At 62.5% G+C, this 55,475-nt stretch carries 47 protein-coding genes and 3 pseudogenes (1 of these 50 only partly in view); 25 read left to right on the forward strand and 25 right to left on the reverse strand.

The window, feature by feature from the left end:
- The 5 genes in view from SB772_RS13090 to tssJ are tightly spaced (at most 38 nt apart) and all read left to right on the forward strand, a layout consistent with a single transcriptional unit that may run on beyond the window.
- Positions 1-377: the final stretch of an ImcF-related family protein gene (locus SB772_RS13090; RefSeq protein WP_410833658.1), read on the forward strand. Its footprint begins 3,193 nt before the window's first position; only the last 377 of its 3,570 coding nucleotides appear in the window; the start codon falls outside the window, past its left edge; the stop codon is at positions 375-377.
- Entirely contained in the window at positions 377-1,975 is a 1,599-nt protein-coding gene (gene tssA / locus SB772_RS13095) for a type VI secretion system protein TssA (RefSeq protein WP_410833721.1), read from the forward strand. Before SB772_RS13090 ends, tssA begins: the two co-directional genes overlap by 1 nt.
- A gap of 38 nt (positions 1,976-2,013) precedes the next feature.
- Positions 2,014-3,792 (forward strand): type VI secretion system baseplate subunit TssF, encoded by a 1,779-nt coding sequence (tssF, locus tag SB772_RS13100; RefSeq protein ID WP_410833659.1) that lies wholly within the window; start codon positions 2,014-2,016, stop codon positions 3,790-3,792.
- Positions 3,756-4,892 carry a type VI secretion system baseplate subunit TssG gene (gene tssG / locus SB772_RS13105; protein WP_410833660.1) on the forward strand — a complete coding sequence of 379 codons (1,137 nt, stop codon included), beginning with the start codon at positions 3,756-3,758 and terminating at the stop codon, positions 4,890-4,892. The genes tssF and tssG overlap by 37 nt, the downstream gene beginning before the upstream one ends.
- Positions 4,893-4,906: 14 nt before the next feature.
- Positions 4,907-5,440, forward strand: coding sequence for a type VI secretion system lipoprotein TssJ (gene tssJ / locus SB772_RS13110; RefSeq protein ID WP_410833661.1), 534 nt, complete (start codon positions 4,907-4,909; stop codon positions 5,438-5,440).
- Between the two features lie 135 nt (positions 5,441-5,575).
- On the opposite strand, the pseudogene SB772_RS13115 reads toward tssJ, so the two are convergent.
- From SB772_RS13115 to SB772_RS13130, 4 genes and pseudogenes are all read right to left on the reverse strand, one after another.
- A pseudogene (locus SB772_RS13115) lies at positions 5,576-5,764 on the reverse strand (IS3 family transposase); the annotation flags it as partial.
- Positions 5,765-5,955: 191 nt separating this feature from the next.
- Entirely contained in the window at positions 5,956-6,906 is a 951-nt protein-coding gene (locus SB772_RS13120) for an electron transfer flavoprotein subunit alpha/FixB family protein (protein WP_410833662.1), read from the reverse strand.
- Entirely contained in the window at positions 6,903-7,676 is a 774-nt protein-coding gene (locus tag SB772_RS13125) for an electron transfer flavoprotein subunit beta/FixA family protein (RefSeq protein WP_410833722.1), read from the reverse strand. Before SB772_RS13125 ends, SB772_RS13120 begins: the two co-directional genes overlap by 4 nt.
- Positions 7,677-7,707: 31 nt before the next feature.
- Complete coding sequence (locus tag SB772_RS13130; protein WP_410833663.1) at positions 7,708-8,895, reverse strand: NAD(P)/FAD-dependent oxidoreductase; 1,188 nt, start codon at positions 8,893-8,895, stop codon at positions 7,708-7,710.
- Positions 8,896-9,080: 185 nt separating this feature from the next.
- Between SB772_RS13130 and SB772_RS13135 the strand changes: the two genes are divergently transcribed.
- Complete coding sequence (locus SB772_RS13135; protein ID WP_410833664.1) at positions 9,081-10,046, forward strand: LysR family transcriptional regulator; 966 nt, start codon at positions 9,081-9,083, stop codon at positions 10,044-10,046.
- Between the two features lie 358 nt (positions 10,047-10,404).
- Here the strand turns inward: SB772_RS13135 and SB772_RS13140 are convergent, their stop codons facing one another.
- Positions 10,405-11,007 carry a helix-turn-helix domain-containing protein gene (locus tag SB772_RS13140; RefSeq protein WP_410833665.1) on the reverse strand — a complete coding sequence of 201 codons (603 nt, stop codon included), beginning with the start codon at positions 11,005-11,007 and terminating at the stop codon, positions 10,405-10,407.
- 224 nt (positions 11,008-11,231) lie between these two features.
- Between SB772_RS13140 and glnT the strand changes: the two genes are divergently transcribed.
- The 6 genes from glnT (at position 11,232) to SB772_RS13170 (ending at position 18,944) form a co-directional block, all read left to right on the forward strand.
- Positions 11,232-12,620: a type III glutamate--ammonia ligase gene (glnT, locus tag SB772_RS13145; RefSeq protein WP_410833666.1), complete on the forward strand. Its 1,389-nt coding sequence runs from the start codon at positions 11,232-11,234 to the stop codon at positions 12,618-12,620.
- 11 nt (positions 12,621-12,631) lie between these two features.
- A complete protein-coding gene (locus SB772_RS13150; RefSeq protein WP_410833667.1) occupies positions 12,632-13,540 on the forward strand; it encodes a class II glutamine amidotransferase in 909 nt (302 codons plus the stop codon).
- Positions 13,528-14,217, forward strand: coding sequence for a protein glxC (locus SB772_RS13155; RefSeq protein WP_410833668.1), 690 nt, complete (start codon positions 13,528-13,530; stop codon positions 14,215-14,217). The genes SB772_RS13150 and SB772_RS13155 overlap by 13 nt, the downstream gene beginning before the upstream one ends.
- Positions 14,218-14,247: 30 nt before the next feature.
- On the forward strand, positions 14,248-15,609 hold the full coding sequence (locus SB772_RS13160; RefSeq protein ID WP_410833669.1) for an FMN-binding glutamate synthase family protein: 1,362 nt from the start codon (positions 14,248-14,250) through the stop codon (positions 15,607-15,609).
- Positions 15,610-15,689: 80 nt separating this feature from the next.
- Complete coding sequence (locus SB772_RS13165) at positions 15,690-17,126, forward strand: APC family permease (protein WP_410833670.1); 1,437 nt, start codon at positions 15,690-15,692, stop codon at positions 17,124-17,126.
- Entirely contained in the window at positions 17,127-18,944 is a 1,818-nt protein-coding gene (locus SB772_RS13170; protein ID WP_410833671.1) for a bifunctional protein-serine/threonine kinase/phosphatase, read from the forward strand.
- 71 nt (positions 18,945-19,015) lie between these two features.
- Here SB772_RS13170 and SB772_RS13175 read toward each other — a convergent pair whose 3' ends face one another.
- The 7 genes from SB772_RS13175 to SB772_RS13205 all read right to left on the reverse strand — a co-directional run bounded on the left by SB772_RS13175 (position 19,016) and on the right by SB772_RS13205 (position 27,542).
- Positions 19,016-21,358, reverse strand: a complete 2,343-nt coding sequence (locus tag SB772_RS13175; protein WP_410833672.1) for a DUF1989 domain-containing protein — start codon at positions 21,356-21,358, stop codon at positions 19,016-19,018.
- 22 nt (positions 21,359-21,380) lie between these two features.
- The gene (locus SB772_RS13180; protein ID WP_410833673.1) at positions 21,381-22,748 is read right to left on the reverse strand and encodes an NAD(P)-binding domain-containing protein; all 1,368 of its coding nucleotides are present in this window, start codon (positions 22,746-22,748) and stop codon (positions 21,381-21,383) included.
- 97 nt (positions 22,749-22,845) lie between these two features.
- Entirely contained in the window at positions 22,846-23,703 is an 858-nt protein-coding gene (gene purU / locus SB772_RS13185) for a formyltetrahydrofolate deformylase (RefSeq protein WP_410833674.1), read from the reverse strand.
- A gap of 63 nt (positions 23,704-23,766) precedes the next feature.
- Positions 23,767-24,897 carry an aminomethyltransferase family protein gene (locus SB772_RS13190; protein WP_410833675.1) on the reverse strand — a complete coding sequence of 377 codons (1,131 nt, stop codon included), beginning with the start codon at positions 24,895-24,897 and terminating at the stop codon, positions 23,767-23,769.
- Positions 24,898-24,944: 47 nt separating this feature from the next.
- Positions 24,945-25,961 (reverse strand): heme-dependent oxidative N-demethylase family protein, encoded by a 1,017-nt coding sequence (locus tag SB772_RS13195; RefSeq protein WP_410833676.1) that lies wholly within the window; start codon positions 25,959-25,961, stop codon positions 24,945-24,947.
- A 10-nt stretch (positions 25,962-25,971) separates the two neighbouring features.
- Positions 25,972-26,907 carry a PDR/VanB family oxidoreductase gene (locus SB772_RS13200; RefSeq protein WP_410833677.1) on the reverse strand — a complete coding sequence of 312 codons (936 nt, stop codon included), beginning with the start codon at positions 26,905-26,907 and terminating at the stop codon, positions 25,972-25,974.
- A complete protein-coding gene (locus SB772_RS13205) occupies positions 26,904-27,542 on the reverse strand; it encodes a dimethylamine monooxygenase subunit DmmA family protein (protein ID WP_410833678.1) in 639 nt (212 codons plus the stop codon). The genes SB772_RS13200 and SB772_RS13205 overlap by 4 nt, the downstream gene beginning before the upstream one ends.
- 239 nt (positions 27,543-27,781) lie before the next feature.
- On the opposite strand from SB772_RS13205, the gene SB772_RS13210 reads away from it, so the two are divergent.
- From SB772_RS13210 to SB772_RS13220, 3 genes are read left to right on the forward strand one after another with little or no spacing between them, the layout of a single operon-like run.
- Positions 27,782-28,909, forward strand: a complete 1,128-nt coding sequence (locus tag SB772_RS13210; protein WP_410833679.1) for a sensor histidine kinase — start codon at positions 27,782-27,784, stop codon at positions 28,907-28,909.
- Entirely contained in the window at positions 28,881-29,528 is a 648-nt protein-coding gene (locus SB772_RS13215; protein ID WP_341316468.1) for a response regulator, read from the forward strand. The genes SB772_RS13210 and SB772_RS13215 overlap by 29 nt, the downstream gene beginning before the upstream one ends.
- 15 nt (positions 29,529-29,543) lie before the next feature.
- On the forward strand, positions 29,544-30,284 hold the full coding sequence (locus SB772_RS13220; RefSeq protein ID WP_410833680.1) for a PAS domain-containing protein: 741 nt from the start codon (positions 29,544-29,546) through the stop codon (positions 30,282-30,284).
- A 66-nt stretch (positions 30,285-30,350) separates the two neighbouring features.
- On the opposite strand, the gene SB772_RS13225 is transcribed toward SB772_RS13220, so the two are convergent.
- Positions 30,351-32,039, reverse strand: coding sequence for an APC family permease (locus SB772_RS13225; RefSeq protein WP_410833681.1), 1,689 nt, complete (start codon positions 32,037-32,039; stop codon positions 30,351-30,353).
- Between the two features lie 285 nt (positions 32,040-32,324).
- Here SB772_RS13225 and SB772_RS13230 point away from each other — a divergent pair, with 285 nt between their 5' ends.
- Positions 32,325-32,939 (forward strand): HAD family hydrolase, encoded by a 615-nt coding sequence (locus tag SB772_RS13230; protein WP_410833682.1) that lies wholly within the window; start codon positions 32,325-32,327, stop codon positions 32,937-32,939.
- Positions 32,940-32,970: 31 nt separating this feature from the next.
- On the opposite strand, the gene SB772_RS13235 is transcribed toward SB772_RS13230, so the two are convergent.
- A complete protein-coding gene (locus SB772_RS13235) occupies positions 32,971-33,372 on the reverse strand; it encodes an OsmC family protein (protein WP_410833683.1) in 402 nt (133 codons plus the stop codon).
- A 300-nt stretch (positions 33,373-33,672) separates the two neighbouring features.
- Here SB772_RS13235 and SB772_RS13240 point away from each other — a divergent pair, with 300 nt between their 5' ends.
- From SB772_RS13240 to SB772_RS13250, 3 genes are all read left to right on the forward strand, one after another.
- Positions 33,673-34,686: an ABC transporter substrate-binding protein gene (locus tag SB772_RS13240; protein ID WP_410833684.1), complete on the forward strand. Its 1,014-nt coding sequence runs from the start codon at positions 33,673-33,675 to the stop codon at positions 34,684-34,686.
- A 267-nt stretch (positions 34,687-34,953) separates the two neighbouring features.
- Positions 34,954-36,081 carry a porin gene (locus tag SB772_RS13245; RefSeq protein ID WP_410833685.1) on the forward strand — a complete coding sequence of 376 codons (1,128 nt, stop codon included), beginning with the start codon at positions 34,954-34,956 and terminating at the stop codon, positions 36,079-36,081.
- Positions 36,082-36,191: 110 nt separating this feature from the next.
- Positions 36,192-36,545 carry a HAMP domain-containing protein gene (locus SB772_RS13250; protein ID WP_410833686.1) on the forward strand — a complete coding sequence of 118 codons (354 nt, stop codon included), beginning with the start codon at positions 36,192-36,194 and terminating at the stop codon, positions 36,543-36,545.
- Here SB772_RS13250 and SB772_RS13255 read toward each other — a convergent pair.
- Complete coding sequence (locus SB772_RS13255; protein WP_410833687.1) at positions 36,542-37,393, reverse strand: LysR substrate-binding domain-containing protein; 852 nt, start codon at positions 37,391-37,393, stop codon at positions 36,542-36,544. The two genes, SB772_RS13250 and SB772_RS13255, sit on opposite strands and share 4 nt — an antisense overlap.
- A gap of 89 nt (positions 37,394-37,482) precedes the next feature.
- On the opposite strand from SB772_RS13255, the gene SB772_RS13260 reads away from it, so the two are divergent.
- Positions 37,483-38,337, forward strand: coding sequence for an alpha/beta fold hydrolase (locus tag SB772_RS13260; protein WP_410833688.1), 855 nt, complete (start codon positions 37,483-37,485; stop codon positions 38,335-38,337).
- 160 nt (positions 38,338-38,497) lie between these two features.
- Positions 38,498-39,823, forward strand: coding sequence for a DUF3422 family protein (locus SB772_RS13265; protein ID WP_410833689.1), 1,326 nt, complete (start codon positions 38,498-38,500; stop codon positions 39,821-39,823).
- Here SB772_RS13265 and SB772_RS13270 read toward each other — a convergent pair.
- The 4 genes from SB772_RS13270 to SB772_RS13285 all read right to left on the reverse strand — a co-directional run bounded on the left by SB772_RS13270 (position 39,820) and on the right by SB772_RS13285 (position 43,865).
- The gene (locus SB772_RS13270) at positions 39,820-40,338 is read right to left on the reverse strand and encodes a hypothetical protein (protein ID WP_410833690.1); all 519 of its coding nucleotides are present in this window, start codon (positions 40,336-40,338) and stop codon (positions 39,820-39,822) included. The genes SB772_RS13265 and SB772_RS13270 overlap by 4 nt on opposite strands.
- A gap of 569 nt (positions 40,339-40,907) precedes the next feature.
- Positions 40,908-41,753, reverse strand: a complete 846-nt coding sequence (locus SB772_RS13275) for an alpha/beta hydrolase (protein WP_410833691.1) — start codon at positions 41,751-41,753, stop codon at positions 40,908-40,910.
- A 447-nt stretch (positions 41,754-42,200) separates the two neighbouring features.
- Positions 42,201-42,326, reverse strand: coding sequence for a hypothetical protein (locus SB772_RS13280; RefSeq protein ID WP_410833692.1), 126 nt, complete (start codon positions 42,324-42,326; stop codon positions 42,201-42,203).
- A gap of 30 nt (positions 42,327-42,356) precedes the next feature.
- Entirely contained in the window at positions 42,357-43,865 is a 1,509-nt protein-coding gene (locus SB772_RS13285) for an MFS transporter (RefSeq protein ID WP_410833723.1), read from the reverse strand.
- A 475-nt stretch (positions 43,866-44,340) separates the two neighbouring features.
- On the opposite strand from SB772_RS13285, the gene SB772_RS13290 reads away from it, so the two are divergent.
- On the forward strand, positions 44,341-45,831 hold the full coding sequence (locus SB772_RS13290) for an MEDS domain-containing protein (RefSeq protein WP_410833693.1): 1,491 nt from the start codon (positions 44,341-44,343) through the stop codon (positions 45,829-45,831).
- 106 nt (positions 45,832-45,937) lie between these two features.
- Here SB772_RS13290 and SB772_RS13295 read toward each other — a convergent pair.
- The 3 genes and pseudogenes from SB772_RS13295 to SB772_RS13305 all read right to left on the reverse strand — a co-directional run.
- Positions 45,938-46,279, reverse strand: a pseudogene (locus SB772_RS13295) (fasciclin domain-containing protein); the annotation flags it as partial.
- A 60-nt stretch (positions 46,280-46,339) separates the two neighbouring features.
- Complete coding sequence (locus SB772_RS13300) at positions 46,340-46,501, reverse strand: anti-sigma factor domain-containing protein (RefSeq protein WP_410833724.1); 162 nt, start codon at positions 46,499-46,501, stop codon at positions 46,340-46,342.
- Between the two features lie 88 nt (positions 46,502-46,589).
- Positions 46,590-47,027, reverse strand: a complete 438-nt coding sequence (locus tag SB772_RS13305) for an SRPBCC family protein (RefSeq protein WP_410833694.1) — start codon at positions 47,025-47,027, stop codon at positions 46,590-46,592.
- Between the two features lie 233 nt (positions 47,028-47,260).
- Here SB772_RS13305 and SB772_RS13310 point away from each other — a divergent pair, with 233 nt between their 5' ends.
- Positions 47,261-50,032, forward strand: coding sequence for a UPF0182 family protein (locus SB772_RS13310; protein WP_410833695.1), 2,772 nt, complete (start codon positions 47,261-47,263; stop codon positions 50,030-50,032).
- Between the two features lie 161 nt (positions 50,033-50,193).
- On the opposite strand, the gene SB772_RS13315 is transcribed toward SB772_RS13310, so the two are convergent.
- Complete coding sequence (locus SB772_RS13315; protein WP_410833696.1) at positions 50,194-50,940, reverse strand: SDR family NAD(P)-dependent oxidoreductase; 747 nt, start codon at positions 50,938-50,940, stop codon at positions 50,194-50,196.
- 32 nt (positions 50,941-50,972) lie between these two features.
- Positions 50,973-51,719 carry an SDR family NAD(P)-dependent oxidoreductase gene (locus tag SB772_RS13320; protein ID WP_410833697.1) on the reverse strand — a complete coding sequence of 249 codons (747 nt, stop codon included), beginning with the start codon at positions 51,717-51,719 and terminating at the stop codon, positions 50,973-50,975.
- Positions 51,720-51,901: 182 nt separating this feature from the next.
- On the opposite strand from SB772_RS13320, the pseudogene SB772_RS13325 reads away from it, so the two are divergent.
- Positions 51,902-52,504 (forward strand): annotated as a pseudogene (locus SB772_RS13325) (LysR family transcriptional regulator).
- A 199-nt stretch (positions 52,505-52,703) separates the two neighbouring features.
- Here SB772_RS13325 and prpR read toward each other — a convergent pair.
- A complete protein-coding gene (gene prpR / locus SB772_RS13330; RefSeq protein ID WP_410833698.1) occupies positions 52,704-54,659 on the reverse strand; it encodes a propionate catabolism operon regulatory protein PrpR in 1,956 nt (651 codons plus the stop codon).
- Between the two features lie 337 nt (positions 54,660-54,996).
- Between prpR and SB772_RS13335 the strand changes: the two genes are divergently transcribed.
- On the forward strand, positions 54,997-55,475 hold a 479-nt coding region (locus SB772_RS13335), incomplete at its 3' end, for a citrate/2-methylcitrate synthase (protein ID WP_410833699.1).

Raw genomic sequence — 55,475 nt, forward strand, 5'->3', positions numbered from 1 at the left:
TGTCGGACGCGCGCTTCAGGCTCACGTGGTCGGCGACGCCTGGCTCTTCGGGCGCGGCGCCTCCTTCAGCGGGCACCGCCGCGGTGCCGGTGCCCGCGAGTGATCCGGACAGCCTGTTGCCGGGTACGCCATTGGCGCCGCTCCCGAAAACCTTCACCCATCCGATCACCTATGTGATGCGTACAGACGCAGGCAAGGGGCCGCTCGAACTGCTGGCGCTGCGCGGCTTCACGATGCCGCCGCGAATTTTCGCACCGGCGCCGGCTCCAGCCGCGATGAAGAGCGCCGGGCCGCCGCCGCTGCCTGCGTCAGCCGTTGCAGCCGCCCGGCACGCGTCCGTGCCGCTGCCGCACGGCACCATCCCGTATGTCGAGTGATCATGTTCGCAAATTTTATCAAGCAGCTTTTTGGTGCGCGCGATCCGGACGAACTCGTGCGCGAACGCATTGATACGTGGAGCGACTGGCTGCGACCGTTGCCGACGGTCGACGGCAACGGGGTCGGCCGCGACCCCGGCTACGATGATGCGTTCATGGTGGTCAAGGAAGAGATCGGCAAGCTCTCCGAGATCGACAACGCCCTGATCGCGAGTTCGTGCGAGCAGCTCATCAAGGAGGTCGGCAAGGATCTGCGCCTCGCCGGTTACTACGTGTTCGCCCGGGTGCGGCAGGATGGCGCGGCCGGCTTCGCCGATGGACTGGAACTGACCGCAGCGCTTGTCGACCGGTTCGGCCCGGCATTGCAGCCCGCACGCGATGAAGCGAAGCGCGCCGCGCTCGAATGGGTTGCAACCGCACGTGTGCTGGATCAGCTTGACCGGCACGATGCGTTCGCGCCTGCCGACCTCGAACGCGCGATGGCGGCCCTGAATCTCATCATGGGTCGTACGGGCGAATGGCCCGAGGCGGCCAGACCGAACCTCCAGCCACTGGCTTCCCGTTTCGAAGGCAAGGAAGAGCCGGCGCGGGCAGACACCGACGCGACTGCTACGCGCCCGGGTGCATCTGCGCTGTCGTCGGGCGGAACGGCGATCGCCGGCATCGCATCGGTACGCGACGCGCTTGAGCAGGCCCGTGTGGTCGCCCAGTTTCTACGCAACCAGGAAAACGGCTACCTGCCATCGGTGCGCCTGATCCGGTGCGTGCGATGGGACACGCTTCACGACGTGCCGCCGGCCAATGGACAGGGGCGCACACGGCTTGCGCCACCACGCTCCGAACTGCGTCAGCAGTTCAAACGCCTCGTGCTGCAGAAGCAGTGGCACGAGCTGCTGGAGCGCGTCGAAGGCGCGTACATGGAGGGCGTCAATCACCTCTGGCTCGACCTGCAGTACTTCCAGCACGTCGCGCTCGACCATGCCGGCGCACCTTGCACAGAATGGCGTGACATCTTGCGGGCCGACTTCGCGCTGTTCCTGGAGCGTCTGAACGGAATCGAACGGCTCGCTTTCAGCGACGGTACCGCATTCGCCGACGACGCGACGCTGGAATGGATTGCAAGCCATGCGGTCGTGCGCAATCTTGACGAGGGCGAGGCGCTTGCCGCGCTGCCCGTCTCGGCCGACGACGAAAGCGGCGCTGCGGGCAACTGGCAGGAGATGGAGCGACAGGCGCGCGATCTCACGCAGTCGCAAGGCCTTGAAGGCGCGCTCGCCTGGCTCGCAGGGTTGCCCGGCATCCGGTCCGAACGTCAGCGCTATCTGCAACGCTGGGTGATGGCGCGTGTGGCCGACCACGCGGGCAGGGCGGACACGGCACTGCACCTGCTGGGTGAGCTGGACGAAGGCGCTCAGGCATATCAGCTTGCCCGATGGGAGCCGTCACTGACGTTCGAGGTCAAGCACCACCTGCTCACCACGCTCAAGGCGCTGCTGACCCGCAAGGACGCGGACAAACCCATGCTCGCGCAGCGCATCGAGAAGCTGCGCGGCGAACTGACCGTACTCGACCCGGCTCGCGCTGTCGCACTGCTATAGCTGATGCAGCCATTAGCCCAATACAACAGGACATATTCATGGACGACGACTCCACGCTGAACTACTACGAAGCCGAGATGCGCTATCTGCGCGAAGCCGGCCGGGAGTTCGCGGAAGCACATCCCGATCGCGCACGCATGCTCAATCTCGATCGCGTCGGCGACCGGGACCCGTACGTGGAACGGCTTTTTGAGGGTTTCGCATTCCTGATCGGGCGGCTGCGCAAGAAGCTCGACGACGAACTGCCGGAAATCACCGAGTCGCTGGTGAGCCTGCTGTGGCCGCACTACCTGCGCACGTTGCCGTCGCTCTCTGTGCTCGAATTCGAACCGGATTTCGGCACGCTTCAGAAGCTCGAATCGGTTCCTGCCGGCATTGAGGTCAGCTCTGACCCGATCGGTGCCGAAGGCACGCGCTGCACCTACCGTACCACCCAGCCGGTGGACCTGCTGCCGTTGCAACTGAAAGCAGCAGGAGCGGCGTCGCGGTCCGATGGTCGCTCGACCATCCGCCTGTCATTCCATATCGAGGCGCAGTCGCGCCAGAACACGCTCAGTGCGCCTTTCCTGCGGCTCTATCTAAACGCCGACCGGCCGGTTGCGATGGCGCTGCACCTTGCGCTCACGCGCCATGTCGACGATGTCCTGCTGCGCATTCCCGGCGCGCATGACGGCGAACCCCGATCGCTTCGCGATGCGTATTTTGCGCCCGCCGGTTTCGGGGCGGAGGAACGGCTGTGGCCCAAGCCGGACAACGCGTTTGGTGGCTATCAACTGCTCCTCGAATATTTCAGCTTCCCGGAGAAGTTCCTCTTCGTGGATCTGTTCGGCATCGATCTGGCCGCGCTGGCTCTGAGCGTCACCGATTTCGAGGTCGAAGTCGTACTCAACCGGACATTCCCGGCGGATCTGCGATTTTCAGAAAGGAACATCCGGCTGTTCTGCACGCCGATCATCAACCTGTTCAGGCTCGACGCGGAGCCGGTCCGCGTGGATCACCACCAGACCGAATACGCGGTGCGACCGCGTCAGCGTCACGGGGGCAACGTCGAAACGTATTCGGTCGACGCCGTGGACGCGCACGATCACGACTCAGGTGCGCGTGTCGAGTACGTGCCGTTCTCCAGTTTCAAGCATCGCGGCGGCATGCTGCGGCACGATGCACCGGAGCGCTACTATCACACGCGCGTGCAGCAGGGGCCGAAGGGCCTTTACGAAACGTGGGTGGTGGTCGGTGGCCACGCATGGGAGGACGCGGAAGGCCTGCCGCGTGAAACGCTCTCACTGCGCGTCACCGGCACAAACGGGATGCTGCCGCGCAAGGGACTGCGCGAGGCCGGTATCAACGAACTGATGGGCGGTGTGCCGAACGTCGCGCGCGTTCGCAATCTCGTGTCGCCGACCCTGCCGTTGCACCCGCCGACGGGCGACCGCTTCCAGTGGCGCGTACTCTCGCATCTGGCACCGAACTACCTGTCGCTCATCGATGCCGAAGTGCTGCGCGGCACGCTCGCGCTCTACGACTGGACGGACGGCGAGATGAACCGCCGGCGTCTGGACGGCATCCAGAAGGTGACCCGCAAGGGTCTGCGCAAGGTAATGGGCGGTGCAGTGGAACGCGGCCTGCAGATCGAGGTGACGCTTGACAGCCGGGCGTTCGCAGGCGTTGGCGACCTGATGCTCTTTGGCGAGCTGCTGCACCGCTTCTTCGAACTGTATGCCGACATGAATCTGTTCACGCAACTGGTGATCGTCAGCCTGCCGACCCAGGAACGTATCGAGTGGCCGACGAGCAAGTCGGACCGGTCGCCGATATGAGCGAAGCGGACGACGTGCGCTACGGCATGGGTGGCATGGGCTTGCGAAGGCCAAAGCTCGCGCCTTTCGTGCGCGCGGTGCTGGCCAGCGCGCCGCGCATGAACATCTTCCAGCTCTGCCGCCTGCTCGAACTGCACACGCCTGATGTGCCGGGCTTCGGCGCACAGGACGCGGTGGAGCACGAACCCGTGCGCTTTCGGCCGAAGGGGCGCGTGGGCTTTCCAGTCTCCGAAGTGGCGGAAGTCGAGTTCGATGAAGAGCGGCCGGAGGCGCCGCCCTCGGTGCGCACGACCTTCCTCGGGCTGTATGGTGTGAACGCGGCGATGCCGTCGCACCTGATCGATGACATCGTGCTGCGGCGCGAAGGACACGAGAAGGCGATGGCCTTTCTCGACATCTTCAACCATCGCGTCGTCACGCTCCTTTACCGCGCCTGGCTCAAGTACCACTATCCGGTCAGCTTCCGCGCGGGCGGAACCGACGAGATCTCGAACTATCTGCTGTGCCTGGCAGGTCTCGGGATCGGGAATGCAGCGCATAAGTCGGGCCTCGCTCCTTCCAGACTGCTGGCGCTGCTGGGGCTGTTCACGCAACGCTCGCGTCCGGCCGAAGGGCTCGCGGGCGTGGTGCGTCACCTACTGGATGGTGCGCAGGTTGCGGTGCGCGAGTTCTATCCGGTGTGGACGCCTGCCGGGACACCCCAGGGGCTGACGGCCCGGCCGCCACGGCGACCGGGGGGCGGTAAGGCCCTGAGTGGCCTGGGCGACGGGCACGTGCTCGGCTCCCGCCTGCTCGACCATTCACAGGCGGTGCTCGTCACCATTGAGCCGCTCGATGCCGCGCAGACCCACGCGTTGCTGCCGGGCGAACCGCTACATGACGATCTGATGCGTCTGGTGGCTGTGTATCTGGGCCAGAAGGCCGACGCGATCCTCCGCATGACGATTCCGGCATCGAATGCGCCGAAACTTGCGCTGACGGCCGGTCCGGCATCTGCAGGCGTGCACCGGCCGCGTCTTGCGTGGACGGCGTTGATTTCGCCATCAGCCGACCAGATGGTGACGATTCACCTCGGCCGGTACGACTCCCTGAACGAATGAATTTTGGAGAACCTATGCGGATATACCCCATCATGACCGCTCTATGCGCGAGCGCACTCCTGTCAGCGTGCGGAGCATGGCAGTCGGTCTCTGACGGCACTGCGGGTGCGTACAACGCTGTGTTTCACAAGACGGTCAAGACGCTGAACGTGGACCTGAGCGCCCGCGCTGCGCTGAATAGCGGAACAGGCGAGCAGCCACTGTCGGTTGCCATTCGCCTGTACCAGTTGAAGGACCGCAAGGCGTTCGACGCCGCGTCCTACGATGACCTGCTGCAGAACGACCGCACAGTGCTTGCCCAGGATCTGCAGGATACGGCAAGCGCGATCGTCACGCCGGGCGGGGCCATCAACCTGTCGCAGCCGATGCGCGCCGACACGCAGTATGTCGCGATCGTCGCGTTCTTCCGCGACGCCGCAGGCGGCAGTCAATGGCGCCGTGTGTTCCCGAAAAAGGCGCTTTCGCCCGACGACCCGCTGAAGCTGCAACTGGTCGACGACGAACTGGTGGTGGCCGGCGACGTACCGAAACAGCGGCCCGCGCCATGATTGCGGCGGACCTCTTCGCTACGCCCAGGAACTGGGCAGCCCCGCAGGGACCGGTGACGGCTTCGGCCCAGCCCACCTCGCTGGCCACGCCGGCGGTGAATCGCGCCGGGAATCCCGGAGACTGTTTTGCTTGAGTCACGCCGCCATGGCGGACCCAGCGAGTTTTGAATAACAAGCGGCTTCTGCCTCGGCAGGTGGAACGTTGCCGTTCGGCTCGAGCAGCCGCCGGTGATTGAATCAGTCGATCCATTCGAGAGTGGCCATCTCGACAGCCGGCAGATTGCGTCACGGGCCGAGCCGATGAATCACTTCTGCCACGTGCAGATCGCCGGAAAACTGCACCGGTTGCCCTGTGCGTGCAATCGCCCACGGTTCCGGCGCGAGACTGGCGCAATTGAAAAAACGCACGGCAGGCTGCGATCCCGTAACCGGATGCAGCGAGGCCTTGCCGTGGCCCGATGAAGTCGAGGAGGCTGATGAGCTCGACGAGCTTGACTCGCCCGACAGATGACGCGTCATCGGCTCGTGCCTCCCGCGCCGACCTGCGCTTCGATCTCGCCCACCACCTCGAACAGATCGCCTACCAGCCCAATGTCCGCGACCGAAAAGATCGGTGCGTCCGGATCTTTATTGACCGCAACGATGGTCTTCGAGTCCTTCATCCCGGCCAGATGCTGAATCGCACCGGAGATGCCGAATGCAAGGTAGACGTCGGGTGCGACCATCTTGCCGGTTTGCCCGACCTGTGCGGAATTCGGCGCGTAGCCGGCATCCACTGCGGCCCGCGATGCGCCTAGCGCCGCGCCCATCTTTTCCGCCAGTTTGCCGAGCCGTTCCATGTTGTCCTTCGATCCCAGACCGCGGCCGCCCGCGACGACGATCCGCGCGTCCGACAATTCGCGGCCGGTCTGTGCCGAGGCCTGGCGTTCGACGAGCTTCGTCCTGCTAAAGCCCGCGATGGGTTCGGCGATCACACGCCGGCCGTTGCCGCCGCTGTCGGCCGCGGGTGCGAACGACGATGCCCGAAATGTCGCAAACGTCACGGCACTCGCGGTGTTCACGTTAGCGATGACACTTCCCGCATAGAGGCTGCGCACAAAAGAGCCTTCCCCTTCGACGGCGATCACATCCGGAATGAACGCACCGCCGACCAGCGCCGCGGCGCGCGGCAGGGCGCTGCGGCCGAGCGTCCGATGACTCGCGGCAATCAGCGAATACGGTCCGTGCATCGCGTGCATCCGGTGTAGCTGCGCGGCGAGCGTTTCAGGCACGACGTACTCGCTCGCGGCGCCCGCCATCATGAGAACGCGCTCGATCCCGGCGATCTTTTCGACCGTGGAGGCAAGCGCGGGATCCGGCAAGAACACATCGACCGGCAGAGCGCGTTGCAACGCCGCGGTGATGACGCGAAGCGTCGCGTCGGCCACGCGGCCGTTTTCGTTTTCAGCTACGACAAGGCTTCTCATGCGGGGACTCCTGGCTGGTCGAACACACGTCGTTCCATGAGCGCGGCAATCAGCGCGGCGCTGTCGGCGACCTTGATGCCGGGCTGACGAACCGGCGGGTCGCTGAGCTTGACGACATGGCTTTGCGGCGTCATGCCGATGGCCAGTGTGGCGGCATCGACGATCGCGAGTGGCTTCTGCTTCGCCTTGACGATGCTCGGCAAGGTCACCCGGCGCGGCTCGGCTAGGCGCAGATCCGCGCTGACGACAGCCGGACCCTCGAGCAGCCACGTCGCCGTGCCGGTGTCGTCGCCGCACGTGACGGACCAACCCGTGCCATCCGCCGAAAGGCTACCGGCGTTCAATGCCTGCGGCCAGTCGAGCAGGGCGGCGAGCATCGCGGCGACACCGCCGATATCGCCGTCGATCGCCTGCTTGCCGCACAGCACGAGGCCGTATTCGCGAGTCGCCATGTGGGCGTTCAGCAGGCGGGCGACTGCCAGCGAATCCAACGTGGAAGTCGCCGTCGCTGTATCGACCAGCACAGCATCGTCGGCACCCATCGCCAGCGCCGTGCGCAAGACGTCCTGGCTGGCTTGCGTGCCGCATGTGATCACCGTGACCTTCGATGCGGCGCCGGCTTCCCTGAGTTGCAAGGCCTTTTCGACCGCGCATTCGTCGAACGGATTGAGCGACATCTTGAGACCCGTGGTGTCGATCGAACCGTTCGCGGCGACCCGTACGCGCACATTCGCGTCCACTACACGTTTGACTGGAACCAGAATGTTGATTGTCATGACTGGAGCATTCATCGATCGGGAATCAGGAAACCGCGCCGGAGCCGTATTTGCCCACCAGCAGAGCACCGCTGGCGAACCGGTCGAGCGCATAGGGCGCGAGGGAAACATCGGTGGGCAGGCCGAGTGCATGCTGGGCGAGGATCTTGCCGATGCCCGGCGACAGCTTGAAGCCATGCCCGGAGAAGCCGAAGCCGACCACCAGTCCCTCGATATCGGCGACGCTGCCCAACACCGGGTTCCAGTCGGGCGTCACGTCATAAACGCCGGTCCATGACGAAGCGAGACCCGCGGCTTCGTAAGCAGGGAAGCGTTCGGCAACCTGCGCGCCGACCTCGGCGACATAGTCCAGCGAGATATCGCCCTGTTCCGTTTCCGGCGAGTTCAGCGTTTCGCCGACCACGCCTTCGGACACGAGCATCTGGCTGCCGCCATAGCTGCGGTAATAGAGCATGCCGGCCGAGCCCAGGTCCTTGAACGCCGGCATCCTGAACGAGTACGCGGCGCCGTCGCATTCGAGCGCGAGCACCGTGTGACGCTCCGGCTTGACCGGCAGCGGCACGCCGATCCAGCCGGCGAGTTCCGGCGTCCAGATGTTCTGCGTGCTGATGAGGGTGCCGCAGCCGAAGTTTCCGGCGCTCGTCTCGACGCCGGTGATCCGGCGTCCTTCGCGGATGAGGCCCGTGACCGTGACGCCTTCCATGATCTTGACGCCGCGCCGGCGCGCCGAACGGGCAAAACCTGTCGCGACCAGATAGGCATCGGCAAAGCCCGCTTCCGGTTCGAAACCGATCAACGCGGCGTCGTCGAAGCTCGCGATCGGCAGGCGCTCGTGCGCCTCGGCCTTGTCGAGCACCTGCACTTCGATGCCCATGTCCTGCTGCGCGGCGAGCGAGGCGCGCAGCGGCTCCAGCTTGTCTCCCGCGGGCGAGCAGATCAGGTAGCCGCATTTGACGAGGCCGCAGGACGCTTCGTCGTCGCCGACATATTCGGCGAAATTATTGAACGCCCACCAGGACGAGCGCGCGAGTTCCACATTCTGGCGCACCGAATAATGCGTGCGCAGCAGGCCGGACGACTGCGAGGTGGTGCCCGCGCCGATCGTGCCCTGCTCGATGACCAGCACGCTCTGTGCACCTTGTGCGGCGAGATGGTGGGCGACCGACGCGCCGATGACACCAGCGCCGATCACGATGAAATCGTAGTGGCTCATGTGGACCTCTGTGTGGCAATGAGGCGAATTCTAGGAAAATGCCGGCCGCGCCAATTTTGTATTAGGCAAACTTATGGCGACCCAATGCAATTTCTCATCCTGAACACCGGCACCGCAAAAATCGGCACCATGCTTTCGTGCCGCACAGGATGCCCGGCAGGTCACCCACGCGAGCGGAGCATTCCATGAGACGAACCCCGACCCCGATCGATCTGCGCGCGCTGCAGGCATTCGTCGCCGTGTGCGAGTGCGGCTCGATGACGGGCGCCGCAAAGCAGCTGGGCGTGAGCCAGAGCGCGGTCAGCCAGTCGATTGCCGCGCTGGAGCGCGACCAGGGCGTGACGCTGTTCGACCGCGAGAGCCGCCCGCCGCGGCCGAACGTGGCGGGGCGCGCGCTGCTCGAACTGGCGGATCCGTTGATCGAGCATGCGCAGATGGTCAGCGCCCGCATCGGCGATGCGTCGCATACCGGCAAGATGCCGGTGCGGCTGGGCTGTGTCGATTCGTTCGCGGCGACCGTCGGCCCGGAGTTGATCCGCGCGGTGTCGAATTCGGAGCGGCAGATTTCGATGTGGTCCGGTCTGACGCCGGGCCTGAGCAAGCAACTGCACGACCGGGAACTGGATATAGCGATCTGCACGCAGACCACGCTGAACGACGCACGGATCGTCGAAGTGCCGCTGTTTTCCGAGGCATTCGTCGTAGTGGTTGCGCGCAGCTATCTGAGCGGGCGCCGCAATCTCGACTGGCGCTCGCTCGCGCCGGAGATGCCGCTGATCCGCTATACGGCGCGCTCGGTGATCGGGCAGCAGATCGAGCGTTTCGCGCGGCATCTGGGTATCGACAGTCCGCGGCGTTACGAGTTCGATGCGACCGATCCGCTGCTGAGTCTGGTGGCGGCGCGCGTGGGATTTGCGATCTCGACGCCATTGTGTCTGTGGCAGGCGCGCCACTATCTGGACGAAATCGCGGTGATGCCGTTGCCGCCGAGCCGTCTCGGGCGGCGCGATTTCTTTCTGTTGCACCGTCAGGGTGAATGGGATCAGTTCGCCGGCGACATCGTCAAGCTGACGCGCGGCGTGCTGGATAACGCGATCCGGCCGTCGCTGGCGCGGGCGCTGCCCGATTTGCCGGACGACGCCTTGCACTGACACGGGGAACGTGGATCGCGAGTGGCCGTTGACGCGCTTGCCTTGAAGGTGCAACCGGTTTTGCACACCCATGTTCGAGGCGTCGCCGCACGCAGTTCAGATGCTTGGCGCCGCTCGTTTTGTATAAGCGTTGCTTTTGATGCTGCTTAAGCGCACACCTCGTTATTGTGCAAAGTCGCACCAGCCACGACGACGATGTGCACCGCAGTCAAGCCAGCGAGCGCCTCAGCTTGAATATCGACGAAGGCTCGCTGCGCGCAAAACGTTTATTGGTGGGAATTTTTGATTCACATAGATAAACATGGCACAAACGTTGCATTGAATTTACCCAGCGGTCGTGGCCGGAAGCATTGAGAGATCAGTCAGCGCTCGACTGCGGATACACAAAGATCGACAGGAATTGAATGGGCGTCTTGATCAGACGTTCCGGGCCGTGCGGTATCTCGCCCTGGAAGGTGAGCGTGTCGCCGGGATGCAGGACGTAGGTTTGCTGTCCGTGGCGGTATTCGATCACGCCTTTGAGCATGTGGATGAATTCGGTGCCCGGATGCTCGAACACGGGAAAGCGTTCAGCCTCGTCCTCCATCGTAATCAGGAAGGGCTCGAAGAGCTTGCGCGGACCCTGGTCGTAAGCAAGCAGGTGATAGGTGTGCCCGCGTTTGGTGCCTTTGCGGACCACCTCCATGCCGGCGCCTTTTTTGACGAGCTGTGCACCGCCTTGCGGCACGTCGAAATTGCGGAACAGTGTGGAGAGCGAAACGCCGAGCGCCTGGGCGATGCGGTTGAGCACATCGAGGCCCGCGGAGGTCTGCGCGTTCTCGATCTTCGAGAGCATGCCGCGGCTGATGCCGGCCTGCGCGGAGACCTGGGCGATCGTCAGACCGTGGCGCTGGCGTAGCTCGCGAATGGTGATGCCGAGGTAGCGTTCGAGCGGCGTTTTATTGTCTTCACCGGTTTGCATGTAGGCCTCACGGAAAAGGAAAGCGTAGCAGATTGCAGCGCCGGATCGTGCGCGAAGAGTTTCACCTGGAGAATCTTTGTTGCTCTTCAATAAAGTACCCGACTGATTGAAGACCAGCTTGAAGCGCGCCGCAACCGGCGTTCAAAAGCGTGTTGCATAGCCTGGCCAGATGCGTTGCATGTGGCTTTTCCAAACCACGAAGGATGTTGTTGCAAGGAGTGGCGATGAACCTGAACGATGCGAGCAAGCTGCCGGTCAACGAACTCGGATGCGTGCCCCGCTTCGGCTCGGCGGAAGAGGCGCAAGCTTATCTGACGCAGCAGGGCGTGAAGTACGTGCTGGCGCAGTTTGTCGATATTCACGGTGTGGCCAAGGCGAAATCGGTGCCGGTCAGTCATCTGAAGAGCGTGTTGAAAGCGGGCGCCGGTTTCGCGGGGTTTGCGATCTGGGGTGTCGGCATCGAGCCGAACGGACCCGATTACATGGCCGTCGGCGATCTGGCGACGCTCACGCCGGTGCCGTGGCAGCCGGGCCTGGCACGGATCGTCTGCGACGGTCATGTCGATGGCGAAGCGTGGCAATACGATTCGCGCGTCACCTTAAAGAAGCAGGTCGCCCGGATGACGGAGCGCAACTGGACGCTCTTCACAGGTCTGGAGCCGGAATTCTCGCTGCTGCGCCGTTCGGCGTCCGGCACGCTGGAGCCATGCGATCCGAGCGACACGCTTGCCAAGCCGTGCTACGACTACAAGGGTCTGTCGCGTACGCGCGTCTTCCTGGAAAAGCTTACCGAATCGATGCGCGCGGTCGGCATCGACGTCTATCAGATCGACCACGAAGACGCCAACGGTCAGTTCGAAATCAACTACACGTACACCGATTGCCTGACCTCTTGCGATCACTACGTGTTCTTCAAGATGGCCGCCTCCGAGATCGCCAATGAACTCGGCATGATCTGCTCGTTCATGCCGAAGCCGTTCGTGAATCGTCCGGGCAACGGCATGCACATGCATATGTCGATCGGCGACGGCGAGCGCAACCTGTTTGCCGATCCTGCCGACAGGCTCGGCATGGGGCTTTCGTCGCTCGGCTACCAGTTCACGGCGGGCCTGCTCGCGCACGCGCCCGCGCTGACCGCGCTGTGCAATCCGACAGTGAACTCGTACAAGCGGCTCGTGGTCGGCCGCTCGCTGACGGGCGCGACGTGGGCGCCGGCGTACATCAGCTACGGCGACAACAACCGTTCGACGATGGTGCGCATGCCTGGCGAACGTATCGAACTGCGCCTGCCTGACGGCGCATGCAATCCCTATCTCGCGACCGCGGCCGTGATTGCCGCGGGACTCGACGGCATCGACCGCGGGATGTCGCCGGGCGAACCGGCTAACGAGAACCTGTACGAGTGGTCGCCCGCGCGGCTGGCTGAACACGGCATCGGCGTGCTGCCACAAAACCTCGAGCAGGCGCTCGACGCACTCGAAAGTGACCGCGTGATCTGCGACGCACTCGGCCCGGTTGCCGATGAATTCCTCAAGCTCAAGCGGATGGAGTGGCTCGAATACATGCGCCACGTCTCGGACTGGGAACTGAAGACCTACCTCGAATTTTTCTAAGGAGAACCACTATGTGCGGAATCGTGGGCTTGCTGGTGAAGACGCCGGCACTGCGCGAGCGGCTCGGCGAACTGATGGTGCCGATGCTGATCGGCATGACCGAGCGTGGACCGGACTCGGCGGGGCTTGCGGTATTCGGCAAGCCGGTCGATGCGAGTCAGCGCAAGCTTAGCATCTACGCGGGCTTCACCGAGGAAGGCGCGGATTTCGCGTGGCAGCCGCTGGTGGAAGCGCTGAACGTGGCGATGGATGTCACCGCGCGCGTCGACTCGAAAGGCAATCATGGAGTACTGACGGTGCAGGGCAACGTCGAGCGCGTGAAGACGTGGCTGCGCGAACGCTATCCGAAGCTGTATCTGCTCTCGAGCGGGCGCTCGATCGATCTGTACAAGGATATCGGCTCGCCGTCGCAAGTTGCCGAGCGCTATGACTTCGCGAATCTGAAGGGCTCGCATCTGGTCGGTCACACGCGCATGGCGACGGAGTCGGCGGTCACGCCGGACCGCGCGCATCCGTTCACGGCCGGCGACGACTTCTGCCTGGTCCACAACGGTTCGCTGTCGAACGCGCATGGCGTGCGCCGCAAGCTCGAACCGCAAGGCATTCACTTCGATACCGACAACGACACCGAAGCCGCCTGCCGCTTTCTCGAATGGCGTCTGCGTGAAGGCGACACGCTGCCGGCCGCATTGCAAAAAGGTTTCGAAGAACTCGACGGCTTTTACACGTTCCTGATGGGCACTTCGACCGAACTCGCGTTGATTCGCGACCCGTTCGCGTGCAAGCCGGCGGTGGTCGCGGAAAACGACGACTACGTCGCGATTGCTTCCGAGTTCCGTTCGCTCGCGCATCTGCCCGATATCAAGAACGCCAGGGTCTTCGAACCTGCACCTGAGGAGATGTACGTATGGAAAGCCTGACATTCGATCTGGAGCGCACGACGGTCCGTGAGCTGAATCAGTTCCTGCACAAACCGGCCAGCGAACTGGAAGGACAGATGGTTGCCGTGGTCGCGCCGAACGGTGCGCATAACCTCGCGGTCGGTGTGGATGCGCCGGTGAAAGTGACGATCGCCGGTCACGCCGGCTACTACGCGGGCGGCATGAACAAGCACGCGACCATCGAGATCGAAGGCAGCGCGGGCACCGGCGTCGCGGAAAACATGATGAGCGGCAAGGTACACGTGAAGGGGTTTGCCTCGAACGGTGCGGGCGCTTCGGCGCACGGCGGCCTGCTGGTGATCGACGGCGATGCGGGCCTGCGCTGCGGTATTTCGCTGAAGGGCGGCGACATCGTGGTGGGCGGCTCGGTCGGCAGCTTCTCGGCGTTCATGGCCCAGGCCGGGCGCATGGTGATCTGCGGCGATGCGGGCGATGCGCTCGGCGACTCGCTTTACGAAGCGGTGCTGTACGTGCGCGGCGAAGTGAAATCGCTCGGCGCGGACGCGCGGTATGAGCTGATGACGCAAGCCGATCTCGACGCCGTGCGCGCACTGCTCAGCGCCGCCGGCATGGACCACGATCCGGCGTCGTTCAAACGGATCGCCTCCGCCCGCACGCTCTATCACTGGAACGCCGACGCGAACCAGGAATATTGAACACACGCTCTCCTCTCGAAGAAGGTTCTCATGGAAGCCAAACCCGTTCACTTTGCCCGCTTGCAGCAGGAAGAGTCGCAAGGCTACGACCGCAAGACGATCGACTATATTCACTCTGCCGCACAGCGCGGCCTCTATGAAATCCGCGGTCTGGGGGCGAAACGCCGCGTGCCGCATTTCGACGATCTGCTGTTTCTCGGCGCCTCGCTGTCGCGCTATCCGCTCGAAGGGTATCGCGAGAAATGTGCGACGCAGACGGTGCTCGGCACGCGCTTCGCCAAAAAGCCGGTGGTGCTCGACATTCCGATCACGATTGCCGGCATGAGCTTCGGCGCGCTGTCCGCGAACGTGAAGGAAGCGCTCGGCCAGGCCGCGACCGCGATGGGCACCTCGACCACCACCGGCGACGGCGGTATGACCCAGGAAGAACGCCGTTCGTCGAAGACGCTGGTGTATCAGTGCCTGCCGTCGCGCTACGGCTTCAATCCGGACGACGTGCGCCGCGCCGATGCGATCGAAATCGTGATCGGCCAGGGCGCGAAGCCGGGCGGCGGCGGCATGCTGCTCGGGCAAAAGATCAATCCGCGCGTCGCCTCGATGCGCACGTTGCCGGCCGGCGTCGATCAGCGTTCGGCGAGCCGTCATCCGGACTGGACCGGCCCCGACGATCTGGCGATCAAGATTCAGGAACTGCGCGAAATCACCGACTGGGAGAAACCGGTCTACGTGAAGGTCGGTGCAACCCGCACGTTCAACGACGTCAAGCTCGCGGTGCATGCGGGCGCGGACGTGGTCGTGATCGACGGGATGCAGGGCGGCACGGCGGCGACGCAGACCTGCTTCATCGAGAACGTCGGCATTCCGACGCTGGCTGCGGTTCGCCAGGCGGTGGACGCGCTCGAAGACCTGAACATGAAAGGCCAGGTACAACTGATCGTATCGGGCGGCATCCGCACCGGCGCTGACGTGGCGAAGGCATTGGCGCTCGGCGCGGACGCGGTGGCGATCGGGCAGGGCATGCTGATGGCGCTCGGCTGCAACAGCGATACGTACTTTCAGAACGGCACGCTGCATTCGGCGGCGGCGGACTACGCGGCGCTGAACACGTCGCCGGGTTTCTGCCATCACTGTCACACGGGCAAGTGCCCGGTCGGCGTGACCACACAGGACGCGGTGCTCGAACAGCGTGTGCAGCCGGATGAAGGGTCGCGCCGCGTGCGCAACTACCTGAAGACGCTGAACATGGAACTGACGACGATCGCGCGTGCGTGCGGCAAGCAGAACGTGCATCACCTCGAACCGGAGGATCTCGTCGCCCTCACCGTGGAAGCCGCGGCGATGGCGCGCATTCCGCTTGCAGGCACGTCGTGGATTCCCGGATGGACCCGATGAATTAAGTTGTTTCGAGATTTTTGACTGTGCAAAAGTTGAGCGCATTCAACTTTGATTCACCCATCTATCAGGAGCCCGACATGAGCACTCCGCAAAGCACCACGCAAGTACCGCCGGCATCATCCGGCGGCTTGCGTGCCGGTACTTTAGGTTTTCCCGAGGTGATCGGCCAATCCATCGCGAACCTTTCGCCGACCTTCACGCCGTCGATCAACGTGACCGCAATCGCCGCGCTGGCCGGTGCGGGGACCTGGTTGATTTATGGTCTTTCGACGCTCGGGCTGCTGCTGGTGAGCATGAGCATCATCGCGCTCTCGAGCCGGATCGCGTCGGCTGGTTCGTTCTTTATCTATATCTCGCGCGCCCTTGGGCCGATGGCGGGTGGCATCGCCGGCTGGGGCCTGATCGCGGCTTACGTGGGCACTGCAATGGGGGTTGGCGCCGCAGGCGTAGTGTTCGTGCAGAACGCATTTACGGCCTGGGGTGTCAATATCCCGTCGTGGGCGGTCTACACGATCTTTGTCGGCCTGGCCTGGTTCTTCTCGGCACGTGACGTGAAGCTCTCCTCGCGCCTGTCGCTGGCAATCGAAGCCGCTTCGGTGGTTATCGTGGGCGGTGTGCTGATCTACGTGCTCGCACTGCACCCGGACCATATCGTCGACCATACGCAACTGGGGCTGCAGGGCGTGAGCGGTAAGGGCATGGCACAGGGCATGGTGCTCGGCATCTTCTCGTACGTCGGTTTCGAAAGCGCGGCCTCGCTCGGCCAGGAAACCAGGAACCCGCTGCGTGTCATTCCGCGTGCAGTGGTGTGGTGCGTGATCCTGTCGGGTCTGTTCTTTATGTTTGTGGCCTATTCGATGACGATCGCCTACCACGACGACGCAGCCAAACTCGGCGGCGATTCGGCCGTGCTCAGCACCTTGCTCACGAGCGTCGGCGCCTCGCCGCTCGGTCCGGTGTTTTATCTGATTGCCTCGGTCAGCGCGTTCTCGTGCGTGCTTGCGTGCATCAACTCGTCCAGCCGCCTGCTGTATTCGATGGGCCGCTACCAGTTCGTGCACCGCTCGATGGGCATGGTGCACCGCACGCACCAGACGCCGTACCTGGCCGTTGCGTTTTCCTCGATCGTGACCTTCGTGGTGTGCATCGCGATGCTCGGCACGGGTCCGCTCAACACCTTCGGCTATACCAGTACGTTTGCGACCTTTGGCTTCCTGGTCACGTATTTTCTGGTCGCGGTCTCGGCGCCGATCTACCTGAAGAAGCAGGGCGAGCTGAAGTCGATCAACGTGCTGTGGGGCGTGCTCGGCGCACTGGCGATGGTCGGCGCGGTGATCGGCAGCGTGTATCCGGTGCCCGATTATCCGTATAACATCCTGCCCTATCTGTTCGTTGCGTATATGCTGGTTGGTGCAATCTGGTTGATGATGCTCAAGAAGCGCTCGCCGCAAGTGCTCGAGAAGATCGAGCACGATCTGGAAGCAAGCGACGTGATGACCCACGGCAAAAAGTAAATGAGTGAACCCTTCTCTCCGGATAGTTTGCCCGCACCGAACACGGGCCGGATGTCAGACGATCCAGAGGGAAGGCCCGCTAGCCGTCGCGCAATGGGCGGCCAGGAAATCGACCTGCAGTTGCGGCCGGAGCGCGGCGAGTGCGCCGCCCTCGAGATCGGTTGTGTCTCTAGCCCTGCCCGCGCTCGCGGGCAGGATCACATCAACGAAGACTACGTCGGCGTGATGCTCGGCGATCTGGCCGCGCGCGCCGCGCGTGGCAGCGTGATCGCTCTCGCCGATGGCGTGAGCGGCAGCAAGGGCGGGCGAGTTGCGGCCGAACTCTCGGTGCGGACCTTTATCGACGCCTATTACGGGCTCCCCGACACCTTGCAGCCCGGCGTGGCCGCTGCGCGCGCGCTCGAGGCGATACACGGCTGGCTGCATCAGATCGGCCGCGTCGATCCCGCACTGAAGCAGATGGCCGCGTCCTTTGCGGCGCTGATCGTGCGCCGCGCTACCGCGTATCTGGTGGCGGCCGGCGATGTGCGGCTCTATCTGCTGCGCGATGGACAACTGACCCAGCTCGGCGACGACGACGTGGTGCCGGTCGCCTTCGGTTCTTATGTGGCGCACGCGGTCGGCATGCTTCCGACGCTGGTGACTCGCATCGAAACCCTGGAGCTGCGCGAGGGCGACCGCCTGCTGATGTGCTCCGACGGGCTCTATCGCCGTGTGCCGATGCGCGAGCTGCAGACGGTGCTGGCGGCGCGTAGCGGTGCGCTCGACACTGCGCGCCGGCTCGGTGCGCTGGCGGCGACGCGCGGCTCGCAGGACGACGTGACGAGCGCGGTGCTCGATGTGGACAGCCTGCCTTTGCTCGATGTCGGCTACCTGGAGCGGGTGGTCGGCGCCTTGCCGATTCCGGCCGTGCCCGATGCCGGCGATGTGGTCGATGGATATCTGCTCGAGAGCGTGTTGAGCGATGGCTTTTATTCGCGGATATTCTCCGGCTACGATCTGGCCGATCCGGGCACGCCGCTGGCGCTCAAGTTTCCCAAGCCGCGTGTCGAGCAGGACGAGAACGTGCGCCAGTCGATCGTGCGCGAGCGCTGGCTGGCAGGCAAGATCGGCGACGATGGCGTGCTCGCGCCGATGCCGGTCGATGCTGACCGGCAAACCCGGCTCTATGTGGTGATGCCGCTCGGCGCAGGCGTCACGCTCGAAAAACTGCTGGCAGCGCCTCAGCCCATCGCGCTGCCGCGCGCGATCGGGATCGCGCGGCAGCTGGGACATTCGATCGACGCGCTGAATCGCCGCAATATCTTCCATCGCGATATCAAACCCGAGAACGTGCTGGTGGTGCAGGGCGATAGCACACGCCTGCTCGATCTCGGGTTCGCTTACATGCCGGGCATGCAGGTGCCGGGCCCCGACGCCGCACCGGGCTCGCCCGCTTATATGGCGCCTGAGTTGATGAAGGGCGCACAGGGCGATGCGCGCTCCGAGGTGTTCGCGTATGGCGTGACCCTGTACCGGCTGTTCAGCGGCGGCAAGCTGCCCTACGGCTTTAATGGCCGCGTGCCGCTCTATCAGTACCGGCCCGACGCGCCGCAATGGCTCGACCTGGTGCTGGAGAAAGCCCTGCAACCCGATCCGGCACGCAGGTATCAGGACGTGCTCGAAGTCTGCGCCGATCTCGAACGTTTTTCGAGCGGTCGAGACGCGATGGCGCCGGTTCGGCGCAAGCCTTTGCTCGAGAGCGATCCGGTGCTGTTCTGGCAGGCGGTCGCGGTGCTGTTGCTGGCGCTGCTGGTGTGGGCCTTGATGCGGCATTGAGCGGGGTGGGTGGCGCGGCCCCGCCGCGCCACTCGGCGCAAGCCGCGCGCCATTGCCCGTGCTGCTGCCGTTCAAGCGCGCACACGGCTCTTATCCGGATCGTAGAAGATCGGCGCCACGACCTGAGCATCGATGCGTTTCTGATGCCCGTCGATCTTGCCGACTTGCACGCGTGTTCCCGGTTCGGCACGAGTGGTATCGATCCGGCACAGCGCAATGTTCTTGCCGAGTATCGGCGAACGCACGCCGCTCGTGATCACGCCGATCTGCGCGCGCCCGTCGTGTACGCAGTCTCCGTGATGCGCGGGTTCGTTGCCGGCGAGTTCGAGTCCGACCAGCTTGTGACGCGGATGCGCACTGCGGGCAAGCAATGCTTCGCGGCCGATGAAGTCGTCCGCTTTGGTTTTTAGCGGCACCGAAAAACCGATGCCTGCTTCGAACGGATCGGTCTCGTCGGTGAACTCGTAGCCGGCGAAGATCAGGCCGGCTTCAACGCGCAGCATATCGAGCGCATTCAGTCCAAGCGGAACCATGCCTAGCGGTTGCCCGGCCGACCACAGGCGGTCCCACACGCGTTCGGCATCTTGCGGATGACACCAGACTTCATAGCCGAGTTCGCCGGTATAGCCGGTGCGCGAGACCATGATCGGACAGCCTTCGTCATTGTCGAGCCGGCCGACCAGAAAGCGGAACCAGCCGAGGCGCTCGAGCGTCGGCTGGGTGGGCGGCGCCCACACCACCTGCTTCAGCAACTCGCGGCTCAGCGGCCCCTGAATCGACAGATTGTGAATCTGATCCGATGCCGATTTGATCCACACTTTCATGCCGAGCGCCGCAGCTTGCTCGCGCAGCCAGACACCGGCGTAGTCTTCGCCGCAAATCCAGCGGAAATTGTCCGGACCGAGGCGCAACAGGGTGCCGTCGTCGAGCATGCCGCCGTGCGGATAGCACATTGCCGAATACACGACCTGGCCGACCGTGAGGCGCCGGACGTCGCGCGTCAGGCAGTACTGCAACAGGGCTTCCGCGTCGGGACCGATGATCTCGAACTTGCGAAGCGCGGACAGATCCATCATGGCGACGCGCTCCCGGCAGCCGAAGTATTCTTCGACGGTGCCGAAGCCCTCGTAGTGTGTGGGCAACCACCAGCCGCGATAGTCGGTGAAATGGCGGGTGAGCGCAGAGGTTTTCGCGTGAAAACCTGACTCGCGGGTCAGTACCGGTTCGGCATCGGGCGTGGTTCGGGTAGCCATGGCAATGGAGAAGCGTTCCTTGTTCGGATAGACGCGGATCTGGATATCGGTCGGATTCCAGCCGTTCGCGGGATCGATGTCGTCGGGACAGGACGAACTCACGCACACGAGATCGGTCAGCGCGCGCATCAGCACGTAGTCGCCTGGACGCGACCACGGCTCATCGAGCGTCATTTGCCGATGCGCGTCGATGGCGGTATTGAAGAAGAAATTGATCGCGGGCCAGCCGGTGCGCGGCGCCACGTTGAAAGCGGCGAGGGCGCGGCTCATGTTGTCGCTGCAGTTGCTATGGCCGAAGTAGCCCTGGCTTTCGTAATAGCGCGCTGTGCACGCCAGTGCAAATGAGTCGTGACGGCCAACCGTATCGCGTACGACTTCGAGCATGGGCTGCATGTTTCGATTGAAGAACTTCGAGAACAGGCCGGGAGCGGGATACGCGTTGCCATTCAGCGTTCTCGTCACGGTCTGGTCGAGGTCGAGTTCTTTGTTTCTGCCGAGAGCGGCGAGATCGAAGGCGACGAAATCCGAACATTGCCGACCTGCGACGTCCAGTACCTGAATGTATTCTCCCGCGCGCACTGTGTACGCGGTGGCGGTGCCGGGCTGGATCGTGAAGTCGTTCAGCGTGTCGGCCAATGGTGCGGGAAGCGGCGGCGCGGCGAGCAGCGCGGGATTCGCGCGATCGATCGTGACACGCAAGCCGGTGGGCGGGCTTTGCGAATCGATCGCGCTTGCGATGCCTGGCGCGGCGACGATGACGAGTAGCGCGTCGGCGGCCACGAATTTGCGGGTAAAGCCCGCCGGCGTATCGCCGCTCCAGATAGTCGCCGCGGACTGCAATGCGCTTGCATCGGCGCCACGCCTGAGCAGACCGGTCAACACATGCGAGGTCTCGCTGTTATGCAACAGACTCGCAATGAACGAAGCACCCGCCGACGCTTGTAGCTCGAGCGCGGTCAGCGCCGCTTCGCCATGTGCATCGAGAACCATGAGCTCGCAGGGCTGCCGGCCTTCGATATCCACAATCTGCAAGGTATCGCCGGGCGTGAGCGCGACGACCGTGAGGCCGCCGCCCGACACGCGATATCGCTCGCATCCGGCCGCGCGGGCAAATAGCGCCGGCTCAGCGGGACGCGAGCTTATGGGGGGCCGTATCAGCATGTTCTTCCCTGGCTCGCGCCGGTCAGTTGGCGGTTTTCGGTGCGGGGGCAGGTTCGCCCAGATACGCGTCCATCGAATCATCGTGGGCCGACAGCCACGGCGTGTGATGGGGCGGAGATTGTGTGCCGGTCATCAGCGAGCGATAGGACTTGTTGCGGTAGCCCATGATGTCGTCATGCTTGTCGTGTTTCCATTCGAGAAAGGTGCGGTTCACTCCTTCGATGTCGAAACTCGGATAGTCGGTTGCGTCGAGCAGCTCCTGGATATACCTGCCCTGAAACTCGAACATTTCCTGATTGGTGACGAGTTTTTCTTCTTTCGCGCGCCATGCGAGGCTGTGCGCGGTCATTTCTGCTTTCGGTGGCAGCGTGATGCGTCCGAGGATCGCATCGCGCGCATACCAGGCTTGAGCGTCGAACATGTTGAACGAATACCAGAGGTCCTGCATGCCGAGGTAGATCAGGCCGGGATTGTCTTCCCAGAAAATGCCTTTGTAGAGGTTCAATGGCCAGAGGCGATTACCGGTCTTCAGGCATAGTTCGTCGGGCAGGAACGGGAAGTGATGCTGATACCCGGTGCAGAGGATGATCGCGTCGATGCGCTTGTGCGTGTCGTCGGCGAAGTAAGCGATATTGCCGTGTACGCGCTGCAATAATGGTTTCTCTTCCCAGTTGCCGGGCCAGCGATAACCCATCGGCGCCGTGCGATAGCAACTCGTGATGCTCTTCGCACCGTACTTGTAGCACTGGGAGCCGATGTCTTCCGCCGAATAGCTGCTGCCGACCAGCAGCACATCCTTGTCCTTGAACTCCAGTGCGTCGCGGAAATCGTGTGCATGCAGGATGCGGCCGCCAAAACGCTCGAAGCCGGGGAAACTTGGCGCATTCGGCGTCGAGAAGTGGCCGCATGCGTTGACGACGTAATCGAAATCTTCCGACGTCGTCGTACCGGCGGTAAAGTCTTTCGCTGTGACGGTGAATTTTTGAGTTGCGGCGTCGAAGCTCACCTGACGGACAACCGTATTGAAGCGGATATAGGGCCGCACGCCGGCCTTCTCGACGCGTCCGCGAATATAGTCCCACAGTACCTCGCGCGGCGGATACGAGGCGATCGGTTTGCCGAAATGCTCCTCGAAAGTGTAGTCCGCGAACTCCAGACATTCCTTTGGCCCGTTGGACCACAGGTAGCGATACATGCTGCCGTGCACCGGCTCGCCATTCTCGTCGGTGCCGGTGCGCCACGTGTAGTTCCACATGCCGCCCCAGTCCTTCTGCTTCTCGAAGCAGACGATATCGGGAATGTCCGCCCCCTTTTCTCTCGCGGACTGGAAAGCGCGCAATTGCGCCATCCCGGAAGGGCCTGCACCTATGATTGCGACGCGCTTTTTCATGGTTTTTCACTCACTGGATATCTCGTACGGCAACACAGGATTTCCCGCTGGAAAGCGATGCCGGTACGCCAGCCGGGAAGGCGGAGTCGGGCCTGGTTCATCGGAAGATCACGGTGCGGTCGCGATTGAGGAAGACGCGATGTTCGGTGTGGAATTTCACCGCGCGCGACAGCGCCACCGTTTCCGTATCGCGTCCGATCGCTACAAGACCGTCGGGTTGCAGGACGTGATCGACACGCTGCACTTCCTGTTCGATGATCGGTCCTTCATCGAGGTCCGACGTGACGTAGTGAGCAGTAGCGCCGATCAGCTTGACGCCGCGTTCGAATGCCTGGTGGTACGGTTTCGCGCCTTTGAATCCCGGCAGAAACGAGTGATGGATGTTGATGGCCCGGCCGGCGAGCTGCTTGCAGAGGTTGTTGGAGAGGATCTGCATATAGCGCGCGAGCACCACGAGTTCCGTCTCTGTCTCGGCGACGATCTTCAGCAACTCGGCTTCCTGTCGGTCCTTGGTTTCCGGGGTCACCGGCAGATAGACGAAACGAATGCCTTCGCGCTCCGCCATCGGCCGCAGGTCCAGATGGTTCGAGACGATGGCGGTGATCTGCATGTGCAGCTGGCCATTGTGATGCCGGTACAGCAGGTCGGCGAGGCAATGATCGAACTTGCTGACCATCAGCAGCACCTTCATCGGCTGCGCGGCGCTGTGAAGCTTCCATTGCATCGCGAAGTCGTTTGCAATGCTGCCGAAGTCGTGGCGCAACTTGTCGATGCTGCCGGTTTTCGCTTCGTTGAAGCGGAACACCGCGCGCATGAAGAACGTGCCGTTGGATTCGTCGTCGAACTGCGCCAGCTCGCTGATATAGCAGCCCGATTGCGCGAGATAGGACGAGACGGCCGCGACGATCCCGGAAGTGGCCGGGCAACTGATCGTCAGTATGTAGTTCTGGGTCACTGCGACACTCCTGAAATTGCTTGAGAGACGGCGTGAGAGATGTAACGGGAGGCCCGCCAGGGATTAGCCGATCGCGGTGCGCTTCTTCTTTTCAGGATCGTCGAACGGCAGCTCGGCGGCGCTTGCGCGGGCCTTGATGCGCCCGCGCACTTCGAGCGGTGCGTCGGCGCATGCGTAGTCCACGTCGAGGCGGGCAATCGCCATCGAACGGCCGGTCAGCCGCGAGACCATGCCGCAGGTGACGACGCCGACCTGCTTGCCGTCGTTCCACAAGGCGTCGCCGCCGTTGGCCGCTTCGGTGGAGTCCACCAGCACGCCGAAGATCTTGAAGCGCTCCTTGCCTTGCAGACGGAAGTGTTCGCCCGCGCCGCAGAACTCGGTTTTCCCCGGCGATACGGTGAAATCGAGCCCGAGTTCCCACAGCGTGTCGCCCGCCTTTTCGTTCGCGAACGGGTACATCTCGGAGTTGTCGTAAGGGAAGAACAGCAGATAGCTTTCGACGCGCAGCCAGTCGAGCGCCGTGAATGCGCACGGGACGATGCCGAACGGTTCGCCTTTGTCGAGGACGGTGTCCCAGATGAAGGGTGCATCCGCGGCCTTGCAGAAGATTTCGTAGCCGCGCTCGCCGGTGTAGCCGGTGCGCGAGATCATCACCGGCTTGCCGAAGAGTCGCGTTTGCAGATGATGGAAATAAGGCAGATCACGAATGCCCGGCACGTGTTCCGCGAGGAAGTCCACGGCCGCAGGACCCTGCAAAGACAGATCATGCAGATCGTCGTCGAACAGTACGGCGACCTGGCGGCCTTGCGCGGAGCGCACGAGACGTTCATAGCCGGTTCCCGAACCGTGCACGACCATGAATGCATTCGGCCCGGTCCGATAGACGATGCAGTCGTCGATAAACTTGCCGTCTTCATTAAGCATCGCCGCATACACCGACTTGCCGGGGTAGAGCTTGCTGACGTCGCGCGTGGTCGCCCAGTTGAGCAGGCTTTCCGCGTGCGGGCCGACGTAATGGACCTTCTTCAGACCGGATACATCCATCAAGCCAGCCTTGGTGCGAATCGCCTCGTGCTGATCGGCGAGGTTGCCGGAGTACGTCCATGCGGTGCCCATTCCGTTCCAGTCTTCGAGGTTCGAGCCCAATGCGCGATGACGGTCCGCGAGTGCGGAAATACGCCATGAATTAGCCATATCTGCTACTCCAGAGGTGAGGGGGTGTGTGCGGAATCAGCGAGGCATCAGATAGCGTCGTCGAACTGGCTCAACCAGTCGACGAGCGTCTTGCGGTAGCGCGTCATGCCCTTGTAGTCGGCAATCGGTTCGGGCAGGTCGCGCAGGACCCGATGAAGACGGCGCGCCCACGCCGGCTGGGTGACGAGCTCGGCCATGCTGACGAGATAGGTGCGGATGCTGAACATCAGCGCGTTGCTCTGCGGCAGCCTCGCCATGAATTGCAGTTCGACGCGCAGATGCACGCTTTGCGCGACGTTTTCCGGCGTCACCTGGCCGCGCTCCGCGCCCCACAGGTGGTAGGTCTCGGGCGCGGTGTCGAGGCGCGGATTGATCGTGAGCGTCCAGTTCAGACGCCGCACCGGACGGTCCACCTGAAGGTTCAGCAGATACTTCAGCGCGCGATCGAAGATGCCCATCTCGTGCGCCATCGGCACCGGCGAATGCCATTGCCTGAAACTCATTCCCGCATCGAATGCGAGCGACCAGTCCGCGGGTCCGGTGATGACGCCGGCATCCATGAAGAGGTCGCCGTCGCGTTGATCGAGCAGCGCGATATCGCCTTGCGTCTGACGCATCACGTATTCGAGCGGCTCGCACGGCAACGTCTGCGCGTCGCCGAAACGGAACGCCTGCTCGATGCCGAGCGCGCGATTGCGCCATAACCACTGATCGCCCTTGCGCTTGAGCGAAAACAGCTCGGGATAATCCTGGGCGAGATGCTCCATGATCATTTCCAGCGCGTCCCACGAGGCTTTCTGCATGTGCGGCATCACCATGCAGCGGCGCGGATCGTTTTGCAGCACGATCGCGCGCTCGGCGACTTCGGAGCGATAGTGCTCGTCGATATCGAACCAGTGCTCGAAGACCGAGCCTGGATCGCGCGGCGTGGCCGGTTCGATATTCACCGAATACAGGTAGGCGTCTTCGGGAAACGGAAAAGGGAAGCGCGCAATGGCGGCTTCGCTGTTGTGAAACGAAAACGCCTCACGGTAGCTTTCGGCGGGTTTCAGAATGACGCTCATCGGGTGGTCCTCAGAGATCAAGGAAAAGAGAGGTGCTGTGGGCACGCGAGACGCACGGCATCAGATGCGTGGCGCGCTCGGATTCGTGGAGGAACAGATCGCGGTGGTCGATTTCACCGGCAACGTGACGGGTAGCGCACTGACCGCAGACGCCGCCGCGGCACAGGTTCGGAATCTCGAGTCCGCTCGCTTCGAGCGCTTCCAGCAGGGTTTGGTCCGCGGCCACGTCGAGCCTCGAGCCGCTGCGCATGAGTGTCACGACGAACGGCGTGCCGGGCTGCGGCGCGGCGAACGCTTCCCAGTGCACGCGGCCGTCCGGCCAGCCGAGCGCGCGAGCGGTCTCGCGCACGGCAGTCAGAAGCGCTTGCGGACCGCATACATAGACATGCGTCCCCAACGGGCGGCCACGCAGCACCCGTTCGATATCGAGGCGCGCGCGCTCGCCGTCGTAACCATGAAAACGGCTGCCCAGGCGCTCGCTCAACTCGGCGCGATACGCGTCGGTGAGCCCTTGCCGGTAGGCGTAGTGCAATTCGAAATCGGCGGCGTCGCGCTCCAGCGCGGCGACATGCGCGATAAACGGCGTGATGCCGATGCCGCCCGCAATCAGGATGTGGGCGCGCGCGCCGGAATGCAGTGCAAACAGATTGACCGGCGGCGTGATGTTCAACGCCGACCCTTCACGGACCCGCTCATGCATGAACACCGAGCCGCCGCGCGAATCATCCTGCTTGCGCACGGCGATGCGATAGCTGGACGCGTTCGCCGGATCGCCGAGCAGCGAATAGGCGTTGCGCAATGGGCGTTCGTCCAGCGGCAACCGGACCTGGATATGACTGCCGGAGGAAAACTTCGGCAGCCGGCCGTGCACGGCGGCCAGCGTGAACTCGCGCACCACGGGCGTCAGCAGCCGTGTCGCCTCGACTCGAACCTTGATCGTGTTCATGCGCCGTGCTCCGGGTAAGGACGATCCGGATCGGCGCACACGCCGAGATACGCGCCGACGCGCGCTGAGAAATGCTGGCGCACGCCGAGGTTGATGCCGCAGCCGATGCATTCGACTTCGGGCAGGGCGTCGTACACGTGCGATGCGCTGCAATGCACGCAATACACGGCGCGCGGTGCGGCACCGAGCTCGGCGCTGATTTCTTCCGGCAACATGCCCGCTTCGCAGGCGAGGCGACGGATGCGCCAGATGAACGCTTCGTCGCCGCATATATAGAGCCGCAAGCCGACGGCCGCGCGATCCAGAGTCGCGAGAAGATGGCGCTCGAGTGCGTCATGTGTCGGGAAGAACGATGCACGGCGAATCGTTGCCGGGATGTCGCCTTGAACGACCAGTATGCTCACCTCAGGCTCGGCTGGCAGCGTCGCGATGAAAGCCGCGATCTTCGTGAGTGCGTCGGCTTGAACGACCACAACGTGTTGACATGCATCCTCACATATCCGGAGCACCTGATATCGCGGAAGACTCGGAGGAGAGCCCGGTGTTCTGTCGCGCGTCGATGTCATGTCTTTAGTCGCCGGTTTTGTCGTTGCGGGTAACGCACGTGGATCATGTTTCGCTTCAAACGTGTGCATTTGAATCTGAACTAAAACGGGGCGTCTGCTCCATTCGAGTGCGTTGCGAAGCGCTGGTCTGACGGATAAAACACTCGAAAAGCTGCGTTCCCCTCAAGCAAAATAGTTTCTTAAAGGGAAACGCCGTTCAATCCTGACAACGAGGTATGCCCAAAGGAGTAATGCAGCAAACGGCACAGTTCTTGCGTCTAAAAAGCTTTTCTCATGGGATGTCCTGCATGGCGTTGAGCCGAACCCCGATGCGGCGACACGCATCCTCGCAGGCTGCTGGTGAGGTCGATGGCATCGATCTTTCGCTGCGCTTCCGGGATGCGCTATTGCGGGTCTTCGTCGACATCGCGGGCGGACAAAGGTCCACGCAGACCTTGCAGCGTTTTCTTGGCTGGCTCGAAGTGGCGATTCCCGGCAGCTGCGCGGCGCTGGTGATCGCGGGCGAAACGTTGCGTACGGGAGCGTCCGGAGGCGTCCTCTCATGCGATGAACAGCGCGACTGCGCGCAGAAGTCGTCGCATGCCGGATCGTTAAGCGAGTTGTGTTCGGCATGCTCGCGCAGCGGCCGCACGCGGCTGGTCTCGAAGTTTGGCGGCGCTGCACTTCTGCTCGAACTGGCGTCGCCCGCGAGCTCGGCACTGGCAGCGGAAGTCGGCGATGCGGGGCAGGCGCTCGGTGCTGCGATCGCCTTGATTCAGGAGATAAGACAGGAAGACGCAAACACCATCGACGGCGGCGCACAAGTGCTGATCCGCGAACTTCACGATTCAGTCGCGCAGCAGCTTGGCTTCATGTCGTTTCTGGTCAGCCGGGTGCAGCAGCAGTCGCGCAAGCCCGAGGTCGCGGAGCCCCTGATCGCGGAGTTGCGAACCACAATGACGCGGCTGCAGCGCGACGTTCGCCAGTTGATCACCGGTGCGCGCCTGACGCTCGGAGGGCGCTCGTGGCGGCAGGCGCTGGCTGACTCCGTCGATGAGTTTTCGCGCCGCTGCAACGTGGTTTTCGAACTGGATAACCGTGTGCCGGAAATCGAACTCGCGCCGGATGTCGCGCTGCATGCGTTGCAGATCGTGCGCGAAGCGTTGTCGAACGTGGTCCGCCACGCCCATGCGAGACATGCCCGGATCGAAGTGATGGGCGATCCCGCGGGCGCTTTGTGCGTGACCGTCACTGACGACGGGCTCGGGTTGCGGCCCGCATCGGTGGAGGAAAATCACTACGGGCTGGAGATCATGCGCGAGCGGGCGCGTGCGATAGGCGCGCGAGTCGCGATCGAGAATGTGCAGCCGAACGGCGCGCGGGTACGCCTGCTTGTCCCGAATGACGATGCCAGAAGGGAGTCCCTTGATGGGTCCGACGACGTTGCTTCTGATTGACGACCATCCGCTGTTCCGGCGCGGCCTCGCCGAGTACTTCAACTCGACCGGGGAGTTTCAGGTGGTCGGCGAAGCTTCCAGCGGCCGGCAGGGCATTGCGCTCGCGGAGCAGTTAAGGCCTGGCCTGATCCTGATCGATCTTCACATGCCGGGACTCGGCGGTTTGCATGTGCTCGACGAACTGGGCCAGCTCGAGATCGAGAGCCGCAAAGTCGTGTTGACCGCCTCGCTCGATCGCAACGAGTTATTGACTGCGCTTCGCCTGGGCGCCGACGGCTATATGCTGAAGGAAACCGAGCCCGAGGATCTGCGCTTGTACATACGCAACTGTGTGCAGGGCGTGATCGTGCTCGACGATTGTCTGGTCACGCTCCTCGCGAAAGACGACGATGTGCCCGAAGGTGAAAGAGGCACTCGTCAGGTCGAACTGACCGAGCGTGAAGCACAGACATTGGCGCTCATCTCGGAGGGCATGAGCAACAAGCAGATCGCCCGGCAGTTGGGCATTAGCGACGGCACGGTCAAGGTCTATGTAAAGAATCTGCTACGCAAGCTGAATTTGCGTTCCCGGCTTGAACTGGCGGCGTGGGTTCACCGCGATGCTCTTGCGCGTCAATGATGAAGGCGTAAACGAATGCAAGACAATGCTGTTTTAAGTGACTTGGCCGCAACCGCGATGCCCCTTGATGCCTATCCGGTCGCGCTGCTTCAAGTGGATAACGAGGGCTGCATCCGCAACGCGAACGCTGCTTGGGCCGAACTGATGGAGGCGAGCGCCACGGGCGTCGAAATCGCCGTATACGTCCATCCGGAAGAACGCCTGATCTGGCGCGAGATGCTGGAGCGGTTGCGTAACGAAACCGGTGTCTGCTGTCGCGAGCGGATACGCTTTGTTCATCCCCACGGCCAGCTTCGCTGGCTGGAGGTGGCATGTCGCCGGTACGAAGACGCCTTCTTTATCTCCGCGTTCGACGCTACGACGCAAAAGCGTCAGGAGACTTCAGTCGAAGCCAGACTGCGTAGTGCGATGGGACTCCTGAACGGCGTGCCGGGATTGATCTATCGCGGCCGCAACAATCCATCGTGGTCAATGGAATTCGTCAGCGACGGTTGCGAAGAGTTGACGGGCTATCCAGCCGCCTGGTTTGTCGACAGTCACGAACATAGCTACAGCCAGTTGATCGTGCCGGAGGACGTCGATTACGTCTGGCGTGGTGTGCAGGAGGCGCTGGCGGATCGCCGGCCGTTCGAACTGCGTTATCGCATTCGCGGCGCGAATGGCGATCTGAGAAACGTATGGGAGCGCGGGATCGGTATTTATTCGGCCAGCAGCGAGGTGCTGGGTATAGAAGGCGCGATCTTTGCCGTGCGATGAACTTCGCCCGGGTTGTGCGGAGATTCGCGCAACACGGGCGTTCGATCTTCAGAGAAAGGTGCGCAATCAGGTCGTGATCCAGTGGCTCACGAAGACGACCACCACGCCAAGCGCTAACGCCGCATACGGCAGAAATCCCGCGCGCCGCTCGCTGCTGGAGTTCGACAGATCCATGTCGTCCAGCATCGCGTCCGGGAAACGGCCTTTGTCGGTGACGTAGTGGCGCCAGATGAACACCGGCACGATCAGCGCCGAGAAGACGATGCCCGAAATCAGCGTGCCCTTGCCCCATACATCCGCCCCCAGTCCCATCAGTGCGAGATTGACGAACGACAACGCGGCGCCGGCGCCGAGCACCCATTTCGGCGCTTTGAAAGGGCGCTCCCAGCTTGGCCGGTCGAGCCGGTGGATCCACGCGGCATTGAGATTCAGAAAGTTGAAGATGATGTAGCCCACATTCGACATCGCGAGTACGACGACGTAGTCGGACATCAGCAGCAGCACGAGATTGAATACGAGGTCGGTCCACATGGCGCGGGTCGGTGCGCCGTTGTGGTTGACGTGTGAAAGATATTTGGGCAGCCAGCCATCGACGGAAGCCTGATAGAGCGTGCGCGACGAGCCCGCCATCGACGTCATGATAGCGAGCACCAGCGCGAACACCAGCATCGGCTTCAGAATGAATGCGCCGAGGTTGCCGGCGTGCACGATTTGCGCCATCGCTTCGGAAACGCCCATGCCGCTGTAGATGCCCGGCGACAGAATGCCGTCATAAACAGCGGGCTGCGTGACGTTGCCGGCGGCGTCTTTGACCTCGGGCGAGACGAGTTGGCCGAGGCCGAGGGCGCCCTGGAATGCGAGCGGGACGAGCGTGAAGAACACGAGGCACAGGAGTCCGGAATAGACGATCGCCTTGACCGTATCGCGGCGTGGATCCTTGAATTCGCGCGTGTAGCAGACCGCCGTTTCGAATCCGTAGGTTGACCAGGCGGCGATAAAAAGTCCGCCGGCCATCAGTTCGATGCTGCTCAGATTCCACGTGCCGTCTATCACGCGGCCGCCGGCGTCTTTTGCCAGCGGGTAGAGCGGGAACAGGTTGTGCATCGGCAGATCGCCCGTCAGCAGCGGATAGACGCCGACCAGCAGCAGCGGCAGCAGCGCGGAGATCGCGAGAATCATCTGGAGCCGCGCGGCCTGGAGAATGCCGCGGTGCTGGATTGCGAAGGTCGTCAGCAGAATCGCGGCACCGATCACGAAGGTGGCATTGACCCGCAGGCTCAGCCCGGTCGACAGCCAGCCCAGATCGACCAGCGTGATTTGCCACGTGTTGATCGCGGCGGTCGCCGGGAACAGCATGTTCAGCACGTAGCCCGCGCCCAGGCCCGAGCCGATTGCCAGCACCGGCGACCACGCGAACCAGTTGCACCACACGGAGAGCGGCGCGAGCAGCTTGCTGTAGCGCACCCAGGCGACCGCGCCATACACTGATGCGCCGCCGGACTTGTGCGGAAACAGCCCGGCGATTTCGGCGTAGGAAAACGACTGGATGAAACCGAAACAGATCGAAATCGCCCAGATGATCCACGACGGCTTGCCGACGGTTGCCGCAATCGAGCCGATCGAGAACAACACCAGCGCCGGTACGCCGCTGGCTACCCAGAATGCGCCTGCCCAGCCGATCCTTCTATGAAGTCCTGTCGCGTCTACCGGCGCGGCAAGATGAAGCTCCTGACCTGCATCGTTCACCGAACTCATGTTCGTCTCCCCAAGGTGTCGTCACTCTGGCGACATTCACCGGCCAATATCGACGGAGCAAGGGGCGCGAAGAGGTACTCCCTCGGGGGGTAAAGGATGCTTGAGGTAGCGACGGTGTTCGGCGCATTTCATCCGAACGACCTTCCTGAGGCCGCGACAGATGAATTCCTGCGACTTACCGGATCGTCGGCTCTCCGAGGCACAATAGGTGCTTTCAGCCGTCCGGATCGAGATCGCCGGATGAGCACTTCGTCTTCAGGAAGCTTTCAATGCGAGGCCGACAACATGACAGCACCCATCACGCTAGTCCTGTTCGACATGGAGGGCGTACTGTCTCACTACGACCGCTCCGCGCGAGTCGCCCACTTGTCGGCGGTATCGGGGCAGGCGCCGGAAGCGGTGCACCACGCCATCTGGGGATCGGGGCTCGAGGCCCGTGCCGACGCCGGACAGATCAGCGACGACGAATATCTGAGCGCATTGGGCGATCTGCTCGGTTGCCGCGTCAGCCGCGATGATTGGCTGGCGGCCCGCCGCGCGTCGATCACGCCCAACACGGAAGTGCTCGCGCTCGCCGCAAAAGTGGCCGAACGCCACCGGATTGCGGTGCTGACGAACAACTGCTGTCTGGTCGCCGACCATATCGGCTATCTGAATCCCGCGGTCGCTCGACTCTTCGGCCATCACGTTTATGCATCCGCCTCGTTCGGCGCAGCGAAGCCGGCGCCTCAGACCTATCTTCGCTGTCTTGAGCAACTCGGCGTTGGTGCGGCCGAAACCCTTTTCATCGACGACACGGACGCCAACGTAGCCGGGGCGATCGCTGCCGGTCTGCACGGATACAAGTTTGTCGGTGCCGACGTGCTATCGGAAGAACTGGAGCGCCGCCGGTTGACGTAGCGTGTGCACCCGGCGTTTGCGATGCGACGCATCACTGCATGGTCGTGTCGATACGTGTTCCCCGCTTGATGAACAGTGTGACCGGCGTTTTCTCGCAGATTTCGGCGAGGCGGGTCCGCTGGGCATCGTCGAGGGGACCATCGACGGACACGGTGCGCCGGATGTATTGACCGCCGTCGTGGTCGTTGTGTAATTCGGTGCTGACTTCGATTCGCCCGCCCGGCCATGCTTTCCTCTGCATGTACATCCTGAGCGTTGCCGTGGTGCACGCGGCGAGACCCGAGAGCACGAATTCGAAAGGCGCCGGGCCGCGATTTTGCCCACCCTCGTGCGCTCCTTCGTCACCGACCAGGCTGTGTGTGCCCGCTTCGAGTTTGACGAGATAGTCAGGTGCGTTTGCGTCCGATACGGCGGTTGCGATTGCCAGAGTCATAAGTGTCCTCATTTGTTGTCAGGAAAGGCGCTGTTTGGGTGGCGGTAAGGGGATTCTATCGACTTCGTTCGTGACCGGTAGAAACGTTGCCCGTGACTGCGCCTGTCGAACGGTTCGATCAAGAAACAAACCGCGTGGTCGGGTTACGTGCGTGATTTCAAGTCAAGCGTTTTCTAATGGAAATCCCGTATTACGCATCGCCCTCCGTGAAAGCCGAGAGAAGGATTCGCTCGCCTAGAATCGCTCCGTCAAAGCAGACAGGCGGCATTCCGCCGCCACAGACAACAACGGAGACAATCGATGACCCCGAGCTTTCGCACGCTGCGCCATATCGCCGCCGCTTCCAGCCTGCTGTTCGGCCTCGCCTCGCAACAGGCGATGGCGGCTGACAGCGGCAAGATCACCATCATGGTGGGCGGCATCACGAAGCTGATCTACCTGCCGGCGCGCCTGACCGAACAGCTCGGCTATTTCAAGGACGAAGGGCTCGACGTCGAGCTGCTGTCGCAGCCGGCCGGCGTCGACGCTGAAAACGAACTGCTGGCCGGTGCGGTCCAGGCGGTCGTCGGCTTCTACGATCATACGATCGACCTGCAAACCAAAGGCAAGGACGTCAAGGCGATTGTGGTGTTCGGACAGGTGCCGGGCGAGGTGGAACTGGTCTCGACGAAGGCTGCGGATACGGTCAAATCGATGGCCGACGTCAAGGGCAAGACGCTCGGTGTCACGGGCCTCGGCTCATCGACCAGTTTCCTCACGCAATACCTCGCGGGCCAGCACGGCATCCAGTCGACCGAATACACGATGCTGCCGGTGGGCGCTGACGCCAGCTTCATCGCGGCGATCAAGCAAGGCCGGATCGACGCGGGCATGACGACGGAGCCCACCGTATCAGCATTGCAGAAGTCGGGCGACGCCAAGGTACTGGTCGATATGCGCTCGGTCGAGGGCACCAAGGCGGCGTTGGGCGGCACGTACCCGGCGTCGAGCCTCTATGTGCAGGCCGCCTGGGTCGATTCGCACAAGGCTGAAGCCGCCAAGCTCGCGCACGCGTTCGTTCGCACGATGCAGTTCATCCACACCCACAGCGCGGAAGAAATCGCGGCGAAGATGCCCGACGACTATCAGAAGGACAAGCCGCTCTACGTGAGCGCGCTGAAGGCTTCGCTGCCGATGTACACGGCGGACGGCAGGATGCCGGCCGATGGACCGGCGACCGTGCTCAAGGTGTTGTCGGCGTTCAATCCGTCGGTCAAGGGCAAGCATATCGAGCTGGGGAAAACGTACACCAATGAGTTTGTCGGTGCGAAATAAACCAGCGCTCACCGATCGTTTTTGTGTGTTGCGTGCCGCCTGAGTCCGTTGCAATGCCGGTGCTGTCGTGGTACCGGCAACTTCCCTGGAATTCCTTCAACACGCGCCACGGGTGCTACTTCGTATATCGGTAATTTCACTTAGTTGTACCGGTGATGCGGGAAAGGAGCGTGAAGGATTGAGGTAACTAGGATTGCACTCATTGGTTGACTGTAGCAGCGCGCAGCAAAAACGAAAATTTCAACGTAGTAGTCTGAGGAGACGATCTTGAAGAAAAAGTATCTGGCTATGGCCGTCACGGCAGGCGCATTCGCCGCGACCGGCGCGCATGCGCAGTCGAGCGTCCAGCTTTACGGCCTGATGGACCTGAGCTTCCCCACCTACCGGACGCACGCGGATGCGAACGGCAATCACGTCATCGGCATGGGCAACGACGGCGAACCGTGGTTCAGCGGCAGCCGCTGGGGCCTGAGGGGCGCGGAAGACATCGGTGGCGGATCGAAGATCATTTTCCGCCTGGAGAGTGAATTCGTTGTCGCCAACGGCCAGATGGAAGATCCGGGCCAGATTTTCGACCGTGACGCATGGGTCGGCATCGAGAACGACACGTTCGGCAAGATCACGGCAGGCTTCCAGAACACCATCGCCCGCGACGCATCGACGATCTACGGCGACGCGTACGGCAGCGCCAGGCTGACGACGGAAGAGGGCGGCTGGACCAATTCGAACAACTTCAAGCAGATGATTTTCTACGCGGCCAGCGCGACGGGCACGCGTTATAACAATGGCGTGGCGTGGAAGAAGTTGTTCAGCAACGGCATCTTCGCCAGCGCGGGCTATGCATTCGGCAACTCGACGAGCTTCGGCTCCAACTCCAACTACCAGGCAGCGCTCGGCTACAACGGCGGGCCGTTCAACGTGTCGGGCTTCTATAGCCACGTGAACCGCGTCGGCTTTACAGACCAGTCGTTCTCGGTAGGCGGCAACTATACGTTCGGCATTCTGCGCGCCAACGCGGGTTACTTTCGCTACCTGGGCAATCAGGGCGCGCTCGGCCAGCGTCAGGACAACGCATGGACGGTGTCGCTCAAGCTGTCGCCGAAGGGCGCGCTCGACTACGAACTCGGCTATCAGCAGATGCGCGTGCACAACGCGGCGTACAACAGCGACGGCGATATTCCGAACGCGAACGTCGGCGCGTTCGATCCGACTTCGGGCCTCCACAACGGCTTCAAGGAAACGTTGTACGGGTCGGTCTTCTATCACCTGTCCAAGCGCACCGAAGTGTATCTCGCCGGCGACTACATGAAGCTGCATGGCGGCTATACGGTTGGGGGCACCTTCGGCGCGACCAACCAGCTCGAGTTGACCACGGGCGTGCGCACGCGTTTCTGATCCGGTAACCGGAACCGCCTGGCGGTTCCGTTCATCGATGTTTTCCTGCTTGCGGCCGCGGACCTGTTCGACGGCCGTTTTTTCTGTTCAGCGGATCGAGGAAGGCAGCCATGTTCCGCACGACGCAGCGGCAGGCGCCCGATGCGGTGTTCAGTGACTACAGGAATGCCGCGCTTGCGCTGGAGGATTTCCAGATCGCGCAGCAAAGAGCACGCTTTGAGTCGGCGCAACGGCATTTCCATCTGCTGGTCGGGTTATTCGGCTCGGTCGGCTTTGCGGCTGTCGTGCTTGGCCTGTTCGCGCGCTTTGTGCTGACCGCGTCGATCGTTCGGCCGATCAATTCCGCGATTCATCATTTCGAGCGCATCGCGGCCGGCGACCTGACGAGTCCGGTCCACGCACTGCGTGCCAACGAAATGGGCCGGCTGATGACTGCGCTCGCGCACGCTGCACTTCGATACTAGCGCCGCAGTTCCGACATGATTTTTTCGGCGAGAAAGTCGCATGGCGGCCGCTTCGATTTCGCGCTTCGCGCAAGTATGACTTCCAGCGCGGCGATCTCGGGCAAACCCTGCGCATGGCCGAGCAAGGTGAGGTGAGAGGGAACCGCGCATTGCGCGAGCGGCGCCACCGCGAGTCCCGCTTCGACCATGCTGAGAAGGCCTAGCAGGCTGGGGCTCTCGTAAGAGGTCCGATAGGTGATCTTCGCCTGTTCAAGGCTGCGGATCGCGTTTTCCCGCGCGACGCTGCCCGGCAGGAACACGGCAATTGGCAGCGGCCTCTCGCGCCAGATGTCATGCGCGCTGGGCGCCGCGGCCCAGACCATCGGTTCGAGTCGGATGAACTCGCCCGAGAGGCCTTTTACGCGTGTCCCGCAGACCAGATCGACCGATCCGTCCTTCACCATGGGCGCGAGCGCAACGCTCGGCAATCCGACGACCTGAATTTCGACCTTCGGGTATGTGCCGGAAAACTTCTTGAGGATCGACGGCAGCAGTGACGACGCGTAGTCGTCGGGCACGCCGATGACGACCCTGCCGGTCACGTCGGGACGGACTACCGCCGCCCACGCTTCTTCGCGCAGAGCGAGCATGCGCCGCGCGAACGCCAGCAGGACCTCGCCGTCTTGCGTCGGAATAACGCTTCTCGGCTTGCGCACGAAAAGCGGCTTGCCGAGCGCGGTTTCGAGCGTCTTGATCTGCATGCTCACCGCCGATTGCGAGCGATGGACGACTTCCGCCGCGCGACTAATGTTCCCCGCGTCGGCCACAGCCACGATCATCGTCAGAACATCGAGGTCGAGGGTCTTCATTGGTATCAGATAAATCGATAGATACCATCAATATTACGCGATTTTCTTAGGTGGCTGTGTCGTGCATAGTGCGGGAAAGGAGCCAATGCATGAACGCGCGAACCGATCATTCAATACTTGCAGTCCAGGAGTTGTGCTTTGCGACCGTCCCGTCCGGCATCAGCGTGCCCTATGTGGCCTGCGGTTCCGGAGAGCCGTTGCTGTTCGTGCACGGATCGCTTTGCGATTACCGCTATTGGAGCAGTCAAACCGCCTTCCTTTCGAAGTATTTCCTCTGCATCTCGGTCAGCCTCAGCCATTACTGGCCAGCGGGCGAGGCTTGCATTCAAGGAGAATTCGGCTGGGAAACGCACGTCGCGGAACTCGCCGAGTTCATTGCCGCAATGAACCTCGCGCCGGTGCATCTGGTCGGGCACTCGCGAGGAGGGTGCGTGGCATTCCACGTGGCGCGCGAGTATCCGCGGCTGGTGAAAACGCTGACGCTCGCGGATCCGGGTGGCCCGTTGCAAATCGACGGGATGTCGGCAGCATCGTTGCCACCCGCGACCAATGCACTTCGCACCAAAGTCGCTGACCTGATTGAAAGCGGTGCGATTGACGCCGGACTGGAGCTCTTCGTCGATTCGGTGAGCATCCCCGGCTTCTGGCGCAAAAGTCCGTCCAGTTTTCGCACGATGGCGATCGACAACGCCGCCACGCTTCCGAAGCAGTTTCGCGATCCTTTACCGGCGTACTCACGTGACGCGGCGCGTGACGTGAAGTGCAGGACGCTACTGATCGAAGGGGAAAAGAGTCCTCGCATGTTTCGCAACAACGTTGAAAAGCTCGCGGATTGGATCGATTACACGGACAAACAAACCATTGCCGGCGCATCGCATGGAATGAACGTCGCGAATCCGGCGGTATTCAACCGGCTTGTCCACGCCTTCGTGAGTGCCTGGTAGTGTCGATCGTCGAGGTCGATCGCCTTCATCGGCATCAAGGCCCATTGACCAGGCCTTCGGCGGGCAATGCGCGACGCACTGCCATTAGCGACATAGGCGGTGATATAGGCGGAAGGTGCATACAGAGCAACGTCAACAAAAATCAGAAAGAAGATCAGCTATGGATCATTTCCTGCGTGCCAGTCTCGCGCGCGAGTTGCACGCGCGACCGTTTCTCCGGATCGGCGGATCGGTGGCGCTCGCGCACTTTGCTATCTATTCCGATGATGACCCTTCCATTCACGAAGAACTCCTTCGATCGCTCTGCAGACTGACCTCCCTGGAAGTCCCCGCCGACGGAACGACGCATTACTCGGCACGGTGGAATGAGGGGAGCCAGTTGAAGTGGGAGAGGCACACGGAATTCTCCACCTTCACATTTGTTGCGCAACGCCATGACGCGGACTATTTCTCCGATCTGCCGTCGGGGCACGTTCCATCCGACTGGTTCCGTGGTTTTGAAGGCAAGCGGTTCGTTGCGATCCGGATGGAACTCGTGTCGGGCGACGCAGCCGCTGCGGCAAGCCAGAACGCGAGGCAGTGGATCGACGGTCCCGTTCTGGTGGGGGGCAATGTGTTGGGCGGTGGGCAGGTTTACTGCGACTGGGCTATCCGGCCCGACGGATTTTCGCGCTTTCTCGTGATTGACAATGGCTTTCGGGAAGAGCAGGGCGGACGTCTCTTGCAGCGCCTCTACGAGATCGAGACATACCGGATGATGGCCTTGCTGGCGTTGCCGGTTGCCCGCGAACTGGGCAGAAGTCTCGACGAGTTGCAGTCGGCGCTTCAGCCGTTAATGCATAGCATGGACACGAGCCAGGGGCGCCGCAACGATGCCGAGTTGCTGGTGCGCCTCACGCATCTTGCCGTCCGCATCGAATCGCTGGCGGGCTCGAGCGGGCGCTTCAGCGCGTCGCGTGCCTATGAAAAACTCGTGCTTGCCCGCATTCAGGAACTGCGCGAAGAACGCATCGAAGGGATGCCGACGATCGCCGAATTCATGGAGCGGCGTTTTGCTCCGGCGATGGAGACGTGCAAGACTGTCTGGGCGCGCCACGAGCAATTCGCGGGACGGGTGGCGAGAGCCGTCGATCTGCTGCGCACGCGTGTCAATCTCGCGCAGGAAGAAGACACGACCCGGTTACTCGAAGGCATGAATCAGACCGCGCGAAGCCAGTTGAGGCTGCAAAATGCAGTTGAGGGCCTTTCCGTTGCCGCCATCTCGTACTACGTGCTCTCCCTGACGTCGGCAGGACTCAAGGCACTTCACACATTGCATTTTCCTCTTGATCCGGAACTGGCCGAAGGGCTTCTGATCGTCCCGGTTGTCTTGCTGGTCCTGCTTACCATTCGGCGCAGTAAAGGAAGACATGCGTTGCGCGAATCGGCCCGGAGCGTGAGTCAAGGTAACACCGGCGCATTGCCTTCTTCGAAAGCGAGTATCTAACTTTCGGGATTCGCGTCTAATTTGAGGCTTTCTTTGGTGCGACCAACCAGCTCGAGTTGACCACGGGCGTGCGCACGCGTTTCTGATCCGGAAACCGGAACCGCCTGGCGGTTCCGTTCGTCGACGTTCTCCAATTGGCGGCGGCGGATTTTATCCGCTCGCCGCGTTTTCATTTTCGGCGGATCATGGTTTTCTGTGGCGGGGTGCGTAGCCCCGGGGATCCACGCTGCTCCAACGCGGGTGTCAATTGCCTGATCATTGCTGGCGAACTCGGGAAAATTTTCCTTTAAGCGAGCGGCGGTAAGGCAATAGCGTTGCTTCATCGAGTAGGAGGTGTGCGATGAACGCTCGAGCGACGATGTGGCGCGTTTTAGCCAGCTTGCTAACGTGCGGAATTCTGTTCGGTTTCGCTGGATGCGACGCGTTGCGCGGGCCACCGGTAGCGGAATGGCCAGGCCCCCACGCGCCGTACCCCTTCCCGGACGACGTTCCGCATCGTACCCAATGAGCTGCAAGCGCCCGGGCGCATTCTGCTACTGGCTGCGCACGCGTCGCGACCGGTCGGCGGCCCGGATGTTCGTTGCCGGTAGCCTTGCCCATCGAGACGCCGCTTGCAAGGCGGGGGCAGGCGAGTGCCGCTGAAGGTCAACCCACCGCGCCGCACGTCACGTTCGGCGCGGTATACGGCGATGGATATTCAGACGTGGGGCCGCTAAGCAGGCGGAGTCGCTGAGTCGCCAATACGTCGGCTTCCGTTTCTTCACGCCTGCTGAGCCCAGGGGCGGAGGTGCGGACGGCGCGAATCGGCTCGTTCACGGCACAGCTCAGCGTTTTGCCGTCGGATAGATGCACCGTCGTCGAATAAGCGTAATCGGGCTGCGCTGCGTAACAGTCCGCGTTCCATAAGGTTGCGGCGGCGAAAAGCGCTAGGGTCAGGTGTTGTCTGTTCATAGGATCCTCGTTGTTGTCATTTCGACCGAGGCCACAGAACGGCGTTCTAGCGGTTTTTTGAAATTCAGAATTTCGGCGTTCGTCACTCTGCGGCGCGCCACCCAGGCCGGCGCAACGAACCAACCCGTTACGTCTACGCACTTTGCGCGTACCCGCCGTTGCGTTTGAAGCAAGTCGCGAAGAAGAGAACCTGATACTGAACCGCATTCGCCCAGTACTTCCACGTATGTCCGCCTGGTCGCTCCGCGTAATCGTGCGGCACGCCGAGCTCGACAAGCCGTTCATGCAGCGTGCGATTCGAAGTGACGAAAGAGTCGTTGACGCCGCAATCGATAGTCAGCGCGATATGGGCATTTTCAAAGCTGTGGGCGTTTTCGACGATCGCCTTGCTGTTCCAGTAGGCAGCGTGTCGAGCGGGGTCGCCGAATACCTCGTTGATGCCGGGCTCGTCTTCGCAGCCGCGCGGATCGACCGCGCCGCTGATGCTCCCGGCGGCACCGAATGCGGCCGGCCGGTCCAGCGCAATATGCAAGGCGCCGAAGCCGCCCATGCTCAAGCCGGTGATCGCGCGTGATTGTCTCGCGGCAATCGTGCGGAAATGCGAGTCGATAAATGCGACGACTTCCGCACCTACGTACGTTTCATAACGGCTGCGCGGATCGACCGGGCTGTCGATGTACCAGCTCTCGTGACCGCCGTCCGGCATCACGAGGATCACGTGATAGCGGTCCGCCAACCTGGCGATTTGCGAATTCGTGGTCCAGTCGGTGTAGTCACCGCCGGAGCCGTGCAGCAAATAGACAACGGGGAAGCGGCTGGCTTCTTTGCCGCGGATGTATTGGTCGGGCAGCACCACGGTCGCCTCGAACGATTTATGCATCGCGGCGCTGGGAATGGCGACGACCCTGGACTGAAACGCCCATGCAGGGTTCATCAAAAGCAGCGTCAGAATAAGCCAGAATGCACGAGCTGTATTCATGGGTTACCGCTCCTGTCCTTTTTGCTTGTCCGCAAGAAAACCGTCCGGCATTTAGCGGAAAAATGCCTCGGAGACTCTAGCAACGGCGACTTACAACCAAATTTCAATGAACCATACGGTCCAGTTAGTTTGGGGGCGGTTCCATTACCGGTTTTCGATGCGACAAAGAGGCTCTGACGGTCTCATATACGATGCAATTCAGCCTTTGGGTGTTGAAATTTATCCTTTCTTATCAATGATTTAACGGTATTTAAAAATTCCCCCCATCCCCGCGTGACATTGTTTGACCATCCCCTTTTTGCCCTATTCCGTTAATAGTCACCGGCGCGGTCGGTTTGAGCGCAATGCTATTTCTGAACCCGCCTTACACACGTTTTTCAATAGCAGGCCTTACTTATCAATGGGGATGACAATGAAATTCATGCGCTCAGGCGTTCTCGCCGCGGTTCACGCAGCAGCCGTCGTACCGGCCGTTTCACATGCGGCTGACGGCACCATCACGTTCACCGGCCAGATCACCAGCCAGACTTGCACGATTAGCGGCAATGGCGGCGGCAAGAACTTTACCGTCACGCTGCTTCAGGCAGACGTGGGCTCAAGTGCTCAACTGCGGCGAAACACGACGTGCGAAATCCTTTGCACAAGGAGCGCCGCCGCCAGCGACGCAACGGCTGTCAGCCAGACGCCGATATGAATCGACTGAACCAGCGCATCGCGTGCGGCGCCGATGAAGACCAACGGGTTCAGTCCAGACGGCTTCATATCGTCGACCAGCTTTGCTCTCAACGCGTCGTCGATGAGGATTCGCAAGTCGACAAAGCGCGGCAGCCACTGTGCGGCCACCGATTCGCCAAGCACGCTCATGGTGCGCGTCACCACGTCGCGATAGTGGTGCGAGACGACCGTTGCCACGATGCTCGTGCCGAGCATCCCGCCCACCATGCGGGTGGACTGCAATAGCGCCGTTGCGATGCCGAAGCGTTCGCGTCCGGCAATTTCCTGCGCAAACACGTTCAGGTTGTTGAGGATAAATCCGAGCCCGATGCCTACCGCAGCCATTGGCAGCTCGATCCAGAGATGCCGGGTCGATGCATCGGCAAACGCCAGGCCGATGGAGGCGAACAGCAGCAGAGCAAACCCGGTCGACAGTATTTTCGTGGGCCGGCGCAGATGAATGACGATGCGCGTATTCACCAGACTGCCGATCGCGATACACGCTGCAATCGGTGTGGCGAGCAGACCGGCTTGTTGCGGTGACAAGCCGAACCCGCCCTGCAACAGAAGCGGGGCGAAAAAAATCAGCGAAAACATCACGAAGCCGGACAGCAGCGACAGCGCGAATAGCGTGACCAGTTGCGCATCCTTGAACAGGTCGAGCGGGATGATCGGATGCGTGGCGCGCTTTTCGCAGATCAGCAACGCAACCGCGGCAGCCACCACGCACGTTGCCAGCACGAGGTTGCCGGTCGTCAAGCCATCCTTCGGCACCGCCTCGATGAATGCCTGCAGGCCGCCCAGCGCGAGCGCGACAAGTCCGGCGCCGAGCCAGTCGATACGCACCTCGCCTTCGCGAGGACGATGAAAGTCCGGCAGATGCGCCCAGATGAAATAGAACGCGGCGGCGCCCACCGGCAGGTTGATCAGGAAGGTGGAGCGCCAACCCCAATGCTCGCTCATCCAGCCGCCCAGCGACGGTCCCGCCGCGGTGCCGATTCCGTACGCCGCCGCCATCACCACCTGCCATCGAACCCGCGCGCGGGGATCGGGAAAGAGGTCGGGTATCGAGGCGAAGGCGGTGCCCACCATCATTCCGCCGCCGATGCCCTGCAGACCTCGCGCGATCGCGAGGAACGGCATGTTGTTGGCAAGGCCGCACAGCACCGAGGCGGCGGTGAACGTGACGACCGCCGCGATGACGAAGCGCTTGCGGCCGAAATAGTCGCCGAGCCGGCCAAACACGGGCACCGTCACGACCGAGGCCAGCAGGTACGCGCTCGCAATCCATGCGTAGTATTCGAAGCCATGCAGTTCCGCGACGATCGAAGGCAGCGCCGTGCTGACGACCGTCTGGTCGAGTGCGACCAGCATGTTGACGAGGCCGATGCCGAGCATCGCGAACAGGGCGTTGCGGAAAGTGAGGGCAGGCGGGGCGAGGGTCACGGATAGGGATCGTACAGTCGGCGGGCGCGGCAGATTATACAAGCCCCGCGCGAGCAGCAAAGAAGCCGCTTCGGCGCACTATTGGGCGAAATCGTCGACGACAACTCGCCGCGATCGGTCGTTCGATTTCGGCATCGACATTGCTATCCAGTGCGGCCCTTCGCCACCATGACGCGCGTATGACAAACATGCGTTCTGACAGCAAAGATGCGGCTAGGGAAAACAAGTATTTTTTTAAACGTTCCCCTCACGTACCTTAATTTCCTGCTGAATTCCGCATAACGAACCGATCGCGGCAGTTCCGTCTTTTGTCTTCAAGACTGACGGATCTGCGCGCAAGGTGCAGTGATATTCATATTCGAGCGCGCAGGCAAACGTGCCGACTAGCGCGACTGTGGTTCTTGACCCACGCACTTCCAGGGAAACGATGACCACCGGATCTCGTAAAAGCGGTTTTGCCGCGCTTGGCCCTATCTCATGGGGCACTCATCTGTGTCACTTCTACGAATCGCGTAGGGAACTACTCAGCGTCACGGCGGAATTCCTGCATGCGGGACTCGCCAATCGCGAAGTCGGCGTGTGGGTCGCGCCGGCGCTGCTGGGACCGGACAAAGCTCGCTATATGCTCACGCGGACGGCACCCGCACTCGCTGAATACGTCGCATCGGGCCAGTTGCAGATTCTCGATGGCGCGCAACTCTACGCGCGCCCTAAAAACGGCTTCGACGGCGGCGCCACGGTCAGCTTGTGGTCGGCGGCGATCAACGACGCGCTCGGGCGCGGCTTCGAGGGGCTGAGGGTAGCCGGCGACGCCGTCTGCAACGAAACCACCGATTGGGCTGCATTGCTCGACTATGAAGCGGCATTGAAGCATCGGCTGGCCGCTTTTCCGATCATCGGGTTGTGCACCTACTGCGTGCAGCAGCTTCGCACCGCGCAGACTCGCGAAATCGAACGCTTGCACGATGCGGTGGTGGAGCCTCCGCGCGCCGAACGCGAGGGAAAGCCGCACAAACAAGGCGGCCCGGAAACCGCTGAAACTCCAAGGCCCCGGATCGCGACTGCTCGCGATCAGACTGACACGGACGACGAAGCGAACCAACCCGCCATCATCGGGCCGATGATCGGCCATGAGATTCGCAACGCGATCACGCCGCTCGGCCTGCTCGCTCGTCTGCTGAACGCTCACTACGGCCACGACGCGCAGCTCGCGCGATACGCGGTTCTGCTATCGCGGCAAGCGAGCCTGCTGGGTCAGTTGGCCGAGCAATTGATGGCGCCGGCCCACGCTCAGCATGCGAGCCCGCATGAACAGGCGGGCGAGACGCCGACGTATCCGTTACCGGATACGCAAGCTGCGCATCCCGCATACGTGGATGTCGACGACCTTCTGGCGCATTGCATTCAGGTCGCCGAATCGGGCGTGCCTGTGCATGCGCCGATTCATCTGACGGCAAGCAGCGCGCCGCTGCTGGTGCAGGGCGACTTCGGCAAATTGACGCAGGTGTTCGTCAACCTGATGTCGAACGCGCTCAAATATTCCGCGGCCACAGATTCTGTGAAGGTGATGACGGCGCGTGCCGGGCGCTACTGCTACATCAGCGTGCGCGACAACGGCATCGGCATCGCGCCCGGCGAACTCGCGGCGATCTTCAAGCCGTACGCTCGCGGTCTCGCAGGCCGCGCGCTTGCCGTGAACGGTCTCGGGCTCGGTTTGTCGGTGGTGCGCGATATCGTCGCGGACCACGGCGGTACGGTCGAGGCGTTCTCCGACGGTCCGGGCACGGGCGCCGAATTCGTGGTTCGCTTGCCGCTTGCGACCGTGGCCGTGAGCACGCAACCGGAGGCGGTCACGCCCGAAGCAGAGGTGAGTCGCGCGGTGTGCGTCGCGCCGGCCGGGCAGGGCGTCCTCGAGTAGCGACAATCTTCGCGGGCCGGTTGCGAGCGGCCCGCGCTCATGACGACCGCCACGTACGTTTAGACCGCAACGCACGTTTCGGTCCCCCGAGGCTTTCACACGGACGTCAAGGCATCAGCACCGTGTCGACGACATGAATCACACCGTTGGATTGCATGACGTCGCCAATCGTCACATGGGCGATATCCCCCTTGTCGTCGGTGATGGCTCAACCTTTGCCGTCCTTGCTGACGATAAGCGAATCGCCCTCGACCGTTTTCAGGCTTGCCTTACCGCCTCCCTGTTCGACGGCCATCGCGAGGTCATGTGCGGTGACCCGGCCCGGTACGACGTGATACGTGAGCACTTTCACCAAGATCGTCCTGTTCTCGGGTTTGAGCAGCGTCTCGACCGTCCCGGCCGGCAACGCCGCGAATGCTTCGTTGGTCGGCGCGAAGACCCGGTCCGGCGGATGCACGCGCTTCGATTAAATACGGATTCACGCGAAGAACACGGCGGCAGGAATAGCTCACGTCCCGCCGACAAGCCCTTTCGCCAGTACCGGCCCGGTTGGTTGTCCGGTAGGCGACCCGCCATGCGGCTCCAGCGACACAGCCAGGGTCGTACGAGGATTCAACTGTGCGAGCCGGTCCTGTGGCAGCGACACGATAGTCGGCCGGTCTGCGGCAATGACGCCAAGTCACGCATTGAGCGTTCCATCATTGCTCCTGTTGCAAAAAGTGATGTCATGCGCCGCGGTTTCGTTGCGGCGCACAACGTTATTGCCCCGACACCTTGAACACCGGGTTGAAAGGGATGCCTTCAAGATGGTGCTTGAGCTGGCGCATCAGGCATCCCCAGGTCGTGTTGCGTTCCGCGATTGCCTTGGCCGCCGAGCGTGCGTCGGCGTGCAGGAACGAGACTTGGGTCTTGCCGGCGTCGAGCGCGGCAAGTTCGAAACTGATGGTGGTGCCGACCCACTCCGGCGGCCCGCCGAGACACGACCACGCCAGCCGGTGCGGCGGATCCAGCTCATCGAAACGCATGCGGAAAACCACGCTGCGTTCCATGAAACCGAATTCGGCCATGCCGCCGGGACGCGCATCGACGACGCTGTCGTCGGTCCACCACGCCCTCAGCCCTTGCTGGGTAGCCAGCGCGGCGAAGACCTGGTCCGCCGGCGCTTCGATCGTGATCTGATGATAGAGATCGGTCATCGCTACCTCCGATTGCCGCTAACCCATCGCGCATCGACTCCGAAAACCGGTGCTGTCGTTTCCGCGGCCGAGAGCTTTATTTATACACTCAGCTGAGCGGCGCGATGTTGCGTTTGACCGGCATTCGGCGTGGCGGTAGCGAGGGTCCATTCCGGCTGTACCGGTCGCTATCGGCGGTGCACAATGATCCGGTCGGCGCTGGCAAGATGCGGTGAGCCAGCAAGGGAGGATCGATGCGGTCGCAAGTGAGATCCGGCGTGCGCTGGAGACGCTATGGCATCGCGGCTGCGGTCGTCATCGCCAGCCTGATCGTTGTCGGTCGCATCACGGGCATTCTGGTCGACTGGCTGTGGTTTTCCTCGATCGGCTATGTCGATGTGTTCTGGACGGTCTTTTCCGCCAAGGCGTGGCTGTTTGTCGCCGTGTTCGCTGCTTCGGCGGGTGCGATATGGATGTCCGCGTTTGTCGCGCATCGTTGCGCGCGGCGCTTCCGCTTCAAACCCTCGCTAGCGGGCGAGGCCTTTTCGTCGCGCACGCACGAGATCATCAGCGAACTGGCCGACCAGGTTGCGCCTGGCATTCCTTGGCGCTCCATCATCGCGGGCGGCGCGGTCCTCATCGGACTGGTGATTGCCGCTAGCGAAATGTCGAACTGGGACGTCGCGCTGCGCTTCCTTCGTCAGGTGCCCTTCGGCGAGCGCGATCCAATCTTCGACAAGGACATCGGCTTCTATCTCTTCTCGCTGCCTGCCTATCTCGCGCTCAAGAACTGGCTGTTGCGGGTGCTGTTCGCCAGCACGGTCGTTGCAGGCATCATCTACGGCGCGCGTGGCGACATCGTGCTCGAACAGCCGTCGCGGGGTCTCTCGCCCGCCGCTATCGCTCATGGTTCGGCACTGCTCGGCCTGTTCTTTTTACTGAAGGCCTGGTCTTATTGGCTCGACCGTTTTTTGCTGCTCTACGACGATAACGACGTCGTGGTCGGCGCAGGCTATACCGATCTCCACGTCGATTTGCCGGTCTTATGGATGCTCGTCGGCCTGGCGACTGCGGCGGCCGTCGCCTTGTGGATTAACGTGCGCCTGCGGAGTTATCGATTGCCTGCTGCCGCGGCGGTGCTGGTGTTCGGCAGTTCGTTCGCGTTCGCTGTGATCTACCCGGCGTTGTTCCAGCGCTTCTATGTCAAGCCGAGCGAGTTACAGTTGGAGACGCCCTATATCGAGCACAATATCGCGCTGACTCGACGGGCCTACGGCCTTGCGCAGATCGAGGTCAAGCCGTTTGCGGCCGAGGAGGGGCTGAATCTCGCGTCGCTGCAGGCTAATCGCGCGACCATCGACAATATCCGCCTGTGGGATGTGCAGCCGCTGACCGATACCTACGCGCAGCTGCAGGAGATCAGGACTTACTACAAATTCTTCGCGGTGGATATCGACCGCTACCGGCTCGATGCCGGTTATCGGCAGGTGATGTTGTCGGCGCGCGAACTGGAGTCGGCGATGCTGCCGGCCAACGCGCAGACCTGGGTGAACCTGCATCTGCTGTTCACGCACGGCAACGGCGTCGTGATGTCGCCGGTCACCGAGAAATCCACGGAGGGCTTGCCGTCGCTCTATCTGCGAGATATTCCGCCGGCCGCCGATGGCGGCCCGGCCATCCACGAGCCGCGCCTCTATTTCGGCGAAGGCGGGCAGGGCTACGTCATCGTGAAGGGCAGCGTACCCGAGTTCGACTACCCCAAGGGAAAGGACAACGTCTACACCGCTTACAGCGGACGCGACGGTGTCGCTATCGGCAGCACGGCGCGACGCAGCCTCTTCGCCTGGCAACTCGACGATCCTAACATCTTGCTGACCGGCTACATCACGGACGATAGCCGGATCCTGCTGCACCGGAACATTCAGGACCGGGTGCGCACGATCGCCCCGTTCCTAAGCCTCGACCACGATCCCTATATCGTCGTGAGCAACGGACGCCTTTTCTGGATGCAGGACGCGTATACGATCAGCCACTGGTTTCCCTACTCCCAGCCCGGTATCGGCGACGGCGCCAATTACATCCGCAACGCGGTCAAGGTGGCGATCGATGCGTATAACGGCACGGTCGACTTTTACGTTAGCGATCCTGAAGATCCGATTCTGCGGACCTACCGACGCATTTTTCCGGGCCTGTTCAAGCCTCTGCAAGCGATGCCACAAGACCTGCAGCAGCATATCCGCTACCCTGAAGATATGTTCCTGATTCAGGCGCAACTCTACCGCGCGTATCACATGGATGCGCCGGAGGTTTTCTATAACCGCGAGGATCTTTGGCAGTTTCCGCGGGGACTGGGCGGCATCGACGGCGGCAATGCGCCCACGCCGATGGCGCCTTACTACATGATCATGCATCTGCCTGGGGAGCCGCGCGCCGAGTTCGTCCTCATGCTGCCGATGGTGCCTAGCCAGCGCGAGAACATGATCGCCTGGCTGGCGGCGCGCTGCGATCCACCCGGGTACGGCAAGCTGATCGTCTACGCGTTCCCGAAGGACAAGCTGGTCTATGGACCGTTTCAGATCGAAGCGCGCATCCAGCAGAATACCGGGATTTCGCAGCAGATCTCGCTGTGGAACCAGATGGGCTCGCGCGTCATTCGCGGTCATCTTCTGGTCGTGCCGATCGGGAACTCGATTCTCTACGTTTCGCCGCTCTACTTACGCGCGGCGTCCGGTCAGTTGCCCGAGTTGAAACGGGTGATTGCCGCCTACGGCGACCGTGTGGTGATGGAGGAGACCCTGGGCGAAGCGTTGGCTGCGCTCTTCAAGGAAACCGCTCCGACGGCAGCGCCGGCTCAAGGCCCGGCCCAGGGCACGCCGGACGCGCGCGCCCGCGAGGCGCTGGCCCATTATGACCGCGCGATCGAGAGACTGAAGGCAGGGGATTGGGCCGGGTTCGGCTCGGAACTCGATGCGCTTCGGCCGCTGCTGGAGGGGCTCGGGGCTGGGCGTCCTGCGGATCAGAAGTGACTCAATTTGGTCGCCTCCACGTCGCTGTACTTACGCGCGGCGTCCGGTCGGTTGCCCGAGTTGGCGCGGGTGATCGCCACCTATGGTGATCGTGTGGTCATGGTGATTAATCAAATTTCTCGAAGACATTGAAAATTGGCGTGAATCGGTCTGGTCCTGGTCTAGAGTTTCGAGCCGCCGTCGACACGCAGCGTTTCACCGGTAATCCAGCGTGCCGCGTCCGAGGCGAGAAACACGATCGCACCGCCGATGTCATCGGGTTGCGCGACGCGCTTTAACGCCTGCATGCCGAGCGTGAGTTCGCGTCCCGCGTCGGTCTTCGTGAAGTTGGACATATCGGTTTCGACGACACCGGGCGCGACCGCATTCACGCGAATGCCACGTTCGCCGAGTGCGGAAGCGAAATGCCTGACGAGTGTGTCGACCGCGCCCTTGGTCGCCGCATAGGCCGGTAGCTTGCCCACCGAGGTATGCGCCGCGAGCGACGAAAGCAGCACCACGTTGCTGCCTTTGCACATCACCGGCAGTAACTGCTGCACGAGGAAGTAGGGCGCGCGCACATTCACGGCGAACAGGTCGTCGAAATCTTCGACGGTCGTTTCCTCGATGCTTGCCGCCTTTGAAATGCCGGCATTCGCCACGAGAATGTCCAGGCGGTGGCCGACCACGGCGCGCACGCGCCTGGCGAGCGTATGCGGGCCGTCGGCATCGCGCAGATTCGCGGCGACTTTCTGGGCGTTGCCGCCCGCCGCACGAATGTCGGCGACGACAGCATCCGCTTCTTTTTCCCCGCTGCTGTAGTGAACGAGCACCTGCGCGCCTGCCTTGGCGAGTGCGAGCGCACTGGCGCGGCCGATGCCGCGTGATGCGCCCGTGACGAGAGCGGTCTTTCCTGCGAGGTGGGTCATGACGGATTCTCCTGGTGGGCCTTTGTCTGGAATCAACCTATTGTCTTGCCACCGTCGACAGAGACGATCTGGCCCGTCATGAACGACGCTGCATCGGATGCGAGAAACAGGATCGCGCGGGCGATATCGTCAGGCTGGCCGATGCGGCCCAGCGGCACCGTCGAGACAAGCGCGGCCTTGCGCGCCGCCGTGCCGGTGAAGCGGTCGAGCATGCCGGTTTCGGTCGGTCCCGGCGCGACTGCATTGACGCGCACGCCTGACGTTGCAACTTCGAGCGCGGCCGACTTCGTCATGCCTTCGACCGCATGTTTGCTGCCGACGTAGACCGACGCGTGAGCGGCGCCTTCATGGCCGTAGGTCGACGACACGTTGACGATGCTGCCGTGCCCCTGCGCCTGCATCACGCGCAGTTCGTGCTTCATGCTGAGCAGTGTGCCGAGCACATTGGTGTCGAAGGTCGCGGTGTAGCTTTCCGCCGTCTGGTCGACGACGGAACCCGGTTGGCCCTCCGTGCCGGCATTGTTGACGGCAACATCGACGCGGCCGAAGCGGGCGACGGCCTGATCGACGAGGCCGCGAACATCGTCGTCGTCACGGACGTCGGCGCGGACAAACACGGCGTCTGCGCCGAGTCCGCGAAGTTCGGATTCGAGCGCTTTGCCTTCGGCTTCACGGCGGCCGGAAACGACGAGATGGGCGCCGCTGTCCGCGAAGGCCAATGCTGTGGCGCGACCGATGCCGGTAAGCGCGCCGGTGATTACAACGACTGGGTTAGTCATTTCAGATTCCTCTGCGATATAGATGAAAGGTATGGGGCGAAGGCGCTGCCAGTCCGTTGCAGAGTGCTGGTAGGCGCTGTATCGTTGCCTGATGGTTAATCTAGTAGCCTATTGTGGAAAGCAACAAGACTTTGTAGGCTGGTGGGCATGCCTATGAGGCATGGGATATCGTCGAGGGATCCATGGAGCTTCGACATCTGCGCTATTTCGTTGCCGTCGCGGAGACGGGCAGCCTCACGGTTGCGGCCGAACAGCGCCCGCACACGTCGCAATGCGCGGCTCGCGCTCGCGCAGGTCGACGCCGCCACCGAGGCTGCGCGCCGCGCTGCGCAGCCGGCGAAACGGTCCTTTGCGCTCGGCTTTCAGACCGGCGAGGAAATTACCTGGCTGCCGCGCGCCATGCAGGTTCTGCGCGATGAATTCCCGGGTATCGACGTCACCATATCGAGCGGTTATTCGCCGGACCTCGCCGATGCGCTAGCGCGTGGCCGGCTCGATCTGGCGTTTCTGCGAGCTGAACCGGAGTCGATATCACGTCCGAACACGGCGTCGACAATCTCGCGATGGCGATGTCGCTCGTGGCGTCCACGCGTGGGCTGGCGTTGATGCCGGAGTACGCGACCAATCTGCTGCCATGGTCGGTCGTCAGCCGGCCCCTTGAAGGCGATGCACCGACGGTTGATCTCGTTATCGGCTACAGCAGGTCCAACACCTCTCCAGTTCTGAAGCTGTTTCTTTCGAAAGCAGAGGAGCTCACCGCGCAATCGACTACACGATCCTCGTGAGGAAGAGCCTGGCGTAGTGCGCTCGTGTCTGGCGAACACGTGTCCAGCTTTCGACCCGCAACAAGTTATGTCGAAATATGTCGCGGCGTGTTCTCTCTGCTCGCAAACCCTCGCCTCGCGGGCCACTGGGTAGGGAACATCCGGGTACCGGCGCACTGGTCATGAGCGATGACGTGCGGATACCGGGCGACGTCCCACACTACTGTGCCGCATTCAACTTCCGCCACAACGTCGTCTTGCTGATGCCGAGCGCCTTGCAGACCGTGTCGCGATCGCCGTCGCACGCAGCCAGCGCCGCGCGGATTTCATCCGCTTCCACATGACGGCTGCGCTCGCGCAACGTCAGTGCCGCTTGCTCGATGCGCGCGGGCGGTTCGAAGATTTCAGGCGCCACGGTGCGCAGAACGTCGCGCGTCAGGACGGTTTCTCCCGCCTCGCCAGGATCCGCATCGGCCAGTTCAACCGCGATCCGTTCGATCACGTTCTGCAATTCACGCACGTTGCCCGGCCACGCGTAACGTCGCAACGGCTCGCCGATACCGGCAAGGACACGGGCAGCGATATCCGAGTCGGGGATGCGAGCGGCAAGCCGCGGCTCGCGCGTCGCGGCCTGTAGCAGCAGTTCGACGGCAAGCGGTTGCAGATCGGTTGGCCGCTCACGCAACGGCGGCAGGGCAATGCTCAGGATGTTGAGCCGGTAGTAGAGGTCCGCGCGGAAGCGACCCGCCTCGATGCCCTCGGTCAACGCGCGATGCGTCGCCGCGACGACACGAATGTCGACTCGCGTCGGCTCCGTCGAGCCGAGCCGCACGACCTCGCGCTCCTGCAATACACGCAGCAGACGGCTTTGCAACGGCAACGGCATTTCGGCGATTTCGTCGAGAAACAGCGTGCCGCGATGCGCCACTTCGATCAGCCCCGCCTTGCCGCCTTTGCGTGCGCCGGTGAACGCGCCTTCTTCATAGCCGAACAACTCGCTTTCGAGCAATGCCTCAGGAAACGCGCCGCAATTGATCGCGACGAACGCAAAGTCGCGGCGCACACTTAGCTGATGCATGCTCTGCGCGACCATTTCCTTGCCGGTTCCGCTCTCGCCGAGAATCAGCACGGTAGCGTCCGACTTGGCGTAGCGTTGCACGAGCGTGCGCACCCGCTCGATCGACGCGCATGCGCCGACGATATCGTCGAGCCGGTAACGCGCCGTGAACTGCTGCACGCGCTGCCGCGAGCGCAACGTGCGGTCGAGCCGTTCCACCGCGCGCGATTCCTGAAACGTCAGCACCGTGCCGGCCGCCGCGCCGTTGCCCGCAAGCGGCCCTCGATGCACGGCATAGCTCACGCCGCGTACCGGGACGAACGTGTCGTCGTCCGAGTCCGGCAGCGCGCCTGCGAGATCGGGCGCCAGTTCGAGCAGGGGGCGGCCTACCGCCTTCGCCGCGTCGATGCCGAGCACGGCAGCCAGGCGCTGGTTCATCGCCTCGACTCGCCCTTGCGCATCCAGCGCGACGACGCCATCGCGCAGATGCTGCAGCAGATTGTCGAGCCGTTGACGCCGAACCGTTTCGCGGCGGGTTGCCTGCGCGACTTCGAGCGCCGTATCGAACGCGGCGCGCACCGACGCACGTGAATAAAGAAACACCGCGCCCATGCCGGCGCTGGCGGCCAGATCGGTTACGAGTCCGGGGCCGACAACCACGTCGATACCCCGATCGCGCAGATCGAGGACGACACTTTCCGCGTCTTGCGCCGACTGATACGAAGCGAACACGACATCGATTCCGTATGCGGCGGTGAAGCGCCGTAGTTCGTCGGGCGTGTCGCCGTGCGTGACGAGGGCAACCGATGCGCCGTCGCGCCGTGCTCGCGCGAGGGCGTGCATCACGTCGAAGCCGGTCGGGTTGATCAGCACGACCGGAACCGAGACGCGTGTTTTCAGGTACGCGCCGTTCGAACCGCCGGCAATCACGACATCCGGACGCCCCGCGCCCGCGGTGTCGATTTCATGCACGGCATCCTCGAAGCCGTGCGAGACGATGCGCAGGTCCGCGCGTTCGACGTACTCGCCGGCGATGTCGAAAAACAGATCGCGCAAGCGGCTGATGCTGACGGCCCAGATGCGGGGGCGCTGCGCGGGGTCGAAGGGTGGGGTGCTCACGGCAGGCGGCTCGCTATCAAGTTGGACGCAGGTCGGAAAGAGGTCAGGAAGGCTTCAGGCGTTCGCCTATTATGCGCGCAACCGTTTCGAATTCGAAACCAATGTTTCATTTGTGAAATTCTGTGCGAACGCGTTTCGAATTCGATTTTTCGTTAAATCAAGCACTTAGCACGCGATGCCGTGCATGGCCCGTTCTTTGCGTTATAAGCATCCGTTTCACAGGACACCACGAGGCCGCGAGCCGGCCTGTACCGATACCCTGGCTGTCACGCGTGCGAACGGAAGCTCGGCGCATGGCAGGCCGCGAAAAGTAACCCCCGCAGTTGGAGACAAAGACATGAGCGAAGCAGACAACAGCACGCCGGCCACCGGCGCATTCAAACCGAAGAAATCCGTCGCGCTGTCGGGCGTGACGGCGGGGAACACCGCGCTGTGCACGGTCGGCAAGACCGGCAATGACCTGCACTATCGCGGCTACGACATCCTCGATATCGCCGGCGCCTGCGAATTCGAAGAGATCGCGTATCTGCTGGTGCACGAAAAGCTGCCGACCCAGGCCGAACTGAGCGCTTACAAGACCAAACTCAGGGCGTTGCGCGGCCTGCCCGCGAACGTGAAAGCCGCGCTCGAATGGATTCCGGCCGCCGCGCATCCGATGGATGTGATGCGCACCGGCGTGTCGGTGCTGGGCACGGTTCTGCCCGAGAAAGACGACCACAACCTGCCCGGCGCACGCGATATCGCCGACAAGCTGATGGCCTCGCTCGGCTCGATGCTGCTGTACTGGTATCACTACTCGCACAACGGCAAGCGCAT

Origin of the sequence: Paraburkholderia sp. SIMBA_030 (genome assembly GCF_046535245.1) — a bacterium.
Classification (GTDB): domain Bacteria; phylum Pseudomonadota; class Gammaproteobacteria; order Burkholderiales; family Burkholderiaceae; genus Paraburkholderia.

Coding starts and splice junctions, on each gene's coding strand:
- SB772_RS13250 (WP_410833686.1), top strand. CDS start 36,192: ATGTTCCGCACGACGCAGCGGCAGGCGCCCGATGCGGTGTTCAGTGAC.
- SB772_RS13305 (WP_410833694.1), bottom strand. CDS start 47,027: ATGACCGATCTCTATCATCAGATCACGATCGAAGCGCCGGCGGACCAG.
- SB772_RS13310 (WP_410833695.1), top strand. CDS start 47,261: ATGCGGTCGCAAGTGAGATCCGGCGTGCGCTGGAGACGCTATGGCATC.
- SB772_RS13130 (WP_410833663.1), bottom strand. CDS start 8,895: ATGAGCCACTACGATTTCATCGTGATCGGCGCTGGTGTCATCGGCGCG.
- SB772_RS13215 (WP_341316468.1), top strand. CDS start 28,881: ATGGGTCCGACGACGTTGCTTCTGATTGACGACCATCCGCTGTTCCGG.
- SB772_RS13320 (WP_410833697.1), bottom strand. CDS start 51,719: ATGACTAACCCAGTCGTTGTAATCACCGGCGCGCTTACCGGCATCGGT.
- SB772_RS13240 (WP_410833684.1), top strand. CDS start 33,673: ATGACCCCGAGCTTTCGCACGCTGCGCCATATCGCCGCCGCTTCCAGC.
- SB772_RS13190 (WP_410833675.1), bottom strand. CDS start 24,897: ATGGCTAATTCATGGCGTATTTCCGCACTCGCGGACCGTCATCGCGCA.
- SB772_RS13225 (WP_410833681.1), bottom strand. CDS start 32,039: ATGAGTTCGGTGAACGATGCAGGTCAGGAGCTTCATCTTGCCGCGCCG.
- SB772_RS13290 (WP_410833693.1), top strand. CDS start 44,341: ATGACCACCGGATCTCGTAAAAGCGGTTTTGCCGCGCTTGGCCCTATC.
- SB772_RS13205 (WP_410833678.1), bottom strand. CDS start 27,542: ATGCACACGTTTGAAGCGAAACATGATCCACGTGCGTTACCCGCAACG.
- SB772_RS13265 (WP_410833689.1), top strand. CDS start 38,498: ATGGATCATTTCCTGCGTGCCAGTCTCGCGCGCGAGTTGCACGCGCGA.
- SB772_RS13210 (WP_410833679.1), top strand. CDS start 27,782: ATGCGGCGACACGCATCCTCGCAGGCTGCTGGTGAGGTCGATGGCATC.
- SB772_RS13170 (WP_410833671.1), top strand. CDS start 17,127: ATGAGTGAACCCTTCTCTCCGGATAGTTTGCCCGCACCGAACACGGGC.
- SB772_RS13315 (WP_410833696.1), bottom strand. CDS start 50,940: ATGACCCACCTCGCAGGAAAGACCGCTCTCGTCACGGGCGCATCACGC.
- SB772_RS13255 (WP_410833687.1), bottom strand. CDS start 37,393: ATGAAGACCCTCGACCTCGATGTTCTGACGATGATCGTGGCTGTGGCC.
- tssJ (WP_410833661.1), top strand. CDS start 4,907: ATGCGGATATACCCCATCATGACCGCTCTATGCGCGAGCGCACTCCTG.
- SB772_RS13260 (WP_410833688.1), top strand. CDS start 37,483: ATGAACGCGCGAACCGATCATTCAATACTTGCAGTCCAGGAGTTGTGC.
- SB772_RS13235 (WP_410833683.1), bottom strand. CDS start 33,372: ATGACTCTGGCAATCGCAACCGCCGTATCGGACGCAAACGCACCTGAC.
- SB772_RS13135 (WP_410833664.1), top strand. CDS start 9,081: ATGAGACGAACCCCGACCCCGATCGATCTGCGCGCGCTGCAGGCATTC.
- SB772_RS13180 (WP_410833673.1), bottom strand. CDS start 22,748: ATGAAAAAGCGCGTCGCAATCATAGGTGCAGGCCCTTCCGGGATGGCG.
- SB772_RS13120 (WP_410833662.1), bottom strand. CDS start 6,906: ATGAGAAGCCTTGTCGTAGCTGAAAACGAAAACGGCCGCGTGGCCGAC.
- SB772_RS13230 (WP_410833682.1), top strand. CDS start 32,325: ATGACAGCACCCATCACGCTAGTCCTGTTCGACATGGAGGGCGTACTG.
- SB772_RS13195 (WP_410833676.1), bottom strand. CDS start 25,961: ATGAGCGTCATTCTGAAACCCGCCGAAAGCTACCGTGAGGCGTTTTCG.
- SB772_RS13285 (WP_410833723.1), bottom strand. CDS start 43,865: ATGCTCGGCATCGGCCTCGTCAACATGCTGGTCGCACTCGACCAGACG.
- SB772_RS13150 (WP_410833667.1), top strand. CDS start 12,632: ATGTGCGGAATCGTGGGCTTGCTGGTGAAGACGCCGGCACTGCGCGAG.
- SB772_RS13200 (WP_410833677.1), bottom strand. CDS start 26,907: ATGAACACGATCAAGGTTCGAGTCGAGGCGACACGGCTGCTGACGCCC.
- SB772_RS13140 (WP_410833665.1), bottom strand. CDS start 11,007: ATGCAAACCGGTGAAGACAATAAAACGCCGCTCGAACGCTACCTCGGC.
- SB772_RS13220 (WP_410833680.1), top strand. CDS start 29,544: ATGCAAGACAATGCTGTTTTAAGTGACTTGGCCGCAACCGCGATGCCC.
- glnT (WP_410833666.1), top strand. CDS start 11,232: ATGAACCTGAACGATGCGAGCAAGCTGCCGGTCAACGAACTCGGATGC.
- SB772_RS13275 (WP_410833691.1), bottom strand. CDS start 41,753: ATGAATACAGCTCGTGCATTCTGGCTTATTCTGACGCTGCTTTTGATG.
- tssF (WP_410833659.1), top strand. CDS start 2,014: ATGGACGACGACTCCACGCTGAACTACTACGAAGCCGAGATGCGCTAT.
- SB772_RS13165 (WP_410833670.1), top strand. CDS start 15,690: ATGAGCACTCCGCAAAGCACCACGCAAGTACCGCCGGCATCATCCGGC.
- SB772_RS13175 (WP_410833672.1), bottom strand. CDS start 21,358: ATGCTGATACGGCCCCCCATAAGCTCGCGTCCCGCTGAGCCGGCGCTA.
- SB772_RS13155 (WP_410833668.1), top strand. CDS start 13,528: ATGGAAAGCCTGACATTCGATCTGGAGCGCACGACGGTCCGTGAGCTG.
- SB772_RS13160 (WP_410833669.1), top strand. CDS start 14,248: ATGGAAGCCAAACCCGTTCACTTTGCCCGCTTGCAGCAGGAAGAGTCG.